This window comes from Flavobacterium sharifuzzamanii (assembly GCF_003254585.1).
GTDB lineage: Bacteria > Bacteroidota > Bacteroidia > Flavobacteriales > Flavobacteriaceae > Flavobacterium > Flavobacterium sharifuzzamanii.
In genome coordinates, this window is sequence record NZ_QJGZ01000039.1 from 519,041 (window position 1) to 560,192 (window position 41,152).

Below are 41,152 nucleotides of genomic sequence, written 5' to 3' on the forward strand. Positions count from 1 at the left end.
TGTATCCTTTAGTACCTCCAACGATTTGTGTTTCATCGATTGTAATAACCGCACCTGCTGTATTACAATTTTGATTTTTAACAGCTGGTTTGAAACTGATCAAATCTAATACTGGTGGTTGAGTGATTTCGAATGTATTAGAAGTCACAGAACAGAACGGATAGTCAATCTCTTTGATAACCACAGTATAAGCACTTCCTGCACCAACTCCAACCGGAATTACAAATGGATTATCTGTTCTACTATCAATAGGTCCTAAAACCCCTGTTACTGCTACACCAGCATTCCAAACTTGATATGTGTAAGTTCCTTTATAATCTATCACATCTATTGTGATTTCACCATTTGTTCCACCGTTACAAGATACTGATGAAGAAGCTGTAGCAATAACTTTTGCAGTATTGTACAACGGCACTTGATAAGCATTTGTTATAATAGAACAGAATGTTGTTTTATCTGTTATTTTAAACTGATAGAAATGACCTGCAGTTGGAGCTATATAGTCAAAACTGCTGTCTCCTGGGTTAACCTGAACCACAGTTCCTAAAATCTGACCATCTTGATATACTTGATATTCAAAATTAGCCGGAGAAGCACCGCCTGCAATTTCTACATGAATTGTTTCATGTCCACTGTTATCACAAGAAGCTCTATCACCTAAACTTGCTACAGCCCCCGTTAATTTAGGGAATGCTGCAATTGGAATCTGAACATCATCAATACATCCATTTGAATCTTTAACATAGAATGTTAATGTCTGAGCTGTATCGTTGCTTACAGTGAATTTATTGCCTTCTATCCAGTTTGTACCATTTTCACTATAAGTATATAGACCTGTACCACCTGTAGCTGTCACCTCTACTTCTGTAGAGTTTGGCATGTTAGTACCTGAACATGTAAATGCTGATGGTGTAGCTTTAGCTACCACTGCTGGAGGTACCACAATATCAATAGGCTGACTATCTGAACATTGTTTTCCTGAAATAACTCTAACTGTATAAGTTCCTGCAATTAAACCTGTAAATAAAGGCGTACTTTGAGAAATCAAGGCACCACCTGCTGGAAGCGTACGCTGAATAGTGTACGTATAATCACGATCATCATTACCAGGGTCTAATGTTACTAATATAGAACCATTAGAAATATTTCCTTGCGGATCCGAGCAATTTGGTGAAGTCGGTGTTACTTTAAATGTTACCGGCGTAGGAGGCACCATATCAACCGTATTGGTTGTTACGTGACAATCACGGGCATCATATACATCAAACACATAAACTCCATAATCTGTATCTACTACATTAAAATCTGAGTACAATGCATTCGTAAAGTTAATTAACCCAGATGTAACTCCTTTGTAAGTATAAGTATATCTGTAAGGAGCATATCCACCAACCGCTTTAACTCTAATTGTTCCATCAGCAGGTTGCGTACCAGCACAATAAATTGGTTTCTCCATTGCGATTGAAGCAAAAAGCTGTGGTTTAATTTCTACTGTTGTTGCAGCAGATTCGCAACCATAGTTGTCTCTAACTTTTATTACATACGTTTTCGGAGTTAATTTATCAAATGTATTTGTTGAATGCCATGATTCGCCATTATCAATAGAATACTCATATGTAATTGGGAAAGTAGATGTACTTGCCGCTGTTATTACTAAAGTTGTTGAATCTGTATTGTAATAACAATAATCAGATGTTGTCGCAATTGTTAACGTTGGTTTAGGAGGAGTAATTAATTCGAATGAATTTAATACTTCTACCGAACAAGTATTTGCGTCTTTTACTTTAATATCATAGAATCCTGTTTGAGTAAGGTTTTTAAATATACCATCAGTATTCGTAATAGTTGTATTATCTGGCTGTGTTAGCGTAAATGTATAATCTCCCCATCCTTCACTTGCTTTTACAGTAACTGCACCAGAAGTTGTACATCCTAAAGGTGTTACTACTGGAGCTGCTAAAACTAAAGCCGCCGGCGGAGCTGCAATATTAACCGTAATATCCTTAGGACAGTCAGTTGCATCATCTATAACCTCAATCGTGTGATCTCCTGCTGATAATCCAGTCAGACTGATTACTGGGTTCGAATGATTACCTGGAACTCCAACTCCATCAAGTGTATAATGATAAGTTGTATTAAATCCTGATACATAGAAAGTTGCTTTTCCGTCAGTTGCAGTCAAACAAGTAATTCCATCTTTAGATGTCTCTTTGATATCAATTTTGACAACATTAGGAATCTTAAGATTTTTTTGGAACGTACATTTATTAGCATCTGTTACTTGGAATACATATTCAACATCTGGCAATAAACCAGCGAATATGTTTGTTCCATTATCTTCAAATGTTGGTGAAATTTTTTGATATGTTAAAGGCCCAACACCTCCTGCAACATTTATAATTTCAACATTTGTATCTAAAGTTGTACAAGTTATTACCGGTCCTGCTTTAAAATCAAATCCTGTTGGAGGAACCAATTTCAAAATATCTACAGAACCATTTACTGTACATCCATTTTCGTCTTTTATTGCATAAAGAATGTGCTGATCTGTTTTTGTACTATTTTCGGTAACAGTGTATGTATCTTTAGCTATAAAATCACCTCCATTAAAACTGTACGTGTAAGCACCAGTACCACCAGTCGCTTTTAATATAACTGTTGCAGATTGCGCTACATTTCCAGCGCCACAAGTAAGTCCTGTAATATCTGGAGTTAATAAAGTTAATAAAGTAGGTTCTCCTAAAGTTGCTGAACTAGTGACCTCACATCCTAAAGCGTCTTTTACAATAAATGAATAAGTTCCTGCACCTACTGTATATAGTGTTGTATCAGAGAATCCTAAACCATTAAAGTTATATTTATAAGGAGCTTTTCCTCCTTTTGCAGATACTTCTATAGTACCATTACCTCCATTACATAAAGGCTGAATAGCTTTATAATCTGGAACAATTGGCACAATTGCATCAACATTAACTGGCGCAGTCTCAATTGGACAGCCATTTGCATCTGTAATTCTAAATTGGTATACATCAGCATTAGCCGCAGTTACAGGATATGTGAATGTTGTAACACCAGCCACTACAGTAGTTGTTGGATTAATAGCAGCATACGTACCCGCTGTACCCTTTTTAACTTCATAAGTATATGCTGGAGTACCTTTTTCAACTTTAACTGTTATTGTAGCATTTGCTACCGCATTCCCGGAAACAGAACAGTCTAATTGTTTAGTTACTTGTGCACTTGCAATAGGTGTTTCTGTAATAGTAATACTTTTCGAATCTGAACAATCGTTAGAATCTTTTATGGTCACATTTACTGGACCAGAACTTAATCCTTTAATTGTATAAGGGAATGGTACTGCATCTTTAATTTCAATGAAATCACCGCCATTTACTTTAATGTAATAAGGAGCAATACCTTGAGTTGTCATTGAAACAGTAACCTCAAACGCACCTTCAGCAGCACATTTGTTTACAATAGCCAAATTAGCAATTGCTGGAGCTGGATCTAAAGGAACATTAACCGAAACAACTGTTGGTTGAATACAGCCATAAGAATCTTTAGCCCAAACTAGATAATCTCCTGAATTAACATAGAATGTACTTGCAGTATGAGCAGCTGTAAATGAAGCAGCTGTTGGTTTTGTGTCTTCAGCGCCAAAGCCAAGTGGAAGAACATCTGGAACTATTTGATAAAAATATGGTCCTGTTCCGCCAGAAGCTTGAGCTTTTACAATACCTGCAAGATCTTTACAGTTGTCATTTTTAATCACTGATGCTTTTACCTCTAAATCTGTCGTAGATTCTTTTATTTCAAAAGTACCAGACGAAGACTGACAGCCTTTAACAGCACCATTATATTCAGTATAAGCAATATAATATCTTCCTGGAGCCAAAGTTCCTGGTAGAGGGTCTGGGTAAGTTCTCGTAAATGAAGTTCCAGAAACTGAAACATTTATTTCTCCGCTTACTGGTACATTGCTTTGCTCTTTAAAAATTTGATATCTTACATCTGTAGTAGTTGGAGCCCATCCTGAAACTGTAAATGATACGCTTCCGTCGTTAGCATTCTTACAAGTAACATTTGTAGCTATCGCTGGTCCTACTAATGAAGAAGCTGGTGGGATTGGTCCATTTGCAGATTTTAAGAAATAACAATTTGTTGCCTTATCGTGAACTACGAAAGTATATGTTACTCCTGGAATTAAATTCTTAAATGTTTTAACTGTACCTCCAGCAACATCTGGACCGCTATAATTATTTGTATACGGAGCAGTATTATATTCTAATAATCCAAATTCATAATCTGCACTAGGAACTATAACTTTAACCGTAACAATAGCTGTACCCGCGTTTACACAGTCCGAAGCCGTTGTAGTAACATCAATATCTAAATCCTCTGGAGGAGAAGCCATTACAACTTGTTTAGATAAAGTACAGTCATTAAGGTCTTTAACAACTACGGTATAAATTCCAAAATCAATGATCTCAAATGTCTTATCCTCTCCAGTTGGCGCATTAAAAGAAGCACTATAACCAAAATTACTTGTAAGGTAGTATACATACGATCCTGAACCTCCTTTAACATCCTTAACAGTAATTGAACCAAGACTTGATCCAGAACCCCCTACTGTTTTATCACATTCAATATTTTCTTGTTCAGTATCAAAAGTAACAGGATCTGGAGATACTACAGCAACTTTGGTTGATGCGGCACTAAGACATCCTTTACTATCACGAACTTGGTAAGTATATTCTAAACCAGTACCAGTTGCTCCAGCTAAATCTGTGAAGTAACCTGTTTGGTTTTCTGTAACCCAATTATCAATTGTATAATAAAATGGTGGAGTTCCTCCTGAAGTAACAGTAATTTTAATTGTTCCTTCATTAGAACCAGAACACAATGTAGGAGTTGCTACAGCACTTGCTACAGGTTTTATTGGAGTTGTAACTTCAACTGGAACAGTAGATTCTGCCTCACAACCGTCTGATTTTACTTTAAAGTAATAATCTCCTGGATCTGAAGTATAGAATACGTTTGTTCCTGCTGGTAATATTGCTGTATAAGTTCCGCTTGCTCCTTTTTTGTATTCATAAGTATACGTACTATTACCACCTGCAGCCGTTAAAGTAATTTTTGCGTCTGGAGTTGCTGGCAATGTAGCTGTACAAGTTACATCTTTTTCTGGTGTAACTGTAAGTGTCAATTGACTATTTACATGTAAAGGCTTTTTGGCTTCACAACCATTATCGTCTTTTACACTTAAAATATAATCTCCAGGAGCAGAAATAGTCTTAACTGGATCGCTGCTGTAAACACCATCAATTCCATATTGAACAACACCATTATATGTTGTGCCAGATATAGTAACTGTAATTGGCGCACCACCTGTTTTAAAACAAGTTACTGCAGGGTCATCAATTGTTGGTACTAGATCTCTAGTGATATGAGCTGTTGTTTGAGCAGGACAGCCTTTCTCATCTCTTACATAAACATCATAATCTAATCCATCAACATCAGTATCTTTAGAGAACGTTGTTGAAGTCGTGTAATCTGCAGGGTAAACAGGTGCCGTTGAACCAGCTTTAACCACTGCATAATATAATATTCCTGTTCCGCCATTTGCCGTTACAGTGATTGTTGTATTTTTTCTATCGCAGAATACTTTAGGCCCAGTTGCGCTTACAATAGTAACTGCTGTAGGATTTGTTAATACGATAGTTTCATGAGCCTCACATTTTGTAAGGTTGTTTGTAACACTAAATGTATACGAATCTGCTTTTAATCCAGAATATGTGATTACATCTCCTGTTTTAGAAATACCAGTTGTAATTGTACCCGTAACAGCTCCCACTAAACTATAAGTATAACCTGTAGTTCCGTTAGTGTTTCCTGAAATGGTGAAAACAAGTTTACCATCAGCCAAATCCTTACAAGATACATTAGTATCAATTTTACCAGACTCTAAAATTGGAGTTACAGGATCGATAACTGCTGTTCCTGTTTTTGTACATCCGTTATCGTCTGTAATAGTGAAATTATAAGTTCCAGGTACTAAACCTGCAAAAGTATAAGTATTAGAATTTTGAGTTGTTACTAATACTGCTGGTGCAGTTGCTGCAACATAGCTAGTAATCTCATACTTCAATGGCAATTTACCACCAGTAACTGTAACTAATAAATCTGTTGTTAATTTAGAAGCCTCACAAGTAATAGCTGGAGATGAAAAAGCTATAGCCGTTGGAGGAGTTAAAGGCACAACCGTAGCTGAAGTAGCTACTGTACAACCATTTGCATCTGTAACTGTTATATTTACAGTACCAGAAGCATTAATTGTAAATGTATTTGAATTTGATAAAATTATTGATGTAGCTGGATTTCCAGTATCATAAGTATATTTATACTTGTTTGCACCTGTATAAGGAGTTCCTCCTGAAGCAGTAACTGTTATAATAGCTGCTTGAGATGCATTGTTAGTTCCACATTTTAAATCAGTTGTAACTTTTGCATCCGCTTCAAATTTAGCTGCTGGACCATTAACCGTTACTGGTTTAGGAACAGAACATTTTGTATTAGTGTCTCTAACTACGATATCGTAAGTAGAGGCTGCTAATCCTATAAACTCATTAGTCGACTGCCAAGTAGCTCCATTATCTTTACTGTATTCGTAAGTTCCTGAAGCTGGAGTTGCAGTTACAGTTATTTTTCCTGTAGACTCACCAAAACATTTAACATGAGTAATATCTGTTGTAAAATCAGGTGTTACTTTCGTCGCAACGTTTTCTGTAAAGCCAGTTGTACAACCTTTACTGTCTAATATTTCAAAAACATAAGAACCGGCAACAGCTGCAGGATATGTAAATGTAGTTACGCCTGCTCCAACATTTGTATATGTAGCAGGGAAACCAGCTCCATTAACATTAACTCTATATTTGTAATCAGGGTAACCATTACCAATTGTAACTTCAATAATAGCATCTGCACTAGTACTACAATCTAGTTTTTTGGTGATTTTATGATCAGTAACAACTACTGGAATAGCCACTACTTGTTTTGGTAAATCTATTGAACATCCTGTAGAAATATCTCTTACAGTTACAACATAATCATCTGGAATTAATCCTGTGAAAGTACCATTGTTTTTAGGTGTACCTCCATTAAGACTGTAAGTATAATTTGGTGCAGCATTTGGAGTAACAACAATTGTAGCTCCTGTTCCGCCAGCACACAAATCTGTAGTCGCATCAATTGATGCTGTAGGAGGTGCTACAGTACCAATAACGAAGTCGCCTTTTACTTCACAACCATTTAGATCCTTTACTAAAACGTCATAAGTTCCAGCATTTAAATTTGAAAACACATTTGTTGGTTGTGTAATTGCAGTTCCTGCTGGTGATGTAGGAGTTATTGTATATTCATAAGCTCCCCAACCACCAACTGCATTGATTGTCGCTGTACCTTTATTATCACAAGTAACATCTGTAACAACTTCTGGATTTAAATCTAATTTAGCTGTTGGTCCATCAATTACAACCGTTTGGTCTTTAGAACAAGTTGTATCTGTATTAGTAACAACAATTTTATGAGTTCCTGCACTTAATCCTGTTACAGAAATATCAAATGAAGTTCCTACTGCAGGTGATATTAATGCTGTAACTGGTGCTAAAGCATCAACTTGGTAGCTGTATCTAACAATGTTACCCAATCCAGAAACTGTAAAGATTGCAGTACCATCTGTAGCTCCGCTACAAGTTATATTATTATGAGATTTAACTGAAATCTCAAAAACTGGCAATGCTTTAATTTCATGTATCTTTTCGAAAACACATTTATTAGCATCTCTAACTTCAAAAGTATAAATTACACCCGCATCTAATCCTGCAAAAGTATTGCTAGATTGGAATGTCGTTGTAGCATAAGCAGCTGGTGCTTTTATTCTATATTCTAAACCTGCTGTTGGAAGTGCTACTCCAGCAGCATCTACAACATTAGTAATAGTTACTGTTGCTTGATTTGAAGGACAAGTTACAGCTGAATTATTAATTGTCATTCCTTTTGGAGGATTCGGTGCCACAATTGTACCTGCGACAACCGTTTTAGAACAATTTTTACTATCTGTAACCGTAACAGAATAACTTCCTGGAATTGTCAAATTCTCAAAAAGACCTGTAGTATTATTTCCAACTACAGTATTTGTAGTTGTATTTTTTAATTCAAAATTATAACCGCCATTACCACCTATTGCAGATGCAGTAATAGTTGCCAATGTCTCACAAGTATATGGTGTAGAAATAGATGCCGAAGGCACTAAATCTTCTGGTTGGAAAACTTTAAATGTGTACGATTGCTCGCAACCTAAATTGTCTTTTACAATATAGCTGTAAGTAATTCCGGCAACTGAACCGGCTAATGGACCATAATGAGTGGCTGTTCCAAAAGCACCTGTTCCATTAAACTGATATGTAAATGGAGCCACACCTGTTAATGGTGTAATGTCTACATATCCATTTGCAGCATTATAACATGTAACATTTTCAACTTTATGTTCAGCAGTTACAGGCTCTGTTGGTTTAATTTCTTTTTCTTCAACAGCTTTACAGCCATTTTTATCTGTGATTGTGAAAACATATGTTCCTGGAACATCTGTATATGTAAATGTAGGACCAGTAATATCTCCGCTATTAAATAAAACACCATTAGTTGTTTTATTTTTTACTTCGTATTTATAAGGAGCAGTTCCTCCACTAATTGTAACTTCAATCGTAGCTTTTCCTGTTGTACAAGTTAATGCACCACTGATAGATGAACGAGCTGAAATTTGCTCATCAATTGTTTGGCTTACTGCCAAAGCATCACAACTATTAGCATCTGTAATTAAGAAACTATATTTACCTGGCGCATTTACTTTGTAATCAAATGATGTTGTATTAAATGAAGCGCTTGAAGATCCATAAGTAGTTCCTCCATCTGTACTTACTTTATAAGTAAAAGGACCAACTCCTCCAATAATATTAACTGTAATTTTTGCGCCTGCATTATTATCAAAACACAATCCTGAGTTCTGTACTACTTCTGCTTGTGGTTTAGAGGCTGGATCAATTACCAGTTCTGTATCCATTGCATCAGAACAAGACTTAGAATCTACTCCTGAAATAATATAAGTACCTGCTGGAACTTCATATAAAATTCCATCGGTTGGGAAAGTTCTAGTGTAAGTAGAGTTTTTATCTTTTAATGTTAAAGTATACGCTGGTGTACCGCCACTAGCAGTAGCAGTAACAGTTGCACCTTTACAAGTAGCCGCTGATGCAATTGCATTTACAACAAATGGATCCTTAGCAGGAATTGTTGTTGGAATTGTAAAGTTACAAGACGCCGCATCATTTGCATAACGAACACGAACATCATAAACACCTGAATTTTTTCCTGAGATTACAACAGGAGAAACTTTAGAATTTACCCATGTTGGAGATGGATCACCTCCATTTAATGTATAGTAGAAACCATCAGTTGTATTAAAGTTTTCTGCGTAAATACTAAAACCACCATCAGCACTATCACTACAAGAAACTCCTGTAATACCTTTAACTTCAGCTTTAAATCCTTTTCCGTTTTCTACTTTTAGATCTAATGTTTCAGCAGATAAACATGATTTTGGTAACTGACGTACCCAAATATCATCAATAACTAAGTCATTACCATTAAATACTTCACTTCCAGAACGAACAACAAAAGTTAAATTTTTATTGTCACCTGGATTTAGTTTTATACTAATCGGTACCCATTTTTTTCTGTCTGGGTGATTAAAGCCAGGAGCAATTTCTCCTGTATCATCTCTGGCCACAACTTTTCCTGTTCCGTCAACCAATTCAATTCTAATAATTGGCGCAGCACTGTTATAGGTTGGCATTAATAAATTACCTACATAAAAATCTACAATTACATCCTGATTAGGAATAACGTCTACAATTGGTTTACTGTATAAAATACCATATTTTCCAGCAGCATTACCAACGTTTACTAATAAATATCTACCATTAGGATCTCCTACATTATCCAAATTATTTGGATTTGTAGTATGATCTTTGTAATGGAACCAAGCTCCAGAATTATTACTATTTGGGTCATCAGGTCTCCAGAAGAAACTCGCTACAGAATACTGATTATCTTCAACAGATTGACTAGGATTACCGGAAGGATCCAAACAAGTAAAAGGTTTCGTTGTTCTCTGGTCATTAAAACAATATGCAGCTGCAATACCAGGTGTTGTAGTTGGAGGCCCGCTTCCGAAATCCTCTTTCAATAAGTTGCTAAATGTAGGAGCCTGTACTAAAGTATATTCTACTTTAATTTTATAATCACCTGCAGGTACATCTTTAAAGACGTTAGCAGGAGTGTTTGTATTTAATGCATAAATATAGTTGCCAGGGTTTGCTGGGTCTGGCTTACCTATATAGTATGAATAAGTATAACTTGCGCTTGTAGAAACATTAGCAGTTACTGTTACTGTCCCTTGTCCGTTACAGTTGTAAACAGCATCTGAAACATCAAAAGTAGGTTTTGATGGTTTTGGATCTAGAACAATTCCTTTAACCTCAAAAATACAGCCTGCCGCATCTTTAATTAATAAAGTATATGGTGTAGCACTAGGATCAACATAAGCCTGATTACTTGTTTGCCAAGTTTTTCCACCATCAAAACTATATCGATAAGGATCCGGTGCAGGGAATTGAACACCCCCTTGTGGATTCGTAATTCTGACTAAACCTTGTTCTTCATGTCCTGTTGGTCCGCAACCTGATAATTCAGCAACACCACCAGAAGCCGTTAACGGTGAACCTGGACCTGTTATTTTTATAGTTTGCTCTGGATCAAAACAATCTACACCATCGTAAGTGTATTTTACAATTACTTTATAATCACCTGGACTTAGGTTTGTAGTTGGCAAAGTTGTAAAAGCTCCACCATTTACATTATAAGAAACTGCATATCCAGAATCTGCTGGAGTAACAGTCATCGAAATTTCACCTTCCTTAGAATTGTAACAAGCAAGGTTTTTAGTATCAAATGTAACTGTCGGTTTTACAATTTGGATCATTTTGATAGGAGGAATTGTTACAGAACATCCTTTATCATCAACAACCACAATATTGAAAATACCGTCAGCAGGTAAATCAGCTGGTGTAACCGTTATTATCGGGCTAGTAAAGTAATCAGCGTTACCATTTACATAATACATATAATATGGTGGTGGGCCTGGTCTTGGAGTACCTCCTGTAACTGTCACCGTAATTTCACCATTGGCACATGCTGTAAGATCTTTAGTTACTTTTGCCTCAGCAGCCAAACGATAATCGTATACTTCGATTTCTTTCGTTATGAAACAGCCGTTATTAGCTGTAGACATATCAACTTCATACACTCCTGGTTCAACTCCTTTAAATTCTTTAAAGTTATCATCGATCAAACCTGTGTTTTGAATCTCTACTGTACTACCTTTCTTTCTAAGAACAAATTTATACTGACCAGGAACGTTATTTAAATTTGCATTTATAATTCCTAATTGACCTGTACAAATAGGGTGAGTTGCTTTGATATCTGCTGATAATACAAGTTCTTCAACATTTACATCTACATAGAAAGGACATGCAGACATTTGACCGTCGATTAATACAGTCTGTCTGATTTGAACTTTATAACTTCCTTTTGGAACATTATTGAAAGTACTTGATGTTTGATAATTTGTCCCATCAAGACTATAGCTATATCCTGTATTTTCTGGCGGATTTGTAACTTTAATCCAACCCTTAGTATTACAAACAATATCTTGTTTTTCTGCTTGTGTATCAAGTTTATTCTGATAAACATTAAAATAATGCATCACCACACAAGTGTTGCCATAATTTACAACAAGTCTGAAAACACCAGGTCTGTCAGCAACAAACTTTGTATCATTATCAACGATAGTAGTCCAGTTTGTTGCTCCTTCATAAGGACAGCTTTCTGGATTTGGTTGATTTGCTGGAGGAACATCTTTAGTTTCCTGCCATGTTACTTTTGTTGCACCTGTAATTTTTGTGTCAATTTCTCTCTTATCGTTAAGACCACACAAGAAAATTTTAGGAAACGGTTTATTATCTCTCACACAGGCATAAGCAAGTCCTGTAGCTGGATCAATATTATCTCCTTTAATTGGATTTGCAATTGTCCCTGCAAGATAATCTTTAACATTAAACGTTTGCATAATAGGTTCACAGTTATCAGCTCCACTATTATTAACCGTATATTTTCCTGGTTTATCAATAGTAACTGTTCTATTGTTTCCGCCAAAAATAACTCCGTTTGGATCTCTCCATACGTAAGTTTTATAACCTAAAGCTGCTGTTAATGTAGCGGTACCACATATTGAAACATCTCTGTTAAATAAACAATCTTGAATACCAACTAAAAAGTTTGTAGCAGTTGGTTCTCCAACATTACATTGTGAGATTGAAGAATAACTTCCTTCTCCAAAACCTTCTGGTGAAGTATTTTTTTCACCAAAATATCTAGAGAAAGCTATATTTTCAACTTTGTTAGAACACGCATCTATTAACTCGTTACAGTCATCTACAACTTTTACTTTAAATTTAATAGTATATGGTGTAAGCGGACCATTCGCAACGACCATTGCATCAGGTATTGTGAATACTAATTTTCTAGTAGCAGCATCATATGTTGCTGTAATTCTAGAATCCATTGTAATACCACTAAGACCACCAAAAATTACATTTTTAGGAAGCTCATCAGTTATAGTAAAATTCTTCGCATTATCGTTTCCTTCATTTCTAAAATTAATTTCGTATTGAATATCCTGATTTAAAGTTACCGGCTTTCCATTAATATTATTGTTGTTTTTATCTAAAGCATTCTTTTTTAATACAATTTTAGGAGCAATAATTTCTACTGATAAAGCCGTAAAAAACATATAATAAGAATCCTGAGAAGTGTTAATCGTAAGATTAGCATCTGTTTCATTATTCTGTATAATCGTATTATTTGGATTGTCAATTTTTACCACACCAGTATCATAACCTAAAGTATTTATACTGGCAGGAGTACGACCTGGCAAAATAATATCACCATCGGTTATTGTACTGTTAAAAAAGTTTGGTGTACCAGGGTTGCCCGGTGCAATTGGTCTTACAAGTGAAGAAATATTTCCTGCTGTAGCAGATTTTAAACCTTGAATGCTAAGTCCGTCTCCTTTTAAGGAAGCATCACCTTCTAATGCAGCAAAAGCAAGTTTTGCATTTACATCTCCAAATGGATTCGTTCTAAAACCTGAAACAGGAATCACCAACGGTGGATCACTCGCTCTAATAATACCAAAACCATTAAAACTTGTGATGAACTTGTTTGGTAATAATGGATCTTTATAAACTACAAAAATAGACCAGCCACCAGAGTTACCTCCAGGAGTCACTTTTCCTTCAGAAGTCATGATGTCACCTACAGTATAAACACCATCCTTAGCACTCTTAACTTCATCTGTAATTTCTTTAAAACAAGCATACGGTTTTGAAGCATATACATTGGTAACACCTGGTTTTCCTTCATCATAGATGATTGTACCTGTTAACTGCTTGTATGCCGCTGTAGGTGTTTTTAATTTCACGTTAGCGATTTTGCTTCGGTCGGTACCCTGATAAGTTCCTGCCCAATACAAAGCAGCGTATACAATCTCGTAACATGCCTGACTAGCTTGGGGAATCACTAGTTTCGCAGAACTTGAATTAAAGGTATTGCTATCGCCGTCAATATCGATATATTTCATATCGAAATTGTCGTTCACCTTAGTTACATCGTCGAAAGCATCATTTGCGCGCTGATTTTTTTTATTTTCATCTCTATTTAAGATGTTGTTTCCAATCACCAAAATATCTCCATTCAAACTGGCGCTATATTCTGTTTTGAAACCTTCTCTTACCTGAGAATAGGAAGATAAACTTAACAATAAAAATACGACTGCAATTAATACTTTAAAAATAGTAGGTTTTTTCATAGTCTTCATTTTGTTTTTGGCCTTTTAAATTTTTTAAGGGGCATTAAAAAATAAATTTCAGCATTCTAAACTTTTATTTATTTGCCCTTCCGAAAATTCGGAAGGACTAGTTTTTTCAAATTATATATTCTATTAATTCTCCACTTTTACAATGGCCATTTTTCCATTATATGGTTTACTACCTTTTGCATCTAATGCTTTTGTTGCCTCTTGTAAACCATCGTATTTCTCATAATAGATATAGTACTTACTTGTAGCTACATTATAAAAGAAATTAATATCTGAACGTCCTGCAGCCACTGCTTTTGTTAAGAACTCATCTCGTTTCTCTACACTATTATGTACCGCAACAATTAAATAGTAACCACTGTCAGAGTTTTTAATATTTTTAATAATCTGCATATTTGACTGCTCCTCTCCAAAATCAAAATCGTTTGATTTTAATGGTGTGCCACTCAATTTTGTTGTTTCTTTAATTCTCTTAAGCGAAGCAACGTCCTGTGCATATCTTCCTTCATCATTCTCATAAGCTGCACGTTTAATTCTACGTTTACGCTCAATTTCAGTCTCTGTTTTAATACGCTCTAAATCGGCAATCAAAGCAGCTCCTTCTCTTTCCATTTTTAATTGCGCCGCTTTCAATTCGTTTATCTTTTCAAGATAAGCTTTATTCAAAGGATCATCTTTAGGGAACTTTTTAAGTCTTTCGTTATAAAGATTAGTCAGTTTCGCAATCTCATTTTTCATGCTGTTATTTGCATCAGCAATCTGAACTTTCAATGACTCAATCTGGCTATTTTCTGCTGCTACACTCTTAAATGGTTTTGGCTCTCTATAAATACCCTTTTCACTTAAATCATTCTCCTCTTTCAAATCGCTTAAGTCTTTCTGTTTATTCGCAACAGTTGCTTTAAACTGATTTAATAAATCCGTTTGGATATTACTTGTGCCTTCAACAGATTTAGTCAAGTTTTCGATTGCTTTTCCAGTATCATCTTTCGCTTTTGCTGCTAGTGTCGCTGCCGCTGCATCTGCTTTTGCCTGTTCTGCTGCTAATCTCGCTTGACGCTCTTCTTCTTCTCTTAAGCGTCTTGTTTCTTCTTCAGCTTTCATCTTCTCTGTAGCTTCAGCATCGGCTTTTGCTTTTGCTTCTGCTAGAAGCCTTGCTTGTTCAGCTACCATATCCGCTTTTGCTTTAGCATCTGCTGCTAGTTTAGCTTGAAGTGCTTCAGCATCGGCTTTTGCTTTAGCGTCTGCAGCTAATTTCGCTTGACGAGCCTCTTCTTCTACTCTAGCCTTTTCTTCAGCTGCCTGTTTAACTTTTAATGCCTCTGCGTCTGCTTTCGCTTTTGCATCTGCTGCAAGTTTTGCTTGAAGTGCTTCTGCATCTGCTTTAGCCTTAGCATCAGCTGCTAATTTCGCCTGACGAGCTTCTTCATCCAATCTTGCTTTTTCTTCTGCAGCTTGTTTCGCTTTTAATGCTTCTGCATCTGCCTTTGCCTTAGCATCAGCTGCTAATTTAGCCTGACGAGCATCTTCCTCTTCTTGTAATTTTTTCGCTTCGGCTTCTGCTTTAGCTTTTGCGGTAGCTTCAGCATCAGCTTTAACTTTTGCATCCGCTAACAGTTTTGCTTGTAGAGCTTCCATATCTGCTTTTGCTTTTGCATCAGCTGCTAGTTTAGCTTGAAGTGCTTCTGCGTCTGCTTTAGCCTTAGCATCTGCAGCTAATTTAGCCTGACGTGCCTCTTCTTCTACTCTAGCTTTTTCTTCAGCAGCCTGTTTAACTTTTAATGCCTCTGCATCTGCTTTCGCTTTTGCATCAGCTGCAAGTTTTGCTTGAAGTGCTTCTGCATCTGCTTTAGCCTTAGCGTCTGCCACTAATTTCGCCTGACGCGCCTCTTCTTCTATTCTAGCTTTTTCTTCAGCAGCTTGTTTAACTTTTAATGCTTCTGCATCGGCTTTTGCTTTTGCATCTGCTGCTAGTTTAGCTTGAAGTGCTTCTGCATCGGCTTTAGCCTTAGCGTCTGCCGCTAATTTAGCCTGACGCGCCTCTTCTTCTATTCTAGCTTTTTCTTCAGCAGCTTGTTTAACTTTTAATGCCTCTGCATCAGCTTTTGCTTTAGCTTCGGCTGCTAATCTTGCTTTTTCTGCTTCAGCATCAGCTTTTGCTTTTGCTTCAGCTGCTTGTTTCGCCTTTAGTGCTTCTGCATCCGCCTTAGCTTTTGCATCAGCTGCTAATTTTGCTTGACGAGCATCTTCCTCTTCTTGTAATTTTTTCGCTTCGGCTTCTGCTTTAGCTTTCGCAGTAGCTTCTGCATCGGCTTTTACTCTAGCATCTGCGATTAGTTTAGCTTGTAAAGCTTCCATATCAGCTTTTGCTTTTGCATCAGCAGCTAGTCTTGCTTTTTCTGCTTCTGCATCGGCTTTAGCCTTAGCTTCTGCAGCTAATCTTACCTTTTCTGCTTCTGCATCAGCTTTTGCTTTTGCATCGGCTTCTAATTTTGCTTTTGCGGCTGCTTCAGCATCAGCTTTTGCTTTTGCATCTGCTACAAGTTTAGCTTGAAGTGCTTCTGCATCGGCTTTCGCTTTTGCCTCTGCTGCTAGTTGTGCTTGTCTAGCTTCTTCTGCTTGTTTTATTTTCAATGCTTCTGCATCAGCTTTTGCTTTTAATTCTGCGGCAATAATTGCTTGTCTTGCTTCTTCGTCAGCTTTTACTTTTGCTTCAGCTGCTAATTTTTCTTTAAGTGCTGCTTCTTCTGCTGCTTTAGCTTTTGCATCCGCCGCCAATTTGGCTTTGTTTGCTGCATCTATAGAAGATTTTGTTTTAGATTCTGCGGCAGCTTTTGCTTTTGCTTCAGCAGCTAATCTTGCTTGCAATGCATCTGAATCTGCTTTTGCTTTTGCATCTGCAGCTAATATTGACTGCATATCTGCGGCCTCCGCTTTTGCTTTAGCATCTGCTTTACGTTTTGCTTCAGCAGCATCTGCTTTTGCTTTATTATCAGCAATTAATTTTAATCTTGCAGCTTCTGCATCAACTTTTGCTTTTTCCGCAGCGGCCAATCTTGCTTGTCTTGCTGCTTCAGCATCTGCTTTTACTTTTTCAGCAGCAGCTAATCTCATTTTTGCTGCAGCTTCTGAATTTGCTCTTGCTCTTTCTATAGCAAGCTGTGCAGCTGTTTTTTGTTGTGTCGGTGCTGCTGCATTCGCCGCGGCCGCTTTGGCTTTTGCAGCTTCTGCATCTGCTTTAGCTTTATCTGCTGAGGCAACTTTTGATTGTAAAGCTTCTGCATCGGCTTTAGCTTTAGCATCAGCAGCCAATTTTATTTTTAATGCTTCTGCATCTGCCTGTGCTTTATCTGCTGCTAACTGTTCTGGTGTTTTTTGTTCAACTTCACCAGATTTATTTGCTATGGCTTTCGCTCTTGCTGCCGCTGCAGCATCAACTCTTGCTTTATTATCAGCAGCCAATTTTATTCTGCGTTCTTCGGCATCTGCTCTAGCTTTATCTGCAGCCAGTTGTGCTTGTGTTTTTTGTGTTTCAGCTACCGCTTTGTTTGCTGCTGCAACTTGTGCTCTTGCTGCAGCTGCAGCATCTGCTTTTGCTTTTGCCTCTGCAGCTAATCTTATTTTAACAGCTTCAGCATCTGCTTTAGCTTTATTATCTGCTTCTAGTTTTGCTTTTGCGGCTGCTTCGGCATCTGCTTTTGCTTTATTATCTGCTTCTAATTTGGCTTTCGCTTTAGCCTCTGCATCTGCCTTAACTTTTTCTGCAGCGGCAAGTCTTGCTTGTTTTGCTTCGGCATCGGCTTTGGCTTTTGCTTCTGCCGCCAATCTATTCTTTTCAGCAATCTCAGCTCTGTTAACCTGAGTTGCTTCTGATTGTGGTTTAGCTGGTACTGGTTTTGATTTTGACGGATCAATTAGAGATCCTTCATCATCATCTCCATAATAGTAATTTCTATTTTTAAATTTATAAGCAATAGCAAATTCATGCGACCCGCCTAGATTTGAGAAATTACCCATTCCTCTTTCGTAATTGTATTCAATAGCAATACTTGGAGAAATATTAATCCCAAGACCTGCAGAAACTCCATATAATGTATTATATCCAGCTTGCGCCCAAACTCCTTGCTGAAGTGCAAGCATAGCAAGTCCAGAAATAACCGTTTTATCTTTTTTGATTTCTGTTCTGACAATTCCAGAAAATTTACTTCTGTCAAAAAAGCCATAACTGTCAATATATCCCGTATACATAGCATGTAACTGAATGGCTCTTTCAGGATCTTCTTTTACCATTCCAGATCCGAAATTGTAAAGCACTAAATTGTTTACTGCTAATCCGAAATCTAAAAATTCTGTACCATAATTAATCCCTGGATTTACAGTCAGTAATGTACTTTTTGGAAAATCTCCCGTCAAAATTGTAGAATCGTCTGATATAATTTTCCCTGTATTAATACCACTCTGATAAATTCCAACATTTAAACCAAATGTCAAATTACTAGCCTCTTCTAAAACAATATTGTGAGCAAAATTGGCAACTCCTCCAAAAACAGTCATTAAACCATAATTCTGTTGAAACAAGCCTACAGCAAATGCTTCATTCTCTCTAAATCGTCCAGAATAATTAGCTAAATACGTCTGCGGAGCATTTTCAAATTGCACCCATTGTCTTTTATTATAGAAACTTACGTATGGATTTGATTCTCTAACAAAACTAAATGTTGGGTTAATTAAATATCTATTAAACTTTAAAGAATTTCTAATGGGTAATGAAAACGAAACAACTCCATCCTCAGAAGCATCTTGAGAATAGAGTACATTTGACAAACCATAAAATAACGTGATGAATAGTAAAAGTTTCTTCATATTATTTTATAACCGTTATTGATCCTTTTTTTTCACCTGCATCGCCTTGAATGACATAGTAATAAACGGGATTTACATTTTTAAAATCTATATTGTTTTGAGGCCAATCGCCTTGGTAATTCACTACATCCAAAACCATTTCTCCGTTTGAACTAATGATCATTACCTTCGTATTTGCATTTTTATACTCGTCTGGAATATTCCAATACGGATTCATTCCGCTTAATTTAATAATGTTTGGAATAACACTTGATAGGCCAGACTCTCCATTTATTCTAAATGAAAATTCTTTGTTTGCTATACATCCTGATGCCTGAGAAACTTTTGCTTTATAGTTACCTTTTACGGCTACAACATAAGAACTTGATGTTTCATTAGGAATTAAATTATCATTTAAATACCACTCATAAATTGGTGCCGTAGCATCAGTTGTAATAGTTACCGTTACAGTTTCACCTTCGTTTAATTTATATCCATCCTGAGCATCGATACTTGCATTAAAACTATTGCTCTTAAGATTAATAGATCCTGTAGCCTTACATCCGCCAAAATCCACATCTACAGAATAAACTCCAGATTCGTTGGTTGAATAAGTACGGTTTATAGCTCCTGCAATTGGATTGCCATCTTTTTTCCATTGATAGCTATTTCCTGAAGTAGCAGTCAAGACTGTTCCTGTTCCGCTAGCACAAAATGGGTTTCCTAAACTTGATTCGATCGTAACCGATGAACCTGAAGCAACCGATGTTACAGTTACACGATTTGAATACGATCCAGAAGTACATGTGCCATAATTTGTTTCTGCGTAGTAAATTCCAGGTGTTGTAACAGTGTAATCTTTCCCTCCATTTCCTTGAACAAGTGTCGGTAATGCTGTTTCGCCGTTATCTCTGTACCAGTTGTATGATAGAGATGGATACTTTAAAGGTGAATCCGGATTAGTAGCTACATTATCTATTGATAAAACAAAACTACCACCTGCACAAAATGCCGCAGAACCATTAAAATTATTAATGGTATACTGTTGATCATGTGCTCTGTAATAAATTGGGAAAGCATTCTTTAAACCAAAAGAAACAAATTTACCGCTAGAAAATCCAGCAGTAGAAACTCTAAGACTATAAGTATCTGATCCTACCAAATCTGTTGGAACTGCAAACGTTATTCTCTTTTGATTGCTGGCAGGATCGGATACTGCAATTGTGGTAGTTTTTACAATGTTTACAAAATTGTTAGTTGAAAGTTCAACCTCAAACACTGTTCCCGCAGGAAAACCACTATAGGTAAAAGTCGCATTATATTCGTTACCTCCGGGTCCAGCACAGATTCTATCAAAATCCAAAACTTGAGGATTTATCGTTTTAGTCTGCGCATAAGAACTCGATCCAGTAAAAAAGATAATGCTGAATAATATTAAAACTTTAAAAAAAGATAAAGTAATTTTTTGAATCATATAGTGCGTGTTCTTGCTAGATCTATACGCTCAAAAAACAAGATATCTATGAATGTTTCAGAGAAATCATACTTGTAGTTTTCAATTACCTCTTTTGCAATAATTGAAGTTGCTGCAAGTGTTGAGTTCTCCTCACAATCGCTAGATACAGTATTTGACTCAGCCGCTATAGTAAGGCTATCCTTGGGGGTGGACATCCCTACTATAGACTGATTTAAATTACTTAATTTGCCGTTTACAACAGCATTATTATTGTTGTTTTGGTTATTATTAGCCAAAGTTAAACCACACGCAGAAACAGCAGCCTTAGTAGGATTTTCTGCTGTATTCTGTGCATATAGAGTTAACGATATAGGCGAAACCAAAAATATTATATATATTAAATATTTTTTCGTAGATACCATTATGTCTTGATCTTTATTTAGGCCCGTAAGACGATACATAAATTGTGTCTGGGGACTTAATTAATAAAATTTACGCGTGGGAAATAAAAATCGAAACTATTTATCTATTACCGCTAGAAGCTGTGATTTTTCCTAATTGTAATCTAAAATCTGGTTTTTTAGGATTGAAGATATCAATGAATGTTTCTTTGTTATCGCTTTGTGAGTAAACGTTAAAGAATACACTGTTTCCATACCAGCTCTCTAAATCTTCATTGTTAGAATTGTATTCAGTAAAGATGTTTCCTTTACATAAATTGAAATACATTTCCTCAAATTTGATTTTTTTAAGGTTGGCATCATTGATTTCAGTTTTGCTGTCTAATAATACTGCAGGGTTGAATCCAGAGATTACACTTCTTTTCATTTCAAGAGAAGCATTTTCAGCTACATATACAGCCTCTTTTACTAAACCTGCTTGAATGTCAGCGTTAATGTTTTCACTGTCATTAACCATTGTAATATTGCTCGCAACAACTAAAGTTTGTTTTTTAGTGAAGTCTGTTTCACTTTTCTTCTCATAAGATTTTACCTCCATACAACGAGATCCATCTTTAGTACTTGAGAAGTAAGAAGATCTAACTGCTAGAGAATTGAAGAAACGACATTGAACTCCTTGAGAGAATTTAAAGTCATCGTTAACTGATTTATAAGAAACGAATTTTGTAGCATTTAAGTCACCACCTAAGATTCCGAAAGAATCTCCTCCAGCGTAACTTACCATAATATTTTCTAAAACTGTTTTATTACCAACAGCTGCTAAAGTCAAAGCATTGAAAGTATCAGATCCTTTTACTTTTTTACCAGCGAACTCGATTCTAACGAATCTTAAGATTCCTGAGTTTGAAGCTACATTGTCTCCACCATAAGTAGTCATTGTAGGATCAAGGTCTAGGTTATAAGAACCTACGTTTCCGAATTTGTTAATTGGAGCATCTCCAAGAATCACAATTCCACCCCAGTCTCCAGCTTTTTTCATGCTGCGGTTTGAAGTAAATACGATTGGATCTGTTTCTAAACCATCAGCCACTAATTGTGCTCCTTTTGTGATTACCAATGTTCCTTTTGTTTCGAAATCACCTATAATTACAGTTCCAGGTTCGATAGTTAAAACAGCATTGTTTGTTACATAAACGTTTCCTTGCAGAACGTAGATATTTCTTTTCAGCAATTTCGTATTAACAGAAATGTTTCCTGCCAAAATTTGGTTTGCTTCTCCATAATCAACTTTGTTAGGCTTAAATTCAGTCCAGTTGTTTAACCAATTGGTGTAGCCCATAATTCCTTTCTCTTGTTGAGCATTCATACTCGCAACTGTCAAAAGAACGCAGATCAATTGAGTAATTTTTTTCATGATAAGGGGGGTATTACGGTTAATAATAAATTTGGGTATGCATAAATGTAAAAACTCCTCTCGGGTTTTCTGAAATTTATCAGAACCCTCGAGAGTGAGTTGTTTTTTATTTTATTTTTCGAGAACGTCAAAGCTGGTATTCACTTAGACTTTCCCAAAAAGATTTTAAAAAATTACTTTATTACATTTCGTTCAAATCGTTGAACTCGTGTAATGATTTCAATGTACTTTCGTAGAATAAAATTGCCGCGATTAGATTTCCTTTATCAGAGTAAGGCATCATTTTTCTTTGGAATTCTACTGTTGTATCTAAGAATGTTGTTGTACCAACTGCTTGAGCATCCAAAACTTTTTTGTGTTCACTATCGTCTGGAATACCAAGGTCTGCCATAGTAACTCCAGGTTTTGTAACCAAAGCAATGTAAGGGAGAGTTTTAACTAATACTTTGATACGCTCGATGTATAATTCCAAAAGTTCACCCTTTTGCATACCACTTAATTCTTTTTGATCATGGTATTTTCGGATAAGAGCAGTTGTACTGATAATACTTCTCGGTGCGTTTTTAGCTTGTGCTGAAACAGCCGCAGTAGTTAAGATAAAAAAAGCACTAAATAGAATAATTTTCCCTTTCATAGATTCTTATTTTATAATTGGTTGTTGATAAAAACAAAAATATAGAAATTAACTTAAATTACAACTGTAATGGATTTTTTTTTCAAAAAATTTCCTTAAAAAAACCTTAAAAATCAGCCTTATGTCGAGAAAATGTGCGTTTTAACGGGCTTTTTGTTAAAAATGTTAATTTAAAATCTGTAAGATATTAGTTATAAAAAAACGAAAAACATTCAAATAAATAACCAAAAAAAACCTACGTTTGTCGATTTTCGAAAAAAAATATTAACAAAAAGATCTTGATATTTACTCACTTGAGGATATTTATTAACAAAATTCTGTCGAAACTGAACCAAAAAAATTTCAAAAACATTCAAGGAGACTTCAAAACTGAATTCGGAAAATGTAACTCATAAATAATCTTACTCCCGAAAATTTTAGACTACACATTTTCTTCTATCTTTGCGCCATGCAATTTTCTCAAATTTTAGGTCAAGATTACATCAAAAGCCACTTGATAAAAAGTGCTGCTTCTGGTAGAATCCCTCATGCTCAATTATTCGTTGGCCCAGAAGGAAGCGGTACATTAATAGCTGCCATTGCTTATGCCCAATATATTTTATGCAGCAATACTGGCGATGAAAATTCAAACGGAAATGATTCTTGCAATCTAAAGTTTGAAAACATCTCTCATCCCGATCTGCATTTTATCTATCCAACCGTTACAACCGAAGATGTAAAAACAAAACCCAAAAGTTTGGACTTTATCCAGGATTGGCGAAGCTTTATTCAAGAAATGCCTTACGGCGGTTTGTTTGATTGGTACAAGATTCTTGGTGTTCAAAACAAGCAAGGGGAAATTCGTGTAGAAGATGCTCAGGAAGTTTTAAAATCGCTTTCACTAAAATCTTACGAAGGCGGATACAAAATCATGATTATCTGGATGGCCGATAAAATGAATATCGCCGCTTCTAATAAACTCCTTAAACTTCTAGAAGAACCTTCAGACAAAACGATGTTTATTCTGATTTCTGAAAACGAAGAAGATATTATTCAAACCATACGTTCTCGATGCCAAGTGATTCACTTTAGTGGACTACCCGAAAAAGTTATTGCCGATGCTTTGGTTCGCCAAGAAAACATAGACGCAGGTTTAGCCAAAAAAATTGCACATCAGGCGCAAGGCAATTTTAATAAAGCATTGCATTTGTTAAAAGAAGACGATGACGATCTTCCGTTTGAACAATGGTTTGTCAATTGGGTTCGTGCAGCTTTTAGAGCAAAAGGAAATGCTGCTGCAATTCAGGATTTAATTTCTTGGAGTGAGCAGATTGCTGCATTGGGGCGCGAAAGCCAGAAAAAATTTATCCAATATTGCATCGAAATGTTCCGACAAGCTCTTATGCTAAATTATCAGGCTCAAGACTTAGTTTATATCGAACCGAAAGTGGATAAATTCAAACTGGAGAATTTTGCTCCTTTCGTAAACGGGAATAATATCCACGAAATATTCAAAGAACTTTCAGATGCTATGTATCACATCGAAAGAAATGGAAATGCAAAAATAATCCTTACCGATTTATCGATCAAATTGACTCGTTTAATTCATAAAAAATAATTCAAAATGAACAATGTTGCCTCAATTTTACTTTTGGCTTTTCTAGCTTTAACTTTTCTACAATCTGGATACGAAAAAATTTTTTACTGGAAAGATAATGTTACCTGGCTTAAAGAGCACTTTGCCAAAACGCCTTTAAAAAATCAAGTTCCGCTTGCTCTTATGCATTTGTTGATTTTAGAATTGATTTCAGGAATTTTATGTGTTGTGGGCGGAATTCAATTGTTTACAAATAATGGCAGAGAATTTGGTTTTTATGGAGCTATCTTTTCTTGTATCTGTTTGCTAATGATGCTTTTCGGACAAAGACTTGCAAAAGATTACGATGGTGCGAGAACCATTGTTATATATTTTATACCAGCTGTAATGGCTGTTTATTGGTTAAATTAACCAGTACAAATTTTTAAATTTTAGATTAAAAAAATGAATCCAAAACATCCTTCAGAATCCCTAACTATTTTAACTGATTTAGTTTTACCGAGCGAAACAAATCCTTTAAACAATCTTTTTGGCGGTGAGTTATTAGCCAGAATGGATCGCGCGGCAAGTATTGCAGCACGCAGACATTCGCGCCGAATTGTAGTAACGGCATCTGTAAATCACGTTGCTTTTAATAGAGCTATTTCGCTTGGAAGCGTTGTAACTGTAGAGGCAAAAGTTTCAAGATCATTCAAAAGTTCGATGGAAGTTTTTATCGATGTTTGGGTAGAAGACCGCGAATCTGGAAACAGAACAAAAGCCAACGAAGCAATTTATACTTTCGTAGCGGTAGACGATACTGGAAGACCCGTTGAAGTTCCAGCAATTGTACCTGAAACTGAATTGGAAATTCAGCGATTTGATGCTGCGCTTCGTCGCAAACAGTTAAGTTTATTGCTTGCAGGCAAAATAAAACCAACTGACGCAACAGAATTAAAGGCATTATTTGTATAGAACGATTTTGTGACAATTTGGAACAATCAAACTTCAAAAAAAGAAGTAATTTTACAAATTATAAAACTGATTAATAAGATTATTAGAGAATTTTCTTATTTTTATCCAGAAAGACAAAATAATAATTTAAGATATTTAGAAAAAAATGAGTTCAGAGAAAGAAGCCAAATTAAAAGCACTACAATTAACGCTTGACAAACTTGACAAAACCTACGGAAAAGGAACCGTAATGAAAATGGGCGACAGAGCCATTGTAGAAGTAGAAACGATTTCTTCTGGCTCATTAGGTGTTGACTTAGCTCTTGGAGTAAACGGATATCCAAAAGGAAGAATTATCGAAATATATGGTCCAGAATCTTCTGGAAAAACAACTTTGACGCTTCATGCAATTGCAGAAGCTCAAAAAGCTGGCGGTATTGCCGCTTTTATCGATGCGGAGCATGCTTTTGATAGAAATTACGCAGAGAAATTAAACGTTGATATTGAGAACTTAATCATTTCTCAGCCAGACAACGGAGAACAAGCTTTAGAAATTGCTGAAAACCTAATTCGTTCTGGAGCTATCGACATAGTTGTAATTGACTCTGTTGCAGCTTTAACTCCAAAAAGCGAGATTGAAGGTGAAATGGGAGATTCAAAAATGGGTCTTCATGCCCGTTTGATGTCTCAAGCATTGAGAAAACTTACTGGAACTATCAGCAAAACAAACTGTACGGTTTTCTTTATCAACCAGCTTCGTGAAAAAATTGGTGTTATGTTCGGAAATCCAGAAACTACAACTGGAGGTAACGCACTTAAATTTTACGCTTCTGTACGTTTAGATATCCGCCGTTCTGCTCAAATTAAAGATGGTGAAAACGTAATCGGAAATAGAACTAAAGTAAAAATCGTTAAAAACAAAGTGGCTCCGCCGTTTAAAACTGCAGAATTCGATATTATGTATGGAGAAGGAGTTTCTAAAACAGGAGAAATCTTAGACTTAGCTGTAGAATTTGATATCGTTAAAAAAGCAGGATCTTGGTTTAGCTATGGCGACACCAAATTAGGTCAAGGACGTGACGCTGTTAAAGCTTTAATTAAAGATAATCCAGAACTAGCTGAAGAACTGGAAATTAAAATTAAAGAACACATGAAAGAATTGGCAAATGCCTAAAAAATAAGTCTAAAAGACGCTATTAAAAGCCAAGCGATTACACAAAAATCGCTTGGCTTTTTTTATTTTGAAATAAAATTAAAAATTTCACGCAACCTTTTTACCAAACCTTCATCTATATAAAAAAGCAGTTTTGTAATTGGTACTGCCATATATCAATTTCGGTTTTTTTTAGAATTTACGTTGATTGGTTATTTGAGTAAAAAAATCCGTTAGTTGTTCAAACTAACGGGTTTTTATCAAATTTCCCCTTTTAATCAGAATTCCAACGCAACCTTTTTGATTTTTCTCCATCTATAATAATGTGAAATTAACTTGAGTCATTAACCAAACTCTTTATTATCAACTATTAATATTTTTAATCATGAAAGAAAAAATAGAATTGTTGTACAGTAAAAACCGAAGAAAAACCAAATTGAAGTTTAAAAAAGTATTGCGTTTTATTTCAGAAAAGATAATTCACAGATAATAAGCTTTTGAATAAAAATAGGGGTTTTTAATTCAAAGAAAAGCCGGTAGACTAATCAGTTTACCGGCTTTTGTATTTTACATAATGTAAGGCTGTTTATTATCGTTAAAAGTCGATTAAGCCTTTGTAAATTAAACTTCTTACTTGTTCTTTCAATTCTTTTCTATGATCGCTTGTCAAACCTTTTGTTTCTACAAATGGCAAAATTCTTGCACGCATTCTACCTGGACTTCCACTCATAAATGTATAGGAAAAACGTTCTTTATTGTCTGGAAAAACAATGGGCACAATCGGAATCTGATGATCAATTGCTAATCTGAATGCTCCATCTTTAAACTCGTCCAACAAAATACTTTCATCATCTGGAACTCCTCCTTCAGGAAAAATACAAATACTTAAACCTTGGTTAAGACGATTTTGGGCTCTTTTAAAAACCTCATTTTTGCTTTTAGACGAGCTTCTGTCAACCAAAATGCAAGTACGTTTATAGAAAAATCCAAAAAGCGGAATCTTCACCAATTCTTTCTTTCCAACAAAAACAAATGGGTTTTTTATAAGCGCCAACATTAGCATAATATCGGTCATGGAAGTATGATTGGCCACTATCATGTAACTTTTGCCTTTAATGAGCTTCTGTTCGCGTTTTACGGTGTAATAGAAACCCATCCCGAAAAGGATAAATTTAGCCCAAATGCGGGCCATTTTAAAGAAATATGGATATCCTTTCTCAGAAAGGATAGAAACGACCAGAAAAGGAAACATAATAAGTATTGGAATGGCCATTAAGACATAAAACCAAACTCTCCAAAGAATCCAAAAAGCAATTTTAAATATTTTCATAGCTTCAAAAGTAGTAAAACCGAAATGAATATTATAAAGATTTTTTCTTAGTCATCGCTTATTTTAACGCAAAGAACGCAAAGGATTTTCGCAAAGTTTTTGAAGTGATTATTGTGAAGGTTTACTTTGCGATAAGTTCGCAAAGCTCTATCTATAAATTGTTAACGACTCTTCTAATACCATTTTTTAAAAGAATTTCATTGAAATTTATGAGTAAGCCAAGTTTAAATTTTCCTAGTCTTAAATAGGTTAATGTTTGTGCTAAATGATTAACAGTAAGAGATTCCACACTTTTTATCTCGATTAACAATTTGTTTTCCGCAAGTATATCAATGCGATATCCACAATCTAGCTTAACTTCTTCAAAAACTAACGGCAAAGATTTTTCTTTTTCAACAAAAAGTCCACGTTGCTTAATTTTATAAAACAAACATTCTTTATAAACATTTTCCAATAATCCAGGTCCCAGTTTTTTATGAATTTCAATTGCTAGTCCAATTACAATATTTGATATTTCGTTTTCTGTCATAATTTAAAAAAGAGCAAATTTATAAATATTTTCTTATATTTTAATCTAATCAAAAATCAAGAAACTTTTAAAATATGCTTAATATAAAGACAAAGCTTTGTGAACTTATCACAAAGTAATTTCTCAAAGAAATAAAACTTCTTTACTTTGCGAAAACCCTTTGCGCTCTTTGCGTTAAAAAACTACAAACTTTGTAATTAGAAAAAACATCGCGACATTTGCATTTCAGAAAAAACTAGAATGGCAAAAATACTTACTGGTGTTCAAAGTACAGGAACACCGCATTTAGGAAATTTATTAGGAGCAATTATTCCGGCAATTGAATTATCAAATGATCCAGCAAATGAATCTTATTTGTTTATTGCCGATTTGCATTCAATCACTCAAATTAAAGACGGAAAGACTTTAAGAGAAAACACGTACAGTACTGCTGCGGCTTGGCTTGCGTGTGGTTTAAATCCTGAAAAAGTGACGTTTTACAGACAATCTGATGTGGTTCAAACTACAGAATTGACTTGGTATTTGAGCTGTTTTTTCCCATTTCAAAGATTGACATTAGCACATTCTTTCAAAGATAAAGCAGATCGTCTAGACGATGTTAACGCTGGACTTTTTACATATCCAATGCTTATGGCTGCGGACATTTTGCTATATGACGCTGAATTTGTTCCTGTTGGAAAAGATCAGTTGCAGCATTTAGAAATTACTCGTGATGTTGCGGCTCGTTTCAATCACCAAATGGGTGAGACTTTTGTTCTTCCTGAGGCTAAAATTGAGGAAAACATTATGCTGATTCCGGGAACAAACGGAGGAAAAATGAGTAAATCTGCCAACAATATCATCAATATTTTCTTGGATGACAAAACATTAAGAAAACAAGTAATGAGTATTGAAACAGATTCTACACCACTTGAGGCACCTAAAAATCCAGATACTTGTAATGCTTTCGCAATTTATTCTTTGTTAGCAAATGAAGAACAAACTGCGCAAATGAGAGCTAATTATTTAGGTGGAAATTATGGTTATGGCCACGCTAAACAAGCTTTGTTTGAATTGATTACAGAGAAATTCAAAACAGAAAGAGAGAAATATAATTACTATATCAATAACCTTGAAGAAGTAGACGCTTTGTTGAAAAAAGGTGCATCAAAAGCTTCTGTCATTGCAGATGGTGTTTTGGCAAAGGTTAGAGAAGTTTTAGGATTTGGTAAATAATCAAAACCTCTAATATATTCTAATATATTACGATGACGAAGGAAGATGCAATAGAGGAATTAATGTACCAGAGTGGTAACCATGAAAATATAGAAAGCGAAAGATGGCAAAATGGTTTTTTAGGTCATCTTCGACCATTTCGAGGACAATTGCGTGAAGAAAACTATCACTTGATTATGAAATCTTTACAAATTCTTGCATCCGAAATAGAAAAAGACTTTGTAGATAAAAGAATCATAAGTTCTATTATGGGAATTTGTCATCTCGGTCGAATGTGGGCAATTGATCCTGAAGGAATGTTACAAAGTAATAATTTGATTTCCAAAGAACAAACAGGACAAATTGACAATTGGTTAATCGATATATCATATGCCGCTTTTTGCCTTTTAGATGGTGCTGGTGCTGAAGAAGCATTTTGGAATTACAACGAAAATAATCTATAAAATTCAAATACTTAAAATCATAAAAGCTGACTAATAACGGTCAGCTTTTATGATTTATATAAATTTTATTTTTTGTAACTTCAACTATATTAACCTCTTAAAATAAAAAAAAATGGATAAGTATATTGAAGATTACAATGTTCCCTTGTATGCATTTCAAATGCTAAATATCGTTTTTGGCTTATTACTGATTTATATTTTATACCGATTGTACAAACATTTTACAAGAAAATAATATATAGGATTTTCTGCGTTAAATTGATTCAAAAAGTTTTCCAGGAAGTGGTCTTATAACACCTTTTAATTCCATACCTATCAGAATTCCAGATAATTTAAAGATTGGGATTTCACATTCAATTGCAATAATGTCTAATAATTCCTTTCCGTTCTTCTGGAGAAAATCATAAACCATTTGTTCGTCAGAATCTAATTCTACAAAAAGCTGTTTTTGAATGTTTTTTGGTTTTTCTTTAATATCCCAATTTAGCATATAGATTAAATCAGCGGCACTTGTCAACACATTCGCTTTCTGTGTTTTAATCAAATTATTACAGCCCTGACTGTATTTATCTGTAACTCTTCCTGGCACAGCAAAAACATCTCGATTGTATTCATTTGCCATATTTGCGGTAATCAGGGATCCGCCTTTATCAGCAGATTCAATAACAATTGTAGCTTCAGTCATTCCAGCAACAATTCGATTTCGGCGTACAAACTTCTCTTTATCTGGATTAGAATCACTCCAAAATTCAGTTATAAATCCACCATTTACTTCCATTCTTGCCATATACTTTTTATGCGCACGCGGATAAACTTGATTCAATCCATGAGCCAAAACGCCAATTGTCTGCAGATCATAATCCATTGCTGCTTGATGCGCCACTATATCAACTCCGTAAGCAAAACCGCTTACAATTACAGGATCTAGCGGAGCCAAATCTTCAATTAACTTTCTACAAAAATCAGTTCCATAAGAGGTAATTTGCCTTGTTCCAACGATACTGATTATCTTTTTGCTTTTAAAATCTAAATTCCCTGCCGTAAAAATCAGAATTGGTGCATCAATACAATGTTTAAGACGATCGGGGTAATTTTCGTCTTGAAAAAAAGAAACCTGAATATTGTTGTTTTTTATAAATGAGACCTCTTTGTCTGCCTTTTCGAAAACAGTTTTATCTTTAAGGTTTTTCAATAAAACAGATCCAATTCCGTCAACGGCAGCCAATTGAGAATTCTTAGCTTTAAAAATAGAAGTCGCATCGCCAAACGAATTAAGCAATTTTTTGCCCATTATATCTCCCACTCCATCAACCTTCAATAAGGCAAGCAAATTAAATAATTCTTGATCTTTCATTGTGTTTTAACATTATGTAAAATAGATAAATAAAATCTACTTTTTACGAGGCGCAAATATCCATAAAACAAAGTAATTTCTTAATAAAATTTAAAAATATTTTTGAAGTGCCTTGTTTTGAAAGAAAACCTAAAAAGTTAATATACTGAAAACGAATTATCTAAAAATAATTCCGAATTGTTAATAAAAATTGTGAATAAAATTTTGATAACTATACGGGTTGGCTAACTTTGTTAATATGAAAATCGAAGTATATATCTCACAGTTATTGTATCGTTATCAGTGTGTAACGATTCCAGGATTTGGTGCATTTTTAACAGAAACTCACTCAGCGCAGCTGAATGAAAGCACTAATTCGTTTTTTCCTCCAAAAAAAACCATTTCATTCAACAGTCGTATCAAAAACAACGATGGATTGTTGGCAAATCATATTGCACAAGCAGAAAAAACATCTTATGGTTTTGCTGTTAGCGCAATTGCTTTTGAAGTCTTAAATTGGAAAAAAACATTGGAAGAAGAAGGCGTAATTCTTTTAAAAAACATTGGAGAACTGCGTTTAAATTCTGAAAGCAATATTGTTTTTAAACCAAACGATCAAACCAATTTTCTATCTACTTCTTTCGGATTAAGCCCTTTTGTTTCGCCAATGGTGAAAAAAGAAGCTTTCGAGAAAAAAATCGAAAAAATCGCAGCAAAAGAAAAAGATGCTGTTTTATTATACGAAAATGAGGAAGAAACAAAATCTTCAAATCCATTTTTGCGTTATGCTGCCATTCTTGTTTTAGGACTTGGAATTACAGGAAGCATTGGTTACCCATTGTATCAAAATCAAATTGATAACCAAACACTTGTTGTAGAACAAACTGTTCAGAAAAAAGTACAGAACAAAATTCAAGAAGCAACTTTCTTCATCAAAAGTCCGCTTCCCGCTGTAACTCTTTCTGTTGATTCTGCTAAAGTTGAAACTGTCGAAACAACAATGCCTTATCACATTATGGCTGGTGCTTTTAGAAGTGAAGCTAATGCTAAAAAAGCTTACAACCAACTAATTAAAGATGGTTACAAAGCAAGAATGCTGAAAGAAAACAAACACGGATTGTTTCCTGTTTTATACGGAAGCTACGCAACTATGAAAGAAGCGGAACAAGCTCAAAAAGAAATACAAAAAGGCGAAAATCCTCAAGCTTGGATTCTGGTCGAAAATCTATAAATCAAAAAAATCCCGTTTCGAAAGAACGGGATTTTTTTTTGTCCTATTCTGTTATTTAAAAAAATTTGACTGGCAATCTTTGATAATTTCTTCGAATAAATTAGCCTCAAAAAATAAACATCATGGACAACCTTTTTAAAACATTAGTTTTCTTTCTATTGCTGAGTTCACAATCTTTTTATGCTCAACAAATCTCAAAGGCTGCAGAAGAATTGGATCGACAAAAAGCTGAACTTCAAACGCAAAAAAGTTTAAAAGAAAATTATAAAAAGCTCGACGACAAACTTGATCAGCTGAAAAAAGAACAGAAGGAATTGGAAAGCAAAAAGAAAGCTCTATCTAAATCTGAAAACGATTTGAAAGCAACAAAAGAGAAAATTAGTAAACTGGAACTTGTCAATCAGAAAATTGAAAACAAAATAACAACTACATCAGTTTCTGACGAAGAAATTCAAAAGCAAAAAATTAAAACCAAAGAGAATGAAGTTACAATTCAGAAATTGAAGCTTACGCAAATTTCTCAAGAAAAAGAATTGGAAAAAATAATCTCAAATATTTAAATAGCGTTTTAATACAAAGAACATTTTCTTTTTTAAGCTTCGGAGAAGCAAAATATTTATAGCTAAGAATAAATATCTACGATATAAAAGCTCCAGCAGAGTGACATAATTTTATAACAAATATGTCACTCTGCTGGAGCTTTTTTTCATTTGTTTTATTTGATTCTATAAATATTTAACCTCTCTGAGGTTCAGCATATATTTCTATGTTGAGATTAAATATTTTTTTAAAACAACTTCTCTCCAATGTTTATCGTGAAACAATTTTGGCATCTTGCGACAAAATTTCTTTTCCTGATTGATATACCATTAACGCCGCAGGCGCCGAATTTTTTTCACTCAAAACAGTAAAATGGCATTCGTACTTAAAATTACCTTTTTTGAATTCGTAATGATGATTCCCTCCTGTTCCATCTGCGACAAAAACTCCCTTCTCGATTACTAGATCTGGAGTATCTGTCATTTTGTTTTTGATTCCCCAAGAAACGTAACGAAAATTATTATTTCCTAAATCATCAATTCTGATTCTGAATTTTGAAGTCTCGAGAATTGCAACAGGCTCTTTAAAATTTGAAATTGAAGCGTTTACATTTTTCTTTTGTGCAGCAATCAACGAATTTTTTATTTTAACTTCTTCATCAGATTGATGATTGATGCTGATAATTCGTCCATCAGTGTCTATCCACAAATCACCTTGATTGAGCATAATGCCGCGCCAGCCCATTTCTGACCAATCTTTCGCAGGATCCGATTTTACAATTTTTTCAATCAAAAATTTATCAAAAATTTGATTATATCTTTTTACAAAATCTGCTTTGTCTTTTACTGACGGAATTGGATAATCTCGCTTAAAGGGAAATTTTATACGTTTTGCAATTGCTTCTTTATCACTATTTTTCACTTCGAGAATAAATTTCGAAATGAACTTTTGATATTCTGGTTTCAAATCCTGGGCAATCAAAAACGAAGAATTAAACACCAGAATTGTTAGTACTATTTTAAATGTTTTCATGTCCAAAATAATTTAGTGCGTTAGAAATTAGATTTTTGAAAAACAGAAAACCATGTTTCACGTAGGACGTTCATAAAATCAATTGATGCTCGCTTTGAACATTTTTAGTTCGTCCCAAGTAAATTCATCTCCATGTTTTTCTTTCAAACCACTCAAAGATTCTTCTTGATAAAACTGAAATGCTTCTCTCAAAGCCAAAATTTTATCATACGGAAGAACATCGGTAATTTCGATTTTCTTCGACTGAATAAGTCTTATCAAATGGCCTTCGATAGTTTGAACATTTAATTTACGCATTCTCGCAATATCTTCAACCGAATTTTTATCCATCCACAAATCGTATGTTTCTTCGACTGTTGTTTTTTTAGCCGTTTTAAGCTCGTTTTTCTCCGTCTTAGGTGATTTGTATCGAACAATAGGTTCTTCTGTTCTAAAAATGTCTGTATTTGTCGTTTTCAGCTCTTCTCGAATCCTTTCTGCTTTATTGGTTTTGTAATTTTTAATATTTGGGGATGTTAGCTTTTCTTTACTGATAGCTTCACCGGCAACTACAACTTCAATCAATAACTTGGCTTTCATCAATCTTAAAACTGCTTTGGTCTGAAGATCTTCTAAAAAATTAAGTTCTTCGTAGAACTCTTTTACTTTTTTAAATTTTTGAATTTCAGCCATTTTATAAATCAGATCATCGACCAATTTGTCCATTTGCTTGAAGAAATAATCGTAAGCCGCATCTACTCTTTCTTTCACAAAAAACAAATCGATCGTTTCTTTGATGAAAATTTTATTGAGTTGCGAAATGAATTTCTGTGAAGGATCTAAAAGCTGCTCCATAATTTCCATTCGTTTATGTGCCCAAACCGAATGTTTCGTTTTTTCGGAACCTGCCGCATTTTCGTTATAACTAAAACGATGATTGCGCCATTCTTGCGCCAATTCTCCCCAGTTAAAACTGTTTATCAAATAGTTGTGAATAAAATTTTTGGTTTCGAAGTGAAGTGCTTTTTCCAAAGTTTCTTCTGTTGCTCTGTTCAAAGCATAATCCATCACATCTTGGTCGTTCGAAATACCATTCATCTGCATCGGAGAAAGCAAAATAAGCCCGTCTAACGAACGCAAACGCGAAAGTGCTACATAGGCCTGCCCAGGAAGAAAAACTTGCGATACATCGAGCGCAGCTTTGTCAAAAGTTAAACCTTGGCTTTTGTGCACCGTAATCGCCCACGCCAACTTGATTGGATAATGGGCAAAAGTTCCTAAAACCTCTTCTTCGATATCTTTAGTTTGTTCGTTGACTTTGTAGCGAATATTTTTCCATTCGTACTTTTCGACTTCGAGTGTCATGTTCTCTTCTGGAAAGTGAACAAAGATTTCCTCATCAGAGAGCGATTTGATTACGCCCATTTTTCCGTTGAAATATCTCTTTTCAAAAGACAAGTCATTTTTGACGAACATGATTTGCGCACCCACTTTCAATTTCAATTCTTCTTCAACAGGAAATATCTTTTCTGGAAAGTCTCCCACTACAAATGGCGTATATATGTATTCTTTACCATCTAAATCATTGATAGACTGCGAGTTGATAGAATCAGCCTTGGCATTATGCGTTGTCAGCGTGATGTAACCTTTGTTCTCTTTGAAGTCGAAATCAGGCTTAACATACTGATTTAGAATAGCTATGTCTTCTGGAGTGATTTGATTGTTTCGCAAATTATTCAAGACCGAGATAAAAGCATCGTCTGTCTGGCGATAGATTTTTGACAATTCGATATAAATCGGCGGATACGTTTGAAGCACATGAGAATGGAAGAAGAATTTTCCGCGGTAATAGTTTTTCAGCGTTCGCCATTCTTCATCACGAATAACTGGCGGCAATTGCAGCAAGTCCCCAATAAACAAAACCTGGACTCCACCAAAAGGCTGTGTATTTCTTCGAACGGTCTGCATCATAAAATCGACCGCGTCCAATAAATCGGCTCGCATCATACTGACTTCATCAATAACCAAAAGCTCCATGTTTTTGATTACATTTCGCTTGACGTTATTCATCTTGAAATGGCGACGAAGTGATTCCTTGTTTTCAAACTTTACTGTTTCCGTAAATTGTGCGCTCGCTTCGTACGACGGAATAAAAGCAGAAAACGGAAGTTGAAACATGGAATGGATTGTTACACCTCCAGCATTCAAAGCTGCTATTCCGGTTGGTGCAACAACCACAGTATTTTTATGAGTTGTTGCAATGATTTCTCGCAAAAGCGTAGTTTTTCCAGTACCTGCTTTTCCCGTAAGAAAAATAGATTTCTGAGTCTGATTGATGAATTGCAAAGTATAAGCTGCCGCTTCTGAAACGTTCTGCATTGGGCTTGTATTAAAAAATAAAATTACCGCATTTTTATAAAAAGAAAAAACCTAAATCTTAGTGGATTTAGGTTTTCAGTAATTTAGTTAGTTTGGTAGTTTTTTATTTTTTTGCTTCGCCTTCTTTTGTTTCAGCTGCTGGTTTAGCATCTGTCTTTGGCTCTGCTTTATATTTATCATTTAAAGCTTTGATAATTTCTTTTGTGATATCGTATTTCTCTTCAGCATACAAAATTGTTGCAGCATCTCCTGTTCCGTAGATGTAAGAGTAACCGTTTTTCTTTCCGTAATCTTTAATGAATTTTTTAACTCCACTAACAAGAGAATCCATCTCAACACCACTTTCTTGTTGTAACTGTTGAGCTAATGCTTGTTGTGCATAACCTAATTGCTGCTCTCTTTTTTGCAATTCAGCACCTCTTTGCTGTGCCCAAGCTTGACCGTTTGCTTGTGCTTGGCTTTGAAAATTAGCAGCGTCTTGTTTAAAACGTGAAATCTCAGCTTGTAATTGTCTACCTTTTTCTTCCGCTTGAGCTTTGTACTTTGCCTCTAAATCTTTTGCCTCAGTGTATTCTTTCATCAAAACCGAAGTATCCACGTAAGCTGTTTTTACTTCCTTTACCTCTGCTGTTTTGTTACAAGAAACTGCGAAAACTGAAAGTGCGATAATAACTAATGCTTTTTTCATTTTTTTTAAATTCTATTTTTTAAGTATTGAAGACAAAAATATAAAAAAATCAATAGCATCGACATAAAGTTTAAAAAATGCGCAAAATTTATGATATTGTTTTTATTTATAGTAAAAAACATAGCCATAAACCAATGTTATTGCCATGTTTTGGGTATTTTTTGTCTTGTTTTGAATTAACTAAAAAAGCCATCTTGTCTTTTAGAGGCAAAATGGCTTTAGATACTTTTTGTGACTTATTTGTTTCTCAAAACATAAATATGCGATGAATACTCTTTTGTGTTTTTAGCTTTTAAATTTGATTTTAATCCAACGAAAAAAGCTTTGATATAATTCATTTTTCCTGTTTTATATTTTTCAGATAAAAGGCTTACGTAAAAAGAATCGAACTTCATTGGAAGTATCTTTTCTAATTTCATGTCTACTCTTTCAAAAAGCAATTGGATTGATTTTTTAGAAAAATGCCAAAAATGGATCGGCACATCATAAGCGGCCCAAAAAGTTTCATAATGACCTGCATCGAACGATTTGTAGTTTGGAACCGCAATAATTAATGTTCCAGTTGGTTTTAATAAACGCTTCAATTCTTGGATCTGAATCTCTAAATTCGGAACGTGCTCCAAAACGTGCCACATGGTAATTACATCCAAAGAATTACTTTCTAAAGCGCTAGTTTCTTCTACAAATGAAATTCCTTTTTCTTTAGCAATATTCTTAGCACGATCGCTTGGTTCAACTCCAATAGTATCCCAACCATCATTTTTTGCTGTTAGAAGGAAATCTCCTGTTCCAGCTCCAATATCCAAAAGTTTTCCTTTTTTTGGTTGCTGACTATTGATAAGATTCAATTTATTCTTAAGCGCAATATTTTTTACGAAATGATATGCTTTTTCAAATAACGAACGTTTATTGTCTGTATGCGAAATATAATCTTCGCTTTCGTAGTATTTGCCTAAATTTTGAAGTTCAGGTTGTGGTGAAGTAATTAGCATATCTAATTCTTCATCATAATACAAATCAAAAATTTCTTTTGAAACAGAATGGTCTTTAACCGTAAGAAAGTGTTTTTTGTTTAAAACGTTCATTTTTAAATTTTATAGATATTTGGGTTTAATTTATAGCAAATCCTAAAAACGAAATTATATCGTTTTTAGGATTTTTAGTTTTTGTTATTTGTTGTTTTTCCAGTTTATCTTAACAGCTGATATTATTTCATTTTCTAACCTGATATCATTCAAAACAGAAAAACCATTTAAAACATAAAATTCTAATGGTGATTTATAATTTTCTTTATTTCGTTTGAAATCATTTCCATGATCTATTACCCAGCCATTCAAATTCTGATTCTTTTTTTTAATTTCTTCTAATAAAATTCTTCCGTATCCTTTTCCTTGAAATTGATAATTCAACATTATTGCAAACCATATTTCTTCATCACGAAAAAATGTGTAAGCCCAACCTTGAATCTCATTTTTTGAATCAATCAAAAGATAATTATCCATTTCTAAAATCGCATTCACATAAATCTCGAATTCTTGAAAAGTTTCATGACCAAGCTGAATTGGATATTCGTTATTTCGAAGTTGCCACAATGTTTCTTTTTCCTTTTCTAAAAAACTATTTTGATGTACAACTTTCATATTTTGGTTATTTTTTATTAAAACGTTTCACGTGGAACATTTGTTTAGTAATCAGTGTTCAATTTTTTAGTTGGCAGTTATACTGAACACTTTAAAACTGAACACTGATTACTACAAATCTATCTTCCCATATAAATCAAAAGCACGGAAATATCACTTGGTGATACTCCGCTGATTCTTGAAGCTTGAGAAATAGTTACAGGACGAATCTTGCTTAATTTCTGTTTGGCTTCAATAGACATTGATTTAATTTTATTATAATCAAAATTGTCTGGAATTTTTACTTCTTCCAAACGATTTAGCTTATCTGCATTATTTCTTTCTTTTTCGATATAACCAGAATATTTAACCTGAATTACGGCTTGCTCAACAATTTCTTCATCCAAATCATTTTCTTTGATATATGCATCAACCTTTTCAAATTTCAACATATCTTCCAATTCAATCTGTGGACGAGAAAAAATCTTAAACATTTTATCTCCTTGAGAAATTGGTGCTGATTCTTTTGCTTCCAAAATCGGATTTGTTTCTGCAATCGTAACACTTGTTTCTTTGAAGAATTGAACCATCTTTTCAGATTCGTTTAATTTCTTTTCCATTCTTCGTAAACGATCTTCAGAAGCTAAACCAATTTCGTATGACATTGGAGTCAATCTGAAATCGGCATTATCTTGACGCAACAATGTTCTATATTCTGCTCTAGATGTAAACATACGATATGGTTCTTCTGTTCCTTTCGTAATTAAGTCGTCAATAAGAACTCCGATGTATGCTTCATCGCGTTTTAAAATTAATGGATCTTTTTCGTGCACTTTTAAATGCGCATTTATTCCTGCCATCAAACCTTGAGAAGCTGCTTCTTCATATCCCGTTGTTCCGTTGATTTGTCCAGCGAAATATAATCCTTCAACAAGCTTTGTTTCTAAAGTATGTTTTAATTGCGTTGGAGGAAAGAAATCATATTCGATTGCATAACCCGGTCTAAAGAATTTTACATTTTCAAAACCTGCAACAGAACGAAGCGCTTTAAATTGAATATCCTCTGGAAGCGAAGTCGAAAATCCGTTTACGTAAACTTCACAAGTATTCCATCCTTCTGGTTCAACAAATAATTGGTGACGCTCTTTATCTGCAAAACGATTTATTTTATCTTCAATAGATGGACAATATCTTGGTCCTAAACTTTTGATCCTTCCGTTAAACATTGGAGAACGATCAAAACCTTCTCTCAAAATATCATGAACATTCAAAGACGTATACGTCATATGACAAGAACGCTGATGAACTAATGGAGCCGTCACATCTGAATAAGAAAACTTAGCTGGCTTCGCATCTCCCTTTTCTTCATTCATTTTAGAATAATCTAAAGAACGTCCATCTACACGAGGTGGTGTTCCTGTTTTCATTCTTCCAGCTTCAAAACCTGCTTTAATCAAATCTTCAGTAATTCCGGTTGCAGCACTTTCACCAGCTCTTCCTCCACCGAATTGTTTTTCTCCGATATGAATCAAACCGTTTAAAAAAGTACCATTCGTCAAAACAACAGATTTGGAACGAATCTCCACACCAAGTGAAGTTTTAATTCCTTTTATCTTTCCGTCTTCAATAATTAACCCTTTCACCATCTCTTGATAAAAATCAAGATTTGGAGTTGCCTCCAACATCATTCTCCATTCTTCTGCAAAACGCATTCTATCACTTTGAACTCTTGGCGACCACATTGCAGGTCCTTTTGATTTGTTCAGCATCTTGAACTGGATCGCTGTCTTATCTGAAACGATTCCTGAATATCCACCAAGCGCATCAATTTCACGAACGATCTGTCCTTTTGCAATTCCACCCATCGCAGGATTACAAGACATCTGTGCTATGTTTTGCAAACTCATTGTAACCAATAAAGTTTTCGATCCCAAATTTGCAGCCGCAGCCGCAGCTTCAGAACCAGCATGGCCTGCACCAACCACAATAACATCGTATTCTTCTAAAAACATTTTGTTTTATTATTCTCCAAAAACCGCTAATGCGGTTTCTAGAATTATTTTTATATTTCTTGTTCCACGTGGAACTTTTATTTTTGTTTCAAGTTTCAAGTTTCAGGTTTCAAGTTCAAACGGAAACCTGCAAATGGATATCTTCAAATTCAGAAAACAAATAAAAACGTTTCACGTGGAACATCTATTTATTTTCATCAAACAGAACTTCCAAACAGAACTTCCAAACAGAACTTCCAAACAGAACTTCCAAACAGAACTTCCAAACAGAACTTTCAAATCAGAACTTCCAAACAGAACTTTCAAATCAGAACTTTCAAATCAGAACTTTCAAATCAGAACTCTCAAATCAGAACTCTC

25 protein-coding genes (1 of these 25 only partly in view) are annotated in these 41,152 nt (G+C 34.8%); 10 read left to right on the top strand and 15 right to left on the bottom strand.

Going from position 1 to position 41,152, the window contains the following annotated elements:
• The 6 genes from DMA14_RS15065 to DMA14_RS15090 form a co-directional block, all read right to left on the bottom strand.
• Positions 1-14,044, bottom strand: the 5' portion of a protein-coding gene (locus DMA14_RS15065) for a T9SS type B sorting domain-containing protein (RefSeq protein ID WP_162536291.1). 3,992 nt of this gene lie to the left of the window's left edge; the window shows 14,044 of its 18,036 coding nt (coding positions 1-14,044); it begins with the start codon at positions 14,042-14,044; its stop codon lies off the left edge, out of view.
• Between the two features lie 132 nt (positions 14,045-14,176).
• Positions 14,177-18,916, bottom strand: a complete 4,740-nt coding sequence (locus DMA14_RS23070; RefSeq protein ID WP_111425418.1) for a PorP/SprF family type IX secretion system membrane protein — start codon at positions 18,914-18,916, stop codon at positions 14,177-14,179.
• 1 nt (position 18,917) lies between these two features.
• Complete coding sequence (gene sprC / locus DMA14_RS15075; protein ID WP_111425419.1) at positions 18,918-20,369, bottom strand: gliding motility protein SprC; 1,452 nt, start codon at positions 20,367-20,369, stop codon at positions 18,918-18,920.
• Positions 20,366-20,773, bottom strand: a complete 408-nt coding sequence (locus DMA14_RS15080; protein WP_238989979.1) for a hypothetical protein — start codon at positions 20,771-20,773, stop codon at positions 20,366-20,368. Before DMA14_RS15080 ends, sprC begins: the two co-directional genes overlap by 4 nt.
• A gap of 100 nt (positions 20,774-20,873) precedes the next feature.
• Positions 20,874-22,166 carry a hypothetical protein gene (locus DMA14_RS15085; protein WP_111425421.1) on the bottom strand — a complete coding sequence of 431 codons (1,293 nt, stop codon included), beginning with the start codon at positions 22,164-22,166 and terminating at the stop codon, positions 20,874-20,876.
• A 181-nt stretch (positions 22,167-22,347) separates the two neighbouring features.
• Entirely contained in the window at positions 22,348-22,800 is a 453-nt protein-coding gene (locus DMA14_RS15090; protein WP_095930184.1) for a hypothetical protein, read from the bottom strand.
• A 448-nt stretch (positions 22,801-23,248) separates the two neighbouring features.
• Between DMA14_RS15090 and DMA14_RS15095 the strand changes: the two genes are divergently transcribed.
• From DMA14_RS15095 to recA, 4 genes are all read left to right on the top strand, one after another.
• The gene (locus tag DMA14_RS15095) at positions 23,249-24,397 is read left to right on the top strand and encodes a DNA polymerase III subunit (RefSeq protein ID WP_111425422.1); all 1,149 of its coding nucleotides are present in this window, start codon (positions 23,249-23,251) and stop codon (positions 24,395-24,397) included.
• A 6-nt stretch (positions 24,398-24,403) separates the two neighbouring features.
• The gene (locus tag DMA14_RS15100; RefSeq protein WP_111368295.1) at positions 24,404-24,787 is read left to right on the top strand and encodes a DoxX family protein; all 384 of its coding nucleotides are present in this window, start codon (positions 24,404-24,406) and stop codon (positions 24,785-24,787) included.
• 33 nt (positions 24,788-24,820) lie between these two features.
• Entirely contained in the window at positions 24,821-25,330 is a 510-nt protein-coding gene (locus tag DMA14_RS15105; protein ID WP_008465736.1) for an acyl-CoA thioesterase, read from the top strand.
• Between the two features lie 145 nt (positions 25,331-25,475).
• Positions 25,476-26,483, top strand: a complete 1,008-nt coding sequence (gene recA / locus DMA14_RS15115; RefSeq protein ID WP_111368298.1) for a recombinase RecA — start codon at positions 25,476-25,478, stop codon at positions 26,481-26,483.
• A gap of 574 nt (positions 26,484-27,057) precedes the next feature.
• On the opposite strand, the gene DMA14_RS15120 is transcribed toward recA, so the two are convergent.
• Positions 27,058-27,792, bottom strand: coding sequence for a lysophospholipid acyltransferase family protein (locus tag DMA14_RS15120; RefSeq protein WP_111425424.1), 735 nt, complete (start codon positions 27,790-27,792; stop codon positions 27,058-27,060).
• A gap of 151 nt (positions 27,793-27,943) precedes the next feature.
• Entirely contained in the window at positions 27,944-28,321 is a 378-nt protein-coding gene (locus DMA14_RS15125; protein WP_111425425.1) for a GxxExxY protein, read from the bottom strand.
• 240 nt (positions 28,322-28,561) lie between these two features.
• On the opposite strand from DMA14_RS15125, the gene trpS reads away from it, so the two are divergent.
• From trpS to DMA14_RS23075, 3 genes are all read left to right on the top strand, one after another.
• A complete protein-coding gene (trpS, locus tag DMA14_RS15130) occupies positions 28,562-29,536 on the top strand; it encodes a tryptophan--tRNA ligase (protein ID WP_111425426.1) in 975 nt (324 codons plus the stop codon).
• 32 nt (positions 29,537-29,568) lie between these two features.
• The gene (locus DMA14_RS15135; protein WP_111425427.1) at positions 29,569-29,979 is read left to right on the top strand and encodes a hypothetical protein; all 411 of its coding nucleotides are present in this window, start codon (positions 29,569-29,571) and stop codon (positions 29,977-29,979) included.
• 112 nt (positions 29,980-30,091) lie between these two features.
• Complete coding sequence (locus DMA14_RS23075) at positions 30,092-30,214, top strand: hypothetical protein (RefSeq protein WP_262510333.1); 123 nt, start codon at positions 30,092-30,094, stop codon at positions 30,212-30,214.
• A gap of 18 nt (positions 30,215-30,232) precedes the next feature.
• On the opposite strand, the gene dprA is transcribed toward DMA14_RS23075, so the two are convergent.
• A complete protein-coding gene (gene dprA / locus DMA14_RS15140; RefSeq protein ID WP_111425428.1) occupies positions 30,233-31,333 on the bottom strand; it encodes a DNA-processing protein DprA in 1,101 nt (366 codons plus the stop codon).
• 238 nt (positions 31,334-31,571) lie between these two features.
• Here dprA and DMA14_RS15145 point away from each other — a divergent pair, with 238 nt between their 5' ends.
• Both DMA14_RS15145 and DMA14_RS15150 read left to right on the top strand, forming a co-directional pair.
• A complete protein-coding gene (locus tag DMA14_RS15145; RefSeq protein ID WP_111425429.1) occupies positions 31,572-32,543 on the top strand; it encodes an HU domain-containing protein in 972 nt (323 codons plus the stop codon).
• 122 nt (positions 32,544-32,665) lie between these two features.
• Complete coding sequence (locus DMA14_RS15150) at positions 32,666-33,103, top strand: hypothetical protein (protein WP_111425430.1); 438 nt, start codon at positions 32,666-32,668, stop codon at positions 33,101-33,103.
• Positions 33,104-33,353: 250 nt separating this feature from the next.
• On the opposite strand, the gene DMA14_RS15155 is transcribed toward DMA14_RS15150, so the two are convergent.
• The 6 genes from DMA14_RS15155 to mnmG form a co-directional block, all read right to left on the bottom strand.
• A complete protein-coding gene (locus DMA14_RS15155) occupies positions 33,354-34,115 on the bottom strand; it encodes a hypothetical protein (protein WP_111425431.1) in 762 nt (253 codons plus the stop codon).
• A gap of 78 nt (positions 34,116-34,193) precedes the next feature.
• A complete protein-coding gene (locus DMA14_RS15160; RefSeq protein WP_111425432.1) occupies positions 34,194-36,473 on the bottom strand; it encodes a helix-turn-helix domain-containing protein in 2,280 nt (759 codons plus the stop codon).
• 103 nt (positions 36,474-36,576) lie between these two features.
• Positions 36,577-37,161 (bottom strand): OmpH family outer membrane protein, encoded by a 585-nt coding sequence (locus DMA14_RS15165; RefSeq protein ID WP_095930173.1) that lies wholly within the window; start codon positions 37,159-37,161, stop codon positions 36,577-36,579.
• Between the two features lie 236 nt (positions 37,162-37,397).
• Entirely contained in the window at positions 37,398-38,246 is an 849-nt protein-coding gene (locus DMA14_RS15175; protein ID WP_111425434.1) for a class I SAM-dependent methyltransferase, read from the bottom strand.
• Between the two features lie 84 nt (positions 38,247-38,330).
• On the bottom strand, positions 38,331-38,801 hold the full coding sequence (locus DMA14_RS15180) for a hypothetical protein (RefSeq protein WP_111425435.1): 471 nt from the start codon (positions 38,799-38,801) through the stop codon (positions 38,331-38,333).
• A gap of 119 nt (positions 38,802-38,920) precedes the next feature.
• Positions 38,921-40,792, bottom strand: coding sequence for a tRNA uridine-5-carboxymethylaminomethyl(34) synthesis enzyme MnmG (gene mnmG / locus DMA14_RS15185; protein ID WP_111425436.1), 1,872 nt, complete (start codon positions 40,790-40,792; stop codon positions 38,921-38,923).
• Positions 40,793-40,967: 175 nt separating this feature from the next.
• On the opposite strand from mnmG, the gene DMA14_RS22750 reads away from it, so the two are divergent.
• On the top strand, positions 40,968-41,152 hold a 185-nt coding region (locus tag DMA14_RS22750; protein WP_157957713.1), incomplete at its 3' end, for a hypothetical protein.

Excerpts from the sequence above, each read along its gene's own strand:
- DMA14_RS23070 (WP_111425418.1), bottom strand. The coding sequence starts at position 18,916 with ATGAAGAAACTTTTACTATTCATCACGTTATTTTATGGTTTGTCAAAT.
- sprC (WP_111425419.1), bottom strand. The coding sequence starts at position 20,369 with ATGATTCAAAAAATTACTTTATCTTTTTTTAAAGTTTTAATATTATTC.
- DMA14_RS15080 (WP_238989979.1), bottom strand. The coding sequence starts at position 20,773 with ATGGTATCTACGAAAAAATATTTAATATATATAATATTTTTGGTTTCG.
- DMA14_RS15085 (WP_111425421.1), bottom strand. The coding sequence starts at position 22,166 with ATGAAAAAAATTACTCAATTGATCTGCGTTCTTTTGACAGTTGCGAGT.
- DMA14_RS15090 (WP_095930184.1), bottom strand. The coding sequence starts at position 22,800 with ATGAAAGGGAAAATTATTCTATTTAGTGCTTTTTTTATCTTAACTACT.
- DMA14_RS15095 (WP_111425422.1), top strand. The coding sequence starts at position 23,249 with ATGCAATTTTCTCAAATTTTAGGTCAAGATTACATCAAAAGCCACTTG.
- DMA14_RS15100 (WP_111368295.1), top strand. The coding sequence starts at position 24,404 with ATGAACAATGTTGCCTCAATTTTACTTTTGGCTTTTCTAGCTTTAACT.
- DMA14_RS15105 (WP_008465736.1), top strand. The coding sequence starts at position 24,821 with ATGAATCCAAAACATCCTTCAGAATCCCTAACTATTTTAACTGATTTA.
- recA (WP_111368298.1), top strand. The coding sequence starts at position 25,476 with ATGAGTTCAGAGAAAGAAGCCAAATTAAAAGCACTACAATTAACGCTT.
- DMA14_RS15120 (WP_111425424.1), bottom strand. The coding sequence starts at position 27,792 with ATGAAAATATTTAAAATTGCTTTTTGGATTCTTTGGAGAGTTTGGTTT.
- DMA14_RS15125 (WP_111425425.1), bottom strand. The coding sequence starts at position 28,321 with ATGACAGAAAACGAAATATCAAATATTGTAATTGGACTAGCAATTGAA.
- trpS (WP_111425426.1), top strand. The coding sequence starts at position 28,562 with ATGGCAAAAATACTTACTGGTGTTCAAAGTACAGGAACACCGCATTTA.
- DMA14_RS15135 (WP_111425427.1), top strand. The coding sequence starts at position 29,569 with ATGACGAAGGAAGATGCAATAGAGGAATTAATGTACCAGAGTGGTAAC.
- DMA14_RS23075 (WP_262510333.1), top strand. The coding sequence starts at position 30,092 with ATGGATAAGTATATTGAAGATTACAATGTTCCCTTGTATGCATTTCAA.
- dprA (WP_111425428.1), bottom strand. The coding sequence starts at position 31,333 with ATGAAAGATCAAGAATTATTTAATTTGCTTGCCTTATTGAAGGTTGAT.
- DMA14_RS15145 (WP_111425429.1), top strand. The coding sequence starts at position 31,572 with ATGAAAATCGAAGTATATATCTCACAGTTATTGTATCGTTATCAGTGT.
- DMA14_RS15150 (WP_111425430.1), top strand. The coding sequence starts at position 32,666 with ATGGACAACCTTTTTAAAACATTAGTTTTCTTTCTATTGCTGAGTTCA.
- DMA14_RS15155 (WP_111425431.1), bottom strand. The coding sequence starts at position 34,115 with ATGAAAACATTTAAAATAGTACTAACAATTCTGGTGTTTAATTCTTCG.
- DMA14_RS15160 (WP_111425432.1), bottom strand. The coding sequence starts at position 36,473 with ATGCAGAACGTTTCAGAAGCGGCAGCTTATACTTTGCAATTCATCAAT.
- DMA14_RS15165 (WP_095930173.1), bottom strand. The coding sequence starts at position 37,161 with ATGAAAAAAGCATTAGTTATTATCGCACTTTCAGTTTTCGCAGTTTCT.
- DMA14_RS15175 (WP_111425434.1), bottom strand. The coding sequence starts at position 38,246 with ATGAACGTTTTAAACAAAAAACACTTTCTTACGGTTAAAGACCATTCT.
- DMA14_RS15180 (WP_111425435.1), bottom strand. The coding sequence starts at position 38,801 with ATGAAAGTTGTACATCAAAATAGTTTTTTAGAAAAGGAAAAAGAAACA.
- mnmG (WP_111425436.1), bottom strand. The coding sequence starts at position 40,792 with ATGTTTTTAGAAGAATACGATGTTATTGTGGTTGGTGCAGGCCATGCT.